Below are 41,478 nucleotides of genomic sequence, written 5' to 3'. Positions count from 1 at the left end.
TACAACCTGGTGCCGAGTCTGACGGCCGCCGAGAACGCGGCGCTGCCGCTGGAGCTCGACGGGCTCTCGGCGGGCAAGGCGCGCAAGCTGGCGCTTGCGGCGCTGGAGGAGGTCGGCCTCGACGCGAAGCAGGCCGACCGGTTCCCCGACGAGATCTCGGGCGGGCAGGCGCAGCGCGTCGCGATCGCGCGGGCGCTCATCGGCGAGCGGCGGCTCGTGCTCGCGGACGAGCCGACCGGTGCGCTCGACTCGCACACCGGTGAAGAGGTGCTGAAGCTGCTGCGCCGCCGCTGCGATGCGGGCGCGGCCGGGCTGCTGGTCACGCACGACGCGCGGCACGCGGGCTGGGCCGACCGGGTGGTGTTCCTCCGGGACGGACGCATCGTCGACTCCTCCGCGCCGCTGGCCGGGGCGGACAGCCTGCTCGAAGGCGCGGGTTCGTAGCGTGGGGAGATTCCTGGCGAGCCAGCGTCTCGCCTTCAGGATCGCGCGGCGCGAAGCGCTGCGCTACAAGGGACGGTCAGTCCTCTCGATCACCCTGCTGGGACTGCCGCTGCTGGGCGTCGCGATCGGCGCCAGCGCGTACGACACGACCACGCTCTCCCCGGAGGAGACCGCCGAGCAGTACCTCGGCGAGAACGACGCGTTCATCGAGAAGGGCTACCCGGGCTCGCCGATCGTCCAGTACACCTGGGAAGACCAGATGCCCTGGTACGAGCTGGAGAACTACGAGGACGCGGACGGCCAGGAGCCCGCGGACGTCTCCGACATGGACGTTCTCGCGGAACTGCCCGTCGGCACCCGGCTCACCCCCTACTCCTTCTGGAACGGCGGTGAGGAGCAGGCGGAGGTCGAGACGCCCGACGGGGTCGGCGAGCTCGACGTCCTGGGCTACGACCTGACCGACCCGAACTACGAGGCCGCCGGATTCACCTACCTCGACGGCTCGGCGCCGATCCGCGACGACGTGGCCCTCAGCGAGGAGGCGGCCTCGTACCTGGGCGTCGAAGTGGGCGACACGGTCACGTTCGTCACCGGGCCGACCACTGAGGAGCACGAGGTCAGCGGGATCCTCGAGATCCCGTGGGACATCAACGGCCGCTTCGCGGTCGCCGAGTTCTTCCCGGACAGCACGAACGGGTGGCTCGTGGACACCCCCGAGCAGATCACCCACGAGGACGCGCTGCGGCTCAACGAGATCGGGCTGACGGTGTGGTCGGAGGCGCTGCTCGACACGCCGCCGTCGAGCCCGGACGGGGTGTCCTACGAAGAGGTCACCGACTCGTACACGCTCACGCTCTACGGCCTCATCGTGATCTCCGTGGTCATGGAGGTCATCCTCCTGGCGGGCCCCGCGTTCGCGATCAGCGCGAAGCGGCGCACCCGCGAGTTCGCGCTCATGAGCGCCAACGGCGCGACCCCGGCCCAGATCCGCAGGATCGTGCTCGCCGGCGGCGTCCTGTTCGGGATCATCGCGGCCGTCGCCGCGGTCGTCCTGGGCATCGGGCTCGTCGCGGCCGGGCGGCCGTGGCTCGAGCAGCTCGTCGGCTACCGCACCCCTGGTCTGCAGGTGCTGCCGTGGCTGCAGGGCGTGCTGGCCGTGACCGCGATCGCCACGGGCCTGCTCTCGGCGCTCGCCGCCGCGATCAGCGCCTCGCGCATCAATGTGGTCGCGGCGCTCATGGGGCGCACGCCGGGCCGCAAGGGCTCGAAGCGTTGGCTGGTGATCGGCCTGGTCATGGTCGCGGGCGGCCTCGTCGCCGGGTTCGCGGGCATCACGCTCTGGAGCCTGCCCCTCATGGGCGGCGCGATCGTGCTGCTGCAGTTGGGCCTGGTGGCGTGCACGCCGGCGCTGCTGGCGCTGACGGCGAAGCTCGGGCGGTGGATGCCGCTCGCGCCGCGCATGGCGCTGCGGGAGGCGGGCCGCAACCGCGGTTCGGCCGCCCCGGCGATCGCCGCGGTGCTCGGCGTCGTGGCGGCCGGCATGGCGTTCTCGATGATCACGGCCGCGAACAACGACCGCGCCGAGCACATGGACGAGTACCTGCTGCCGCAGGGGACGGCCTCGCTGACCTTCTACAACATGGGCGATGTCGACATCGAGACCGGCGAGATGGAGCCGGTCGACTGGGACGCGGCGCTCGTCGAGGCCGAGGCGAAGCTCGGGGCGCACCTGAACGACCTCGAGCTGCTTCCGGTGGGGCTCAGCGAGAACACCGGGACCTGCGACAAGGAGGCGGAGTTCCCCGAGGGAGCGGACCTCTACTGCAGCATCGAGTTGACGCGGCCTGAGGCCAACATGTGCCCCTACTGGGAGGCCGCTGACGCGATCTACTCGGCCGGGGAGATGGATCAGCAGGTGGACGAGGAGGCGCTCGAGAAGGCCGCCGAGGAAGCCAGGGAGGACGACCGCTGCGACGAGACCGCGGCGGGCGACGGCTGGGGCCTGTACGACGTGCCCACCGCGGTCGACCCCCGGGTCGTGGCGGCCTACACGGAGCTGGAGGGCGCGGAGCTCGACGCGGCCGTGGCGATCCTGGAGGAGGGCGGCGTCCTCGTCTCCGACGCGTGGGCCGTCACCGATGCGGGCACCGTGGTGTTCGAGCAGGAGGTCATGGACTTCGCGAGCGAGAACGCGGAGGAAGAGGCGATCTACAACGACATCGAAGTGCCCGCCATGGCGGTCGACAAGGGTCTGCTCGGATTCGGTCAGGTCTTCATGAGCCCCGGCGCGGCCGAGCGGCTGGGCATGGGCGAATCGATGTGGGGCCGGAGGTTCCTGATCGAGACCTCGACCGAGGTCACCGGGCCCGTCAAGGAGGGCATCTCGAAGGACCTCCAGGTCGAACTGGCCGACGGCACCGTCAGCGCGAACCTCGACGTCACGGACTACACCGACCGCGACACGCTGTACGTCATGCTGGCCGTGGCCGGGCTGTGCGCGCTCATCACGCTGGGCTCGACGGCGGTGTCCACCGGGCTCATCATCGCCGAGCAGAAGAAGGACATGACCACGCTCGGCGCGGTCGGCGCGGCACCGGGCCTGCGCAAGCGGTTCGCGATGTGGCAGACGATCATGATCGCCATGTTCGGCACCATCCTCGGCACGATCGCCGGGGTGATGGGGTACGCGCTCATCCGCGAGGCGCTGAACCGACCGCTGATGCACCGGTACCCGTTCGAGGTGCTGTACGGCTGGGAGCTGCCGTGGGTCAGCTTCGGGATCATGCTCGTGGCCGTGCCGGTGGTCGCCGCGGTCGGCGCGCTCGTCTTCACGAGGGCGAGGCTCGCCAGCGAGCGGCGATTGACCTAGCGCTCCAAGGAAGGTGAAGGGCCCCGGCACGATCGTGCCGGGGCCCTTCGTTCGCTGGTTTCTTCGTCACCGGCTTTGTGGAGGCGGCGCCGGCTCAACCCCTCGGAGACATCGGCATCTCTCTGACCGGCGCCGCCCGCTTCAGGTTAGGGAGCCGTTGCCACTCAACGGGTTCAGCGTTGGGAGTCGGGCGTGCCGGCGGGGACTCCGCTGCTGGGCATGGTGAGGATCTCGAAGCCGTCGTCGGTGACGAGCAGGGTGTGCTCGAACTGGGCGGTCCACTTGCGATCGCGGGTGACGGCGGTCCAGCCGTCGTCCCACATCTCGTGCTCGGCGGTGCCGAGGTTGATCATCGGCTCGATCGTGAAGGTCATGCCGGTCTCGATCTCGACCTCGAGCTCGGGGTTGTCGTAGTGCGGGACGTAGAGCCCGGAGTGGAACGCGGTGCCGATGCCGTGGCCGGTGAACTGGCGGACGACGCCGTAGCCGAAGCGCTTCGCGTACGCCTCGATGACCTTGCCGACCACGTTGAGCTGGCGGCCGGGCTTGACGGCCTTGATGCCGCGCCAGGTGGCGGTCCAGGTGCGCTCCACGAGGTCGCGGGCCTCCTGGGAGACGTCCCCGGCGAGGAACGTGGCGTTGCAGTCGCCGTGCACGCCGCCGATGAACGCGGTGATGTCGATGTTGACGATGTCGCCGTCCTGGACCACGGTGGAGTCGGGGATGCCGTGGCAGATGACCTCGTTGAGCGAGGTGCAGCAGGACTTCGGGTACTCGCGGTAGCCGAGCGTCGAAGGGTAGGCGCCGAGGTCGCACAGGTACTCGTGGGCGATGCGGTCGAGCTCGTCCGTGGTGACGCCGGGGGCGACGGCCTTGCCGACGGTCTCGAGGGCGTCGGCGGCGATGCGGCCGGCGATCCGCATCCGCTCGACGGTCTCGGCGTCCTTCACCTCTGAGCCGGTGAACGGCGAGGGCGCGGGCTTGCCGACGTACTCGGGCCGCTCGATCGAGTCGGGGACGCTCCTGCGGGGACTCTGCCTGCCAGGGCGCAGCGCGGGACGGGTTTCCATCGGTCCAGCCTAGCGGGAGCGGCCCAGGCGGCCGGTGGCGGCGATTGCGGGCCGTGGTCCGGCGCTCCGTTATCGAGCCGACGCGGGAAACCGGCCCGGAGACCGTGAAAACCTCTTGCGTTCGGCGGCGTCAGGCCGCATTCTGGGACGACCGGCGAGCCCGTGCCCGAGCACTTCGGAACGGGGCCTGGCCGGGACCCCGCGAGGCTTTTCCTACCGAGCCGGCGCGGGGCGCGGCTCCCGCCGGAGATCCGCGGTCCGGCTCCGGCCGGACGCGCGGTGTACGACACCTCCGGCGGTCGAGCGCCCCGCCTGTCCAACCCAGGCGGCGTGCAGTCGCCCCGCGCCGGCTCACCAACTCCCCCGCGCGCACGAAGGCCCGCAGCCGTCGATTCGGCTGCGGGCCTTCGTGAAAGCGCTTGGACTACGCGGCTTCGAGCTCCTTCGTGGGCTCCTCCGCGCCGGACTCGGCGGCTGCCGCCATGTCGGCGGTGCCCACCTCCTGCGCCAGCCGCTCCCAGAGCATCCCGCCGGAGTGGGCGAGCGCGCCGATGATGGAGGGGACGAACGGCAGCACCCAGTCGGCGAGGAAGCCGGAGTGCGGCATGTTGAGCACGAGCATGGCCGAACCGGCGCACAGCAGGCCTTGCAGCGTGCCGCGCCAGGCGGCGCGGGTACCGTCGATGACGGCCTCGCGGCGCTCGGAGGCCGGGTCGTGGAACTCGGAGAGCCCGGCGGCGTCACGGCGTCCCAGATAGGCGCCGACGACCGCCTGCACGGCGGTGCCCGCGACGACGGCGGCGATGAGGCTGTTCTTGGTGACGACGAAGATCAGGACGAAGAGCAGGCCGCCCCCGAGGACCGTGAGCACACCCCTGATCCAGTCGATCTTCTCGCCGGGGTACCAGTAGTACTTGGTGACGCCCTCGGAAATCTGTCGTTCGATCTTCCCCATGCCGGTCGCTCCCCTTTCACGGTGGGCACGGCGCGGACGCAGCCGGGAGCTGCGCTTGCCACGCACGGAAGTCATTATGCGCGGCACCGGGCGGCGCTTCGGCGGAATCCCCTGGAGTCACCTTTGTGGAATATTGCACAAGATGAGTGGTATGTCGGATTCCAGGGGTGCCGGGCGCAGTCCTCAACTGGTGCTGGATTCCAGCTTAGGGAAGGATCGCCGACCGGTGAGTCGGCGATCCGACAGTCGCGTCAGTGCAGTCGTGTCAGTGGACCTGGACGACCGGGCCGGCGAGGCCCTTGAGCTCCTCGGGCAGGTCCGCGCCCATCGCCTCGGCCAGCTTCACGGCCTCTTCGATGAGCGTCTCCACGATCTGCGACTCGGGCACGGTGCGGATGACCTCGCCCTTGACGAAGATCTGACCGCGGCCGTTGCCGCTCGCCACACCGAGGTCGGCCTCGCGGGCCTCGCCGGGGCCGTTCACGACGCAGCCCATGACGGCCACGCGCAGCGGCACGGGCAGGCCCTCGAGCCCGGCCGTGACCTGCTCGGCGAGCGTGTACACGTCCACCTGGGCGCGACCGCACGACGGGCACGAGACGATCTCGAGGCCGCGTTCCTTGAGGCCCATCGACTCCAGGATCTGGTTGCCGACCTTGACCTCCTCGACCGGCGGGGCCGAGAGGGAGACGCGGATGGTGTCGCCGATGCCCTCGGCGAGCAGCGCGCCGAACGCGGCTGCGGACTTGATGGTGCCCTGGAAGGCGGGCCCGGCCTCGGTGACGCCCAAGTGCAACGGGTACTCGCACTGCTGCGACAGGAGCCGGTAGGCCTTGATCATGACCACCGGGTCGTTGTGCTTGACCGAGATCTTGATGTCGCGGAAGTCGTGCTCCTCGAACAGCGAGGCCTCCCAGAGCGCGGACTCGACCAGCGCCTCCGGGGTGGCCTTGCCGTACTTCTGGAGCAGGCGCTTGTCGAGCGAGCCGGCGTTCACGCCGATGCGGATCGGCGTCCCGGCGTCCTTCGCGGCCTTGGCGATCTCCCCCACGCGGTCGTCGAACTGCTTGATGTTGCCGGGGTTGACGCGCACGGCGGCGCACCCGGCGTCGATCGCGGCGAAGACGTACTTCGGCTGGAAGTGGATGTCCGCGATGACCGGGATCTGCGACTGCTTGGCGATGACCTTGAGCGCGTCGGCGTCGTCCTGGGTCGGGCACGCGACGCGGACGATGTTGCAGCCGGTGGCGGTGAGCTCGGCGATCTGCTGCAGCGTCGCGCCGATGTCCGAGGTCCGGGTGGTGGTCATCGACTGGACGCTGATCGGGGCGCCGCCGCCCACGAGCACGCCGCCGACGTTGAGCTGCCGGGTCTTGCGGCGCGGGGCGAGCGGTTCGACCTCGTGGTCGTGGCGCTTGGTGGGGATACCGAGGTTCACTGCGGTCATGTGGCTAGTTTCCACCTTGATTCGCGGGTTAATTGAAGATAGTGATCGGGTTGACGATGTCAGCGGTGATCGTCAGCAGCATGAAGCCGCCCAGGAGGACGATGACAGCGTAGGTCAGCGGCATGAGCTTCATGTAGTCGACACGCCCGGGGTCGACCTTTCCTCGCTTCAGCGCGATCCACGAACGGGCCTTCTCGTACCAGGCGATCGCGATGTGCCCGCCGTCCATCGGCAGGAGCGGCAGCAGGTTGAAGATGCCGATGAAGTAGTTCAGGACCACCAGGAGCATGAAGAACATGGCCCACTGGTCGTACTGGACCATCTCGCCGCCGAGGCGCGAGGCGCCCACGACGCTGACGGGCGAGTCGGCGCTGCGCTCCTCGCCCATGATGGCGTCCCACAGCGGCGGGATCTTCGAGGGCAACTGGCCCAAGGCGATGAAGGTCTCCTTGAACATGTCGCCGGTGGTGCTGAAGGTCTCGCCGATGCCGTCGATCGGGCCGGTCGCGACCGTCGGGGCGATCGAGGGATCGGTGTAGACGAAGACGCCGAGGCGGGCCACGGTCTCCGTGGTGCCGTCCGCCTTCTCGGCGGTGGCGGCGTAGGGGGTGACCTCGATGGTCTTCTCGGTGCCGTCGCTGTCGACCGTGACGGCGACCGGCTCGTCCGGAGTGAGCTCGGAGACGGTGGCGACGAGGGACTCCCAGTCGGTGACGGCGGTGCCGCCGACCGAGGTGATCGCGTCGCCGTCCTGGATGCCCGCGGCGGCGGCCGGGCCCTCGATCTGGCCTTCGGGGCAGTCGCCCGCGGGGGCGGTCGAGTCGGCGGCCTCGACGCACGGGGCGACGGCGACCTGCGCATTCTCCTCGGACTGCGTGACCTGCTCGGCGTAGGCCGGGTTGGCGACGACGCCGACGAAGGAGACGAGGATCCACAGGGCGACGAAGCCGATGATGAAGTGCGTGACCGAACCGGCGGCGAGCACGATCGTGCGCTGCCACAAGGGCTTGCGCCAGAAGACCCGCTTCTTGTCCGCCTCGTCGAGCTCTTCCTCGTCCTCTTCGAGCGGGGTCATCCCGACGATCTTGACGAAGCCGCCGAGCGGGATGCCCTTGACGCCGTATTCGGTCTCGCCCTTGCGGAACGACCACAGGGTGGGGCCGAACCCCACGAAGTAGCGGGTGACCTTCATGCCGAAGCCCTTGGCCGTGAGCATGTGGCCGAATTCGTGCAGGCTCACGGAGATGAGGATCGCCAACGCGAACAGGACGATCCCGGTGATGTAGGCCAGCAAGTCGGTCTCCTTCTAACGCTCGGACGCGTCCAACACTAGCCGTCGGGCGCACGCGCGCGCCCACTTCTCCGCTTCGAGTACGTCTGCGACACTGGAGGGTCGCTCGAACCTTGGCGCGGCGGCGAGGACGGCTTCGATGGTGTCGACGATGCCGAGGAACGGCAGCCGCCCGTCGCGGAAGGCGGCGACGGCTTCCTCGTTGGCGGCGTTGTAGACGGCGGGCATGAGGCCGCCGGCGCGGCCGGCGTCCTTGGCGAGGGCGACGGCCGGGAACGCGGTCTCGTCGAGCGGTTCGAAGTGCCAGTCTGAGGCCTTCGTCCAGTCGACGGGCTTCGCGGCGCCGGGGAGGCGGTCGGGCCAGGCGAGCGCATGGCCGATGGGCAGGCGCATGTCCGGCGGGGAGGCCTGGGCGATCGTGGAGCCGTCCGTGAACTCGACCATCGAGTGGATCACCGACTGCGGGTGGACCACGACGTCGATGTCGTCGTACGAGACGTCGAAGAGCTCGTGCGCCTCGATCACCTCGAGGGCCTTGTTGACCATGGTCGCGGAGTTGATCGTGACGACCGGGCCCATGGCCCAGGTCGGGTGCGCGAGCGCCTGCTCGACGGTGACCTCGGCGAGCTGGTCGCGGGTCTTGCCGCGGAACGGCCCGCCCGAGGCGGTGAGCACGAGCTTCGCCACCCGCTCCATCGAACCCGAGCGCAGGCACTGGGCCAGGGCGGAGTGCTCGGAGTCGACCGGGACGAGCTGGCCGGGCTTCGCGACCTCCCGCACGAGCGGGCCGCCGGCCACGAGGGACTCCTTGTTGGCAAGGGCCACTTGGCGTCCGGCCTTGAGCGCGGCGAGGGTCGGTTCGAGGCCGATGGAGCCGTTGATGCCGTTCAGGACGGTGTCGCAGGGCCAGGCCGCGAGTTCGGTCATGGCGTTGCGGCCGGCGATGAGCTTCGGCATCCGGGCGTCGCCGGAGGTCCAGCCCTTGGCGGTGGCGGCGGCGAAGAGGCGCAGTTGGACGTCCTCGAGCGCTGTGGCGTCGGCGACCGCGACGACGTCGACGCCCAGTTCGATCGCCTGCTCGGCCAGGAGCGCCGGGTTGCCGCCGCCCGCGCCGAGGCCGACGACGCGGAAGCGGTCGGGGTTGGCGCGGACGATGTCGATGGCCTGCGTGCCGATGGAGCCGGTGGACCCCAGGAGCACGATCTCGCGTTGGTCAGTCACGGGCATGATTATCCGCTAGCGGAAAACCACCGTCTTGGTGCCGTTGATGAGGACGCGGTCGTCCAGGTGGGCGGCCAGGCCGCGGGCGAGGCAGGTCGATTCGAGGTCGCGGCCGGCGGCCACGAGGTCGTCCGGGCTCAGCGCGTGGTCGACGCGCGCGACCTCCTGGTCGATGATGGGTCCCTCGTCGAGGTCGGCGGTGACGTAGTGGCAGGTCGCGCCGATGAGCTTGACGCCGCGGGCGTGCGCCTGGTGGTAGGGCTTAGCGCCCTTGAAGCTCGGCAGGAACGAGTGGTGGATGTTGAGGATCTTGCCGGGCAGCTTCGCGCAGAAGTCGGAGGAGAGGATCTGCATGTAGCGGGCCAGGACCACGGTGTCGATGCGTTCTTCCTCGATGAGGTCGAGGATGCGCTGCTCTTGGACGGCCTTGCCCTCGGGGCCGACGGGCAGGTAGTGGAACGGCACGCCCGAGGAGGCGGCGAGGTCGGCCCAGTCGGGGTGGTTCGAGACGACCGCGGCGGCCTCGCCGTGGAGCGCGCCGATGCGGAAGCGGTAGAGCAGGTCGTTGAGGCAGTGGCCCTGCTTGGAGGCCATGATGAGGACGCGGCGCTTGACGGCGCGGTCGTGGAGCTGCCAGTCCATGTCGAATTCGCGGGCGATGTCCGCGAAGCCCACGGCCAGTTCGTCGCGCTGCGCGGCCCCGTTGCTGCTCTCATGGTTCACGGCCGGCGCCGTGAACTCCACGCGCATGAAGAAGCGTCCCGAACCGTGCTCGGAGAACTGCTGGGAGTCCTCGATGTTGGCGTCGCGGCGGGTCAGGAAACCCGAGACGGCGTACACGATGCCGAGGCGGTCGGGGCACGAGAGCGTGAGCACGAACTGGCTGGTCATCCTACCAATGATACGGAGGGTCCCGGCCGGACGACAATCGACCGCCGTCTCGGACGGGTTGTCACAGGGTGTCGCTTTTCGCCCGGGCCGGTGCCGCGTTCGGGGCCGTGTTCAGGGCAAAGAGGAAGGGCGGACTCTTTCGGGTTCGCCCTTCGACCTTAAGTATAACTCACTCAGCGTGAAAAGCAACTCACCTTACGCACCGATTTCGGCGTTGAGCTGGTCCATGAACGACTTGGTGCTGTCCTCCACGGTCACGTCGCCGAAGATCATCGTCTCGAACACGCCGAGCATGATGTCCGCGGCGGCGCCGGAGCCGACCGGCGGCACCGGCGGGCCCTCGGCCAGCTCGGGGGTGATCGCGGCGATGAAGTCCGCGCCGAGCTTCTGGTCCGGCGGCAGGTTCGGCAGGATCCGCTCACGCTGCGCGGTGTTCGAGGGCACGCCCCGGTCGCCGAGCATGAGGTCCAGCGACTCGTCGCTGTTGAGCAGGAAGTCCACCAGCTTCGCGGCCGCGGCCTGGTCCGAGGTGGTGCGCGAGATCGACCAGTACATGGCCGACTTCAGGTACAGGCCCGGCTGGGTGCCGGTGCTCTCGCCCGGGACGCGCAGCAGGACCAGGTCCGAGCCGAGGACCTTCTGGATCGCGCCGATCTGGTTGGTCCAGTAGAACTCGGTCACGCCCGTACCGGTCGCCAGCGGCGCCTGGTCCTGGCCCGCGGAGAACGCCTCGACGATCTTGCTCGGCTCGGGGATGGCCCCGGCGTCGCGCAGGTCGAGGACCATCTGCCACCACTCGTTCATGGTCGCCTCGGTGAAGCCGAGCTTCCCGTCCGCGGTGTAGAGGCTCTCGCCCTTCTGGCGGGCGAAGATGTTGAACAGCGACTCGTTGCTGAAGGAGATCGCGGAGTTGCCGATCGCGTCGCCGCGGGTGGAGAGGTCGGTGATGAACGTGGCGAAGTCCGCCCAGGACCAGGTCTTGTCGTCCGGCATGGTCACGCCGGCGGCCTCGACGAGGGCCGGGTTGACGAGCAGGGCCATGGCGTTGACGCCGGTGCCGATGCCGTAGGTCTCGCCGTCGAGCTGGCCGGTCTTGAGGGTGCTCTCCTCGATCTTGGAGAGGTCGATGCCGATGTCGTCCAGCGGGAGGAGGGCGTTCTTATCGGCGTAGTCGCGCAGGTAGCGCTCGTCCTGCTGGAGGACGTCGGGCGCGTTGTTGCCGGAGACGGAGACGTTCAGGGCGTCCCAGTAGGCGTCGAACTCGTTCGGGCTCGGCTTGATCGTGATCCCGTCGTTCTTCGCGAGGAAGGCGTCGATGATCTTCTGGGTGTACTCGTGGCGCGGGTCCGAGCCCCACCACCAGAAGTCCAGTTCGCCGTCGCCGTCCTTGGCGCCGCCGCCTTCGCCGCCGCAGGCCGCGAGGAGGGGTGCGGAGGCGGCGCCGAAGATCCCGGCCTTGGCGAGCGTTCTCCGAGAGACGCCCGAGGGGTTGGATGACATCAATGTCTTCGTCCTTTCAGGACTTTCGTGAGGGTGGTTTGCCGGTTTACTTGATGCCGGTGGTGGCGATACCCCGGACGAGGTAGCGCTGGCCGGCGAGGAAGAACCCGAAGATCGGGCCAAGAGCCACAATAGACATCGCGAAGAGGGCGCCCCAGTTGGTGGTGCCCGTGGAGTCCATGAAGAGGCGCAGCGCCAGCGGCACGGTCTGGAGGTCGACGTCGCGCAGGTAGATCAGCTGCGAGTAGAAGTCGTTCCAGGTCCAGATGAACGTGAAGATGGCGGTGGTCGCCAGCGCGGGCATGCACAGCGGCATGATGACGCGCAGGTAGGTGCCCCAGTAGCCGCAGCCGTCGATCGCGGCGGCCTCGTCGAGCTCCTTGGGGAGGCCGCGGATGAACTGGACCATGAGGAACACGAAGAACGCGTCCGTGGCCAGCAGCTTCGGCACGATGAGCGGCCAGAAGGTGTCGACCCAGCCGAGGTTGTTGAACAGGATGTACTGCGGGATGATCACGACGTGGATCGGCAGCATGATGGTGCCGAGCATGATCGCGAAGAGCATGCCGCGCAAGGGGAAGCGGAGCCTCGCGAAGGCGTAGGCGGCCATGGAGCAGGAGACCAGGTTGCCGAGGATCGACCCGGCCACGATGATCATCGAGTTCCAGATGTACTTCTCGAACGGGTGCGGCAGGGCGTTCCAGCCGTCGGCGTAGTTGCCCCATTCCCATGAGGACGGGATGAGGCCGGGGTCGGCGAAGATCTCGTCGATCGGCTTGAGGCTGGCCGAGAGCATCCACAGCAGCGGGTAGATCATGACCATCGCGGCGGCGATGAGCACGAGGTGGAAGACGAAGCGCTTGAGCCCGACGGCGGGCGTGCCCTGCTTGGCGCGCGTGCGGGGCGCGGGGGTCGGAGTCTCAGTCATTGTCGCCATAGAACACCCAGAATTTCGACATCAGGAAGTTGAGCGCGGTGAAGATCGCGATGATGGCCAGCAGGAGCCAGGCGATGGCCGAGGCGTACCCCATGTCGAACTGGGTGAAGCCCTGGTCGTAGAGGTAGAGCGTCAGGAACATCGTGGAGTCGGCCGGGCCGCCCTTGCCGCTGGAGATGATGAACGCCTGCGTGAAGGACTGGAACGAGTTGATGATCTGCAGCACGAGGTTGAAGAAGATGATGGGGGTCAGCAGCGGCAGCGTGACGCTCCAGAACCGCTGCATGACGCCGGCGCCGTCGATCTTGGCGGCCTCGTAGTACATGGTGGGGATCTGCCGCAGGCCCGCCAGGAAGATGATCATCGGTGAGCCGAAGGTCCACACGTGCAGGATGATCAGGGTGCCGAGGGCGTAGTCGGGGTGGGAGACCCAGCCTTCGCCCTGGATGCCGAAGATGGCGAGGACCTGGTTGACGAGGCCTTCGGTGCCGAAGACCTGCCGCCACATGATCGCGATGGCGACGGAGCCGCCGAGCAGCGAGGGCAGGTAGAAGATCGAGCGGTAGAACGCCATGCCGCGCAGGCCGCGGTCGAGGACGATCGCGAGGAGCAGCGCGGCGGCGAGCTGGAGTGGCACCGAGACGAAGGTGTAGACGGCGGTGACCTTGATGGCGTTGGCGAGTCGCGGGTCGTCGAACATGCGCGCGTAGTTCTCGCCGCCGACCCATTCGCCGTAGCCGAGGCTGTAGTCGGTGAACGAGAGGTAGAACGAGGCGACCATGGGGCCGATGGTGATGGCCAGGAGGCCGATCAGCCACGGCGAGAGGAAGCTCAGCGCGGCCCACCGCTCGCGGGAGCGGATGGACCCGCCGCGTTTGCGGACCCGTTCCGGGCTCGGGGAGGGTGCGGAGGCGGCGGGCCCGGGGGGTGCTCCCGAGCTGCGCTGCTTCGGGCGCACCACAGCGACATCGTTGTCGGTCATAAGGTTTTGGGACCTTTCGGAGGGGGGGTCGGCTCCTAGATCACATCAGGCTATGCAACCGCTTGCCTCTTGTCAATGGCTCAACTTAAATTCGTGGATATCTTTCAGGCGGCGGTGTGGGATCGTTCCCGCAAACGCCTTCCGCCTCCCGACGGGAAACGGCCCGCCCGAACGAGTCCGGGCGGGCCGCTGGTTCCCCAGTGGATGGTCAGACGTGGGCGTGCTTGCGGTCCTCAACGGGGGCAGCGGCATCGTCGCCTTCTTTGAGGCCGTACTTGGAGTACAGGCGCCCGAGCGGGCCCGGGACCCACCAGTTGGCGCGGCCCAGGAGCCGCATCGTGGCCGGCACGAGCAGCATCCGCACCACGGTGGCGTCGAGGAAGATCGCGATCGCCATGCCCAGGCCGATCATCTTCATGAAGGTGATGCCGCTGAAGGCGAACGCGCCCACCACCACGATGAGAATCAGGGCCGCGGCGGTGATGATCGAGCCGGTGGACTGCATGCCGCGCAGCACGGCGGTGCGGTTGTCCGCGCCCTTGTCCCACTCCTCGCGCACCCGCGAGAGCAGGAAGACCTCGTAGTCCGTGGCCAGCGCGAACAGCAGCGCGATCATGAGCAGCAGGTTCGACGGGTCGATGTAGCCCGAGGGCGTGAAGTCCAGCGGGCCGGACAGGTGGCCCTCCTGGAAGATCCACACCACGACGCCGAGCGCGGCGCCGAGCGAGACGGCGTTCATCAGGACCGCCTTGACCGGCAGCACGATCGAGCCGAAGGCCAGGAACAGCACCACCATGGTGACGATGACGATGTAGCCGAGCATGTAGGGCAGGCCGTCGCCGATCGCGTCGAGCATGTCGACCCGGTCGGAGGCGCCGCCGGTCACGTACAGCTCGGCGCCGTCCACCTGGATGGCGCGGGCGTCCTCGATGAGGGCGCGGGCGTCGGCGCTGAAGGGGTCGAGGTCGTAGAGGACGTCGAGGAGCGCCGCGTCGGCCGTCGGCGGGGCGGCGGGCTGGACGGCGTCGACGTGGTCGAGGGCGAGCAGGGCTTCGGTGGCCTCGGCGGCCGCCGCTTGGCCACCGGTGACCATGACTTGGAAGCGTTCCTCGTCCCCGCCGGGGAAGTCGGCGGCGATCGTCTCGGTGACGACGCGGGACTCCGAGTCCTTCGGCATGTCGCGCTCGTCGACCCCGCCGAACTGGACGTCGAGGATCGGGCTGGCGAGCAGGGCCATGAAGGCGAGGACCGGCAGCAGGACGAGCACGGGGCGGCGCATGACGCCGGCCGCGAGGCCGTGCCAGAACCCGGTGTCGGTCTTGGGCTGCTTGTGCCTGCGCCACGGCAGGCGGCCGTTGTCCACGCGCTCGCCGAGCAGGTAGAGGACGGCCGGGAGGGCCACGAGCGCCGAGAGCATGGCGACGCCCACGGCGGACATGACGCCGTACGCGATGCCGTGTAGGAACGGCACGTCGACCAGGAGCAGGCCGCCCATGGAGAGGACGATGATGACGCCGGAGACCATGACGGTGCGCCCGGCGGTGGCCACGGTGTTGAGGACCGCGCTGCGCTTGTCGCGGCCCGCGGCCATCTCTTCTCTGAAGCGGCGCAGCACGAACAGCGAGTAGTCGATGGACATGCCGAGGCCGATGATGGTGATGACGTTGGCCGCGAACACCGAGACGTCGGTGAACTCGGTGATGACGCGGGTGATCGCGAAGCCGCCGAGGATCGACATGCCGCCGATGAGCAGCGGCAGCGAGGCGGCCACCAGCGCGCCGAAGACCACGATCATGATGAGCAGCAGGATCGGCATGGAGATCATCTCGGCGATCTCCAGGTCGTGCTGCACCTGCTCGTTGAGGTCGGCGAAGATCGCGGCGCCGCCGCCGAGGGAGACGTCCAGGTCACCGGTGTCCCCGGCGTCCCGCAACTGGCCCTCGATCGTCTCGAAGACCTCCGCCTGGGCCTCGTCGGAGGAGCCGGCGAGCGAGACGGCCGCGTAGGTCGCGTGCCCGTCCTCGGAGACGAACGTGGGCAACTGGGTGTCGTAGTAGGAGGTGACGCTCTCGACCTCGTCGATCGCGGCGATGTCGGCCACCGCGCTCTGCACCGCCGCGGCGAACGCCGGATCGTCGGCCGTCATCGTCTCGGACTCGTACAGGACCACGACCTCGGCGCCGGTGGAGCCGAACTCCTTCTCGATCGCCTCCGCGTCGAGCACGGACGGGGACTCGGAGGAGACGTAGCCGCCGTCGGTGAACTCGTCGAAGACGCCGAGCCCCCAGGTCGCGCCGATCGCGAACACCGCGGCGATACCGGCCACGACGAACCAGCGGGCCTTGATGACCGCTCTGCCTAGCAGGGAGTACATGTGCTGCTCCAATAAAGGTGAGGCATTGACCGCTGGTGCGCGAGGGGCGTCCGGCGGTAGGATGGTGAGCATTGATTAATTTGCTAACGGTGTTCACTTTAATAAACGCCCATTCATCGAGTCAACACCGTTAACCAATTTGTAGCCTGAGGAGAGCAGTGACCTCGAACACCGCGGGAGGCCCGTCCCGTCGCGAACGGATGCGCGCCGAGACGATCGCCGAGATCAAGGCGAGCGCCAGGAGCCAACTGCTGCAGCACGGGCCGAGCGGGATCTCCCTGCGCGCCATCGCGCGGGACGTCGGCGTCACGGCTGCAGCGCTCTACCGCTACTTCGACAGCCTCGACGCGCTCCTCATCGAGCTCTGCTGCGACCTCTATGACGAACTTATCGCCGAAACGCGCGCGGCGATGGACGCATCGCCGCCCGAGGCGCACCTCGAACGGATGAAGGCCTGGGTGTGGGCCTTCCGCGACTGGGCGGTGGGCAACCGGCGCGAGTTCGAGCTGATGATCTCCTACCCGGAGGGCAACGCCGCCATCTCCATGGACGGGCGGGCGCTGGAGCACGCCCCCGAGAACCTCGACCCCGTGACCCGCAAGTCCCTGGAGCACTCGCAGATGTGCGGCCGCGAGATGGCGGCGTTCTACCGCAAGACCGAGAGCGGGGAGATCCAGGCCGCCGGGCCCCTGGAGCTGCCGGAGATCTCGGACGGGCTCAAGGCCGAGCTCGTCGACAAGTGCTCGATGTTCATCGTCGGCGAGCCCATCCCGCTCTCCTGGATATTCACGTTCACCTCGGCCTGGGTCCGGGTGTTCGGGCTCGTCGTCATGGAGGCCTTCGGCAACCTGCCCGTGCAGGAGAACGTCGACGAGTTCTACAAGACCCAGATCCTCGCCATGATGCGCGACTTCGGCATCGAGGGCTGAGCACGTGAAAAGGGCCGGGACGCGAGCGTCCCGGCCCTTTTTCGCGCGTTCTAGGAGACGGCTTCCTCCGCCGGGCAGCTCCGGATGTCGTGCCCGACCGAGGTCATGCACTTGCCGGACTTGAGGTTCCACTTCCAGCCGTGCATCTGGCAGGTGAGCACGCCGTCCTCGATCTTGCCGAAGACGGAGAGGTCGGCCTTGAGGTGCGGGCAGCGGCGCTGGAACTGCCAGCCGTTCATGACGATGTCCTCGTCGTCGGGGCGCTGCTCGGCGTACCAGCCCTCGGCGTACTGCAGACGCTCCTCGGAGAGGCACTTGAAGAACGCGTACACGTACTCGTTGTACTGGCCGATGCGCGCGGCCGTGAAGCGGCAGGAGAGGAACAGCGAGTTGACCCAGTCGACCTCGCGGATGTGCAGCAGGTGCTCGATGAGGCGCCGCTCGGTGCGGAACCGGTAGCGGACCTTCGCGCCGTCGTCGAGGTAGATCCGGCGCTCGAGGAAGTCGAAGACGATCGACTCGACGACCTGGTCGGAGTCAGGGGCGGTGAGGTCGAAGCGGACGGGACCGCCGATGCCGGTGGCGATGTGCTCGGCCGACCGCATGAGCGGCTCGATGCGCTCGCGCAGGGTCTCGAGGACGTCGATCTCCGGGTGCGACCAGGAGGCCTTCTCGGCTTCGAGGCGCGGCTGCATCCGCTCCTTGTACTCGTCGAGGTGCTGCTTCTTGTTGTCGAACCAGGCGCGCAGGTCCTCGACCGGGTGCGTGACCGAGGCGGAGCCGTCGGCGCTCACCTCGGCGACGGAGCCGGGCAGCAGGATGATGTTCTGCTTGCGGCCCTGCTCCTCCAGCCAGTCCACGTAGGACATCTGGTCGGGGAAGATGTTGCCCTCGTCGCCGAACACGTCGTTGAACTGGTAGAGCGAGTCGTCGAGGAAGCAGGGCGGGCCGGCGATCGGGAAGACCCAGTCGCCCTTGACGTCGTCGATGTACCGCAGCGAGCGGTCGAAGCCGCGCTCGCGCTTCTGCTTCCCGAAGGCGCGCTTGGCGTTGTCGGGCAGCTCGTAGACCATCGGGAACCAGATCGCGCCGGAGAACTGCAGCAGGTGGGCGTGGATCTTGCCGTGCTGCAGGAAGACGCTCATGTCCGTGGGGCGCGCGTCGTTCTGGTTGAGCATGCGGGTGCCGTCGGCGTCCTCGACCCACAGCGAGGAGTCGCCGATCGGCCCGTCCGTGGGGCTGGTGAGCGCCTGGATCATGACCTTGACGCCGCCGGGGAGCTCCACGATCTCCTCGGAGACGGTCTTGATGAACTTGTGGAAGCCCAGGGCGCGCAGCTCCGACTCGAGCTCCGAAGTGGGGTACTCCGGCAGCAGGACCGTCGTGTCCTTGCTGATGTGCTCGGTGAGGTTCTCCTCGTCGAAGTGGTCGCGGTGGAGGTGCGAGACGTAGAGGTAGTCGGCCCGGCCGAGCGTGTCCCAGTCGAGCTGCGAGTTGTCGGGGAAGGGGAACCAGGAGGCGAAGTAGGCGGGGTTCACCCAGGGGTCGCACAGGATCGACCCCGCTGCGGTCTCGATGAACATGCTGGCGTGGCCAGTACCGGTGATTCGCACAGTGACCCTTCCGGACAAGAGGACGACGACGCCTCCCAGCCTACAAGTCACAGCATCGACGGGGCCGGGACGTTCGTCCTTGTGGCGTGCGAGACTGTGCCCGAACAACGAAGAGGTCGGAGGAAGTCACATGGCCGCAGAAGAGCAGGTGCTCTCGCCCGCGCAGCGCAAGCCCACCAGCCGCAAGGCCCTGTACACCGCGCTGAGCGTCGCCATCGTCATCAACCTGGCGTACCTGTTCGGCAACCACCAGGGCTGGATCGAGGACGTCTTCATCGGCATCACGGTGCTGGTGCTCCTCGGCGTCATCGTCTCCGACGCCTGGATGCGCAAGACCGGCCTGCGATAGGCGATCCCCCGGCGGGTCCGGGGCCACGAGCACGAGGAAGGGGCGGGTCCGCGGACCCGCCCCTTCCTCGTGTCGTCTTAATGCATCATGCCGCGGCGCGCGAACATCTCGCGCACCTCGCGCAGCGCCGAGTCCACTTCGGCCTCGAAGTACCCGCCTTGGACCAGGGAGAACTGGCTCGTGTCGAGTTCGCGGTCCGAGAGCGGGACGGGGTTGCGCCCGGTCATCGCCGCGGACACGGCGTCGAACATCTGGTCGACCTGGCCGGGGTCGTAGCCGGAGCCGAAGCGGCGCGGCTGGAAGGCCCGGCGCATCTGCTCGAGGCGCTGCACGTCGTCCGGGGTGAACGGGGAGTCGGACGCCCGCATCTCGGTCGTCATCTCCTCGCGGCCGTGGCGGCCGGGGGCCTCGAACGAGCCGCGGCCCTCATACGGGTTGCGGCGGCCGAAGTCCGGCGGGGTGGCCGCGCCGCGCGGGGCGCCCTGCTGCGGGCCGCCCTGCGGACCGAAACCGGGGTCCACGGGGGGCGCCGGAGGGACGCTCTGCGGGCCGAAGCCGCCGGGGTCGGCGGGAAGGCCGGGGGGCGGGCCGGCGGGGCCGCCGAAGCCGCCCGTCGGCTCGTGCTGCGGGCCGCGGTCGAAGCCCTGCTGCATGGGCGGGCTCGGAGCGGCCGCGCGGCGGCCGTAGCCCGTGTCCTCCTGCGGCTGGCCGCTCTGCTGGCCGAACCCGCCGCCCTGCTGCTGCCCGTACTCGCGGCCGCGAGGGCCGCCGTACGGGTCGGACTGCTGCGGCTCGGGGCGGCCCATCGGGGCCTGGCCCATGCCGTTGACGAGGCTCTGCGGGATCGCCTGGGTCGGCGCCGCGGGCGGGATCGGCTCCGGTTCGGGCTGGTTGTACCGCCCGGCCTGCGGGATCGCGCCCGAGGGCGGGCCCTGGTGGCCGCCCGGCATGGGCGGCTGCTGCGGCATCGGGGGCTGCTGCTGCGGCATGCCGCGCCGGCTCCCGGTGTCGCTGAACTCGTCGTCGTAGGCCGCGCCGAACCCAGGAGCGGGCTCGGGGGCGGCGCGCCGGGCCTGGCCGTAGACGCCCGGGGCATCGTTGGGGCCGTAGCCGGAGCCGTCGTTGGGGGCGCTCTGCTGGCCGAAACCGGCGCCGGGGCCCTCGTTCGGGGCGCTCTGCTGGCCGAAGCCGGGGCCGTCGTTCTGCCCGAACGGGCCGGGAACGTCGTTGGGCGAGAAACCGCCTCGCCTCGGGTCGGACTGCAGCGGGAGCTGCTCGGTGGCGCCGTGCGGGATCGGACCGGCCTGCGGGCCGTCGTGCATCGGCATCCCGGCGCGGGGCACCGCCTGCGTGGGCGGGGGGGCGAAGTCGCCGCGCGCGGGCTCGGGGCCGCGCGGCGCGCCGTACTCGTTGCCGAAGCCGCCCGGTTCAGGGGCCGAGCCGTACTCGTTGCCGAAGCCCGCGGGCTCGGGGGCGGAGCCGTACTCGTTGCCGAAGGCGGGCTCGGGGGCGCCGCCGCGCGGGCCGAAGCCGTTGCTGCCGTTGACGCCTCGCTGACCGCCGAAATCGCCCTGGCCGGGGCCGAAGTCGTCGCGGGCCGGACCGAAGTCGCCCTGGCCGCCGCGCCCGAAGTCGTTCGGGCCGGGCCCGAAGTCGTTCGGGCCGCCGCGGCCGAAGTCCTGGCCGCCGCCGTTGCGCTTGGCGAACGGGTCGTCGTAGTCGTCGTCGGGGGGCCCGGCGAGGAAGCCGAAGCCCTCGTCGTCGCCGCCGCGCAGGTCGCCGAAGCCTTCATTGTCCGGCGGGGGCGGCGGGGCCGCCGCGCCGCGCGGGGCGCCGCGTCCGCGGCCGACGGGTTCAGGGGCGGGAGGCGGGGGCGCCATCTCGCGGGCGGGCATCATCTCGTGCGCGGGGATCGCTTGCGTCGCAGCGGGAATGACCTGCGTGGCCTGGGGTTCGGGGGCGCGTCGCGCGCCGGGGGTCGCCTGCATCGGCGGGGCCGGCGCCGCACTGACCTCGGCCTTCCCGTAGTCGGGGGCGGGGGCGGTGCCGAGGACGCCGCGCTCCTCGAGCTCGGCGAGCTGGCGGGCGACCCGGTCGAGGTAGACGTCCACCTGCCACTCGTCGTAGCCGCCGAAGCGGACTCTGAAGACGACGTCGTCGACCTCGTCGGCCGACACGGGGCTGCCCACCGGCTCCCCGGCGAGGGTCGCCTCGACGCGGTCGAGGAACGCGTCGACCTCGTCGACCTTGTAGCCCCGGCTCAACGCCCGGCGCCGGAACCGGTCACCATGACTCGCCACTACCAAGCCACCCTTCTCCGCCTAATCCTCGGCGCCAGAGGCGCCGAGCGGCTTCGCGCCGGCGCGGCCGGGCGTGCCGGCCTCCCGGACCGAAGCAGCTAGCTGCCCGCAGGCGCCGTCGATCTCTTGGCCGCGCGTATCGCGCACCGTCGTGGACACACCCGCGGCCCGCAGCCGCCGTACGAACTCCGCTTCGACCGGCTTGGGACTGGCGTCCCAGCGGCTCCCCGGAGTCGGGTTCAATGGAATCAGGTTGACGTGCACCAGTTTGCCCGCGAGCAGCTTCCCCAGGAGGTCCGCCCGCCAAGGCTGGTCGTTGACGTCCCTGATCATCGCGTACTCGATCGAAACACGACGTTTCGTCACCCGAGCGTACTCCCAGGCCGCGTCGAGCACTTCGGCGACCTTCCAGCGGGTGTTGATGGGGACGAGCTCGTCGCGGAGCTCGTCGTCGGGGGCGTGGAGCGAGACCGCCAGCGTCACCGGCAGGCCTTCCTCCGAGAGCTTCTTGATGGTGGGCACGAGGCCGACCGTGGAGACGGTGATGTTGCGGGCCGAGAGCCCGATCCCGTCCGGCACGGGCCCGGTGATGAGGTGCAGGGCGCTCTTGAGGCGGGCCCAGTTCGCGAGCGGCTCGCCCATGCCCATGAACACGATGTTGGAGAGCCGGCCCAGGCCGCGCTCCTCGGCGATCCGCGCGGCCGCGACCACCTGGTCGACGATCTCGGCGGTGGTGAGGTTGCGGTCGAGGCCGCCCTGGCCGGTGGCGCAGAACGGGCAGGCCATGCCGCACCCGGCCTGGGAGGACACGCACGCGGTCACCCGGTCGGGGTAGGCCATGATGACGCTCTCGACGAGCGCGCCGTCGTAGAGGCGCCACACGGCCTTCACGGTCTGGCCGTCGTCGCACGAGTCGACGCGGATCGGCTGCAGCAGCTGCGGGAGCAGCGCCTCGCCGATGGCCTCGCGCGCGGCGGCGGGCAGGTCGGTCATGAGGGACGCGTCGCCGACGTGGCGGCCGAAGTACTGCTGGCGCAGTTGCTTGGCGCGGAAGGCGGGCTGCCCGATCTCGGAGAGAACGGACTGGCACCCGGCCAGATCGAGGTCGGCGAGGTGTCGCGGCGCGGCCTTGCGGGGGCGCGGTTCGGTCAACGTGAGTGCTACAGACATGTCACGACCTAGTCTCGCATGACAGGACCGGAACCCGCCAACCCCGGATCATGGAATTCACCCCGGGCCCTCCTTCATCGGATACACCAATCAGGACACATCACCCGAGCAGGTAACGGAACCACACGTAAGCCACGGGCGCGACCATGAGGATCGAGTCGAGCCGGTCCATGACCCCGCCGTGACCGGGAATGAGATTGCTCATGTCCTTGATGCCGAGGTCCCGCTTCAAGAGCGAGACGGACAGGTCCCCCAACGTAGCGGCCAGCGCCACGCACACGCCGAACGCCACGCCCAACGGGAAGGGCACGTCGAAGAACAGCCACAGGGTGACCGAACCGCCTATGGCGGCGGCCACGACGGACCCGCCGAGGCCTTCCCAGGACTTCTTGGGGCTGATGCGCGGGGTCATCTGGTGGCGCCCGATGAGGACGCCGGCGGTGTAGCCGCCGGTGTCGGAGCAGACGACGGTGAACAGCGCGATGATGACCTGCGCCGCGGCGCCGTCGATCCAGCGCGCCGAGTCGTTCTCCGCGGTCGCCAGGAGCATGATGAACCCGGCCAGGAACGGGACCTGGACGAGCAGGAGCGCGGCGGCCGCGGTGTCGGTGCGGTAGCCGGTGGCGCCTTCGGAGAGGCGCCACACGAACAGGGCCGCGACGCCGACGGCGGTGCCGAGCAGCAGGCCGGTGGCGCCGCCGAACCAGGCGAGGACCACGATGAGCGCGCCGGCTGCGGCGAGCGGGATCACCGGGACGTTCCTGCCGCCCTTGCGCATCGCCATGCCGGTCTCCCAGCAGGCGACGGCCACGCCGATGACCGCGACGCCGAGGAACGCGGTGGGCCAGATCAGGAGTGAGGCCAGGACGACCGCGGCCATGCCGAGTCCGGCGCCGATGGCGACGGGCAGGTTGCGGCCGGCCTTGGGCTTGCGGTCGTCGGGACCGGTCTCGGCGGCGCCGGGCCCTCGCCCGTCCGGCGACGGGTCAGGGCGACGGCCGGGCGAACCGTCGGGAAGGGCGCTCATCAGATCTCGAGCAGCTCAGACTCTTTGGAGCCCATGAGCTCGTCCACGTGGCCCACGAAGCGGCCGGTGAGGTCGTCGAGCTCCTTCTCGCCGGAGCGGCCCTCGTCCTCGGAGACCTCGCCGTCCTTGACGAACTTGCCGATCTCGTCCTTGGCCCTGCGGCGGACGTTGCGGATGGCGATCTTGGCGTCCTCGCCCTTGGTCTTGACGACCTTGATCATCTCGCGGCGCCGCTCCTCCGTCATGGGAGGCAGGTTCAGGCGGAGCTGAGTGCCCTCATTGGAGGGGTTGACGCCGAGGTTCGAGTTGCGGATCGCGTCTTCGATGTCCTTCATCTGGGACGTGTCGAAGGGCTTGACGATCACCATGCGCGGCTCGGGGATGGCGATGGAGGCGACCTGCGGGATGGGGGTGGGCGCTCCGTAGTAGTCGACGGTGATCCGGTTGAACATGGAGGAGGACGCGCGGCCGGTGCGGATGGCGGCGAATTCCTCCTTGGCGTGCTCGATGGCCCGCTCCATCTTCTCCTCGGCTTCGAGGAGGGTGTCGTCAATCACGGCTTTCTCACATTCTCTCGCGGCCTGACAGCACTTCTGACCGTACCGTCCCGGCGGCGTGGCTCGGTGGCGTGGATGTCATCGGACGCGGCGGGTTTTCGCGTGGGGGGCCGGCGTCCGCGAGGCTCAGTCGTCGGCGGCGTGGATGAGGGTGCCGAGCTGTTCGCCGACGATGGCGCGGCGGAGGTTGCCGTCGTCGTCGGCGCCGAAGACGAGCATCGGCAGGGCGTTGTCCTTGCAGAGGCTGAAGGCGGCCTGGTCGACGACCATGAGCTCGCGCTTGAGGGCCTCGTCGAAGGTGATGTCGTCGAGTCGCTGCGCGTTGGGGTCGGTGCGCGGGTCGGCGGTGTAGACGGCGTCGACGCCGTTCTTGCTCACGAGCACGACCTGGGCGCCGATCTCGAGGGCGCGCTGGGCGGCGACGGTGTCGGTGGAGAAGTAGGGCATGCCGGCGCCGGCGCCGAAGATGACGACGCGGCCCTTCTCGAGGTGGCGGATGGCGCGCAGCGGCAGGTAGGCCTCGGCGACCTGGGCCATGGCGATCGCGGTCTGGACGCGGGTGTCGACGCCTTCCTTCTCCAGGAAGTCCTGGAGGGCGAGGCAGTTCATGACGGTGCCGAGCATGCCCATGTAGTCGGCGCGGGCGCGGTCCATGCCGCGGCGCTGGAGTTCGGCCCCGCGGAAGAAGTTGCCGCCGCCGACGACGATGGCGACCTGGACGCCCGCGGCGACGCCGGCCGCGATCTGGCGTGCGACGGCCTGGACGACGTCGGGGTCGACGCCGACGGCGCCGCCGCCGAACGCCTCACCGGACAGTTTCAGCACGACCCGGCGGTACGTGTCTTGACTCATGGCACTCCCCTGCTTGACGTGTCCCTCGGTGGCTGCGCTGCCGTTGACCGTACTGCCCGCGCCCGGCCGCGTTCGCTCCGGCCGCCTCGGCCGTGCGGCCCGCTCAGGCGGGCGCTGCTTTCCCCGGGCATGGAACGGGGCGGCGGCCTGCGCCGCCGCCCCTTGCCATGCCAAATTACAGCTCGCAAGCTTCGCTGAGAAGGCTTACGGCTGGAGCCAGTGTAGTCCGCGTGTGCGGATTACTCGCTACTCCACACCGACTTCGTAGCGGATGAAGCCGGTGACCTCGGTGTTCGCCTCGGCGAGCACCTGGGACACGGACTTCTTGTTGTCGAGGACCGAGGTCTGCGAGAGCAGGGCGAAGTCACGGAAGTAGGCGTTGACCTTGCCTTCCACGATCTTGTCCCAGGCGCGCTCGGGCTTGCCCTCTTCCTTGGCGGTCTCGAGCGCGACGCGCTTCTCGGCCTCGATGACCTCGGCCGGGACCTCGTCGCTGGTGAGGTACTTCGGACGCATCGCGGCGGCCTGCATGCCGACCTGACGGGCGGCCTCGGCGTCACCGGTGTACGAGACGATGATGCCGACGGCCGGCGGGAGGTCGGCGGCCTTGCGGTGCATGTAGACCGCGACGTCGCCTTCCAGCGAGCCGACGCGCCCGAGGGCGAGCTTCTCGCCGAGCTTCACCGACTCCTCGGCGATGACCTCGGCGACGGACTTGCCGTTCAGCTCGGCCTTGGCGAAGGCCTCGGCGTCCGCGGGGCGGACCTCGTCGGCCAGCTCGACCAGCGTCTGGGCGAGCTCGATGAACGCGCCGTTCTTGGCGACGAAGTCGGTCTCGCACAGCAGCTCGAGCAGCGTGTTGCCGGACTGCGCGACCAGGCCCTGGGCCGTGGTGCGCTCGGCGCGCTTGCCGACGTCCTTGGCACCCTTGATGCGCAGGGCCTCAAGGGCGGCGTCGTAGTCGCCGTCAGCCGCTTCGAGGGCCTTCTTGACGTCCATCATCCCGGAGCCGGTGGCTTCCCGGAGCTTCTTGACGTCAGCCATCGTGAAGTTGGCCATTGCTCCCCTTCTTACTTCTCGTCTTCGACGGTCTTCTCGCCGGACGGCTCGACGACCTTCACGGAGTCTTCGGTGTTCTCTGCGGCCTCGACGGCGGCTTCGGTGGCGTCGGTGGAGAGGAGTTCCTTCTCCCAGTCGGCCAGCGGCTCGCCCTCGCCCTTCTCGACCTGGCCGCCGGAGCGGGCCAGCAGGCCTTCGGCGACACCGTCGGCGATGACCTTGGTCAGCAGGGCGACGGAGCGGATCGCGTCGTCGTTGCCGGGGATCGGGAAGTCGACCTCGTCGGGGTCGCAGTTGGTGTCGAGGATCGCGACGATCGGGATGTTGAGCTTGCGGGCCTCGTCGACGGCGATGTGCTCTTTCTTGGTGTCGACGATCCAGATCGCGGCCGGGGTCTTCTCCATGTCGCGGAGGCCGCCGAGCGTGCGCTCGAGCTTGTCCTTCTCGCGCATCAGCTGGAGCATTTCCTTCTTGGTGCGGTTCGCCGCACCGTTGGCCTCGATGATCTCGAGTTCCTTGAGGCGCATGAGGCGCTTCTGGATGGTCTGGAAGTTCGTGAGCATGCCGCCGAGCCAGCGGTGGTTCACGAAGGGCATCCCGACGCGCTGGGCCTGCTCGGCCACGGCTTCCTGGGCCTGCTTCTTGGTGCCCACGAACAGGACCTCGCCGCCCTCGGCGACGACGTTCTTGACGAAGTCGTGGGCCTTGACCGCGAAGTCGACCGACTGGCGCAGGTCGATGATGTAGATGCCGTTGCGGTCGGTGAGGATGAACCGCTTCATCTTCGGGTTCCAGCGACGGGTCTGGTGACCGAAGTGCACACCGCTCTCGAGGAGCTGGCGCATGGTGACAACCGACACGGTTGTGTTCCTTTCATTCCCTGGTTCAATCGCGGGAGGCGCCCGAAGTCCGGGCGTCCCGCGCCTGGCACTCGCCTCCGGCGATCTGCAACCGGGATAGTCCCGGACCTGGGAGATCGCTAGGGCCGGACCGCATCCGTCGCAATGCGCCCCTGCAGGGCGTGCGATGGAGGTCGGGCCGCGGCGAGCGCGCGAAGTCGGTTCGGCGCACCAAGGCGCCGTACCGCTCCAATCAGTGTACTCAAGCCCTCGTGCGCACTACGAACGCGGTGGACCGCAGTGACAGACGCAATGGACGGCCGCGACGGTCTCCGCACCCGCGAACAGTCAAGAAGTTCGATACCGGGCAGAACCGCCAAGCAGCTCAGAACCGCCTGAACAAAGTTATCCACAGGCACAAAACTTTTTATTGCCGATACCGGGCACCGGCGTCAGCATTGAGTCATGCGACAACTACACAACGCAATCATCGTCAGTCTCATAACCGCATCGCTCCTGGCCGTCGCCGCCATCGTGAGTCCCACCATCGCCAGGGCCGAACCGCCCGCCCCCGAACAGGCCTACGCCCCCAACGCCCCCGCCTCCGGCCCCTGGCGCTCCCCGGTCGGCGCCCTCGACCTCCTCACCCGCTTCGACCCGCCGCCCGAACCATGGCTCCCGGGCCACCGCGGCGTCGACCTCGCCGCCGGGCCCGGCCTCCCCGTCACCGCAGCGGGCGCGGGCACCGTCGTCTTCGCCGACGACCTCGCCGGGCGCGGCGTGGTCAGCATCGTCCACGACAACGGCCTCCGCACCACCTACGAACCGGTCGAACCCCTCGTGGCCGCCGGCGAGACCGTCACCGCGGGCCAGACCATCGGCCGCCTCCAGCCCGGCCACACCTCCTGCCCCGGCCGGGCCTGCCTCCACCTCGGCCTCAAACGCGGGCCGCTCTACCTCGACCCGATGCTGCTCTTCGGCAAAGGCAAAGTGCGGCTCCTCCCCCGTCCCGGCAGAGCGGAGGCCGAACGATGAACCGCCTCGCACCGACCAGGACTGAACCGCCACAACTCCCAACGCAACCGCCGTCAACCCAAGCTCGAACCCGGCCAGCTGTGAACTTGAGGCGCCTGACCCCGCACCAACTCGGCCGCCTCGGCGAACGACTCGCCGCGGCGCACCTCCAACGCGACCGGATGCAGATCCTCGCCCGCAACTGGCGCCACCGCCTCGGCGAACTCGACCTCATCGCCCGCTCGGCCGACACCGTCGTCTTCTGCGAGGTCAAGACCCGCCGCTCCGACCGGTACGGCGGCCCGCTCGGCGCGGTCGACGGCGAAAAGCTCCAACGGATCGAACGACTCGGGCGGGCCTGGCTCAAGCAGCACTGCCGCACCGACCAGCCATGGCGGATCGACCGCCTCGCCCTCACCATCACCGGCCGCCGACGCCTCGCACTCGAACACCACCGGGGGAACCGCCATGGGTTACGCGCGCACGAACACCGTCTGCATGATCGGTGCGACAGCCGTCGCAGTCGTCGTCGAAGCCTCGGTCTTCAAATCCTCCGCGAAGGGCGCGGACTCGGTCCGCATGTCGGGCCTGCCCGACAGCGTCGTCAACCAGGCCCAGACCCGCGTCCGCTCCGCGATGGCGAACTCCGCCTTGCGATTCCCGGACAAGTCGGTGACCGTCAACTTCCTCCCGGCCTCGATCCCGACTACCGGCTCGGCGGCCGACCTCGCGCTGGCGCTCACGATCATGTGCGCCGACGACACGCTGCCGATGGAGAAACTGAATGACACGGTCCTGCTCTCCGAACTGGGCCTCGACGGCAGCCTGCGAGCCGTGCCCGGCACGCTCCCGGCACTCATGGAGGCGCGGAAATCGGGGATGCGGACGGCGATCGTCTCGCCGGCGAACGCCGCTGAAGCGTCCCTCGTCGACGGCCTCGCGGTCTACGCCCCGCGCGACCTCGCAACGCTCGTGGCCTGGCTGTTCGGTCAGACCACGCTCGACCCGGTGATGCGGACGATTCCCGACGACCCGCCACCCTTGCCTGACCTCGCCGACGTACGCGGACAACCGACCGCCCGCCGCGCCCTTGAAATCGCAGCAGCCGGAGGCCACCACATGCTCATGGTCGGTCCCCCGGGAGCGGGCAAGACGATGCTCGCCGAACGTCTCCCGTCGATCCTGCCGCCGCTGACCGACGCCGAGGCCGTCGAAGTGACCTCGCTGCACTCGCTCCGGGGCCGCTTCTCCGGCGGCGCGGCGACCCTGATGCGTCATGCGCCGTTCGAGGCGCCGCACCACTCGATCACCATGCAGGCCTTGGTAGGCGGCGGCAGCGGACACGTGGGCCCCGGCTCCCTGGCTCTCGCACACCGAGGGGTCCTGTTCGTGGATGAGGCCCCCGAGTGGAAGCGCTCGGTCCTCGACTCACTGCGTCAGCCCCTGGAATGCGGCGAGGTGCGCATCCGAAGGGCGAACACCTCGATCTGCTACCCGGCCAGGGTGATCCTGGTGCTCGCGGCCAACCCCTGCCCATGCGCACCCAACAAGCCGCACGACTGCACTTGCACGCCGCAGGTGAAACGCAGCTACCTGCCACGGATCTCGCGGCCGCTGATGGACCGTATCGACCTTCGCGTGCACCTGCCGGCCGTGCCACCGTCGGCGATCCTCGCCGAGATGTCGGAAGCCGAACCGTCCGAGCAGGTGGCCAAGCGTGTGGCGAAAGCCAGGGAAGCGGCCGCAGCGCGCTGGTCCGAAGCGGGCGAGGGCTGGCAGTGCAACAGCGAGGTACCCGGCCCCGCACTGCGATCCGAACGATGGCGGCTCCCGCCTCATGTGCGAAAAAGCGTCGACGACCTGCTGTTGAAGGAGAGGATCACCGCCCGCGGCTACGACCGCGTGCTGAAACTCGCCTGGACGATCGCCGACCTGCGCGAACACGACCGCCCGACGGCCGAGGACATCACGGTCGCCAGCGAACTGCGCATCGGCTACACGCTCACCTGACCCAAAACCAACTCCTGACCCGGGCAGTAGTCCGGCCCCGGCCACAACTCAACCCGACAACCGAACGCCCACAGCCCCAACACCACACATCCAATACCGAGGAGGAACCGTGACGAACCTGCCCGACGACCCACGCCTCGCCCTCATGCTCCTGTCCTCGACAGTCGAGCCGGGCGACGCCGAACTCGACGACCTCCTGGCCGAGACCGACCCGATCGAGGTGGTGAAGCGCCTCTGGGAAGGCGAGGTTCCCGAACGCCTGGGGCGCATCACGAGCGCGATGGTCTCCTGCACGCACGACCCGGCCGAGCGGGCCGCCGACATCGCCGCCGCCACGAAGGCCTGCGGCGCGAAGGTCCTGATCCCCGGTGATCCCGAATGGCCCGATCAGCTCCGCGACCTGACGCTGGTCTGCGACGCCGACGAACCGCATGTGCGGCCGCCGCGCTGCCTCTGGGTCAGGGGCGAGCAGGACTTGGCCCGCCTGTGCCGCCGTTCGGTGGCGATCGTCGGTTCAAGGGCCGCCAGCGAATACGGCCAGCACCTCGCCGACGACCTCGCTGCGGACCTGACCGAGGCGGGCTGGACGATCGTGTCCGGCGGTGCGTTCGGCATCGACAGGGCCGCACACCTCGGAGCCCTGGCCCGAGGCGGGTCGACAGTGTCGGTCCTGGCATGCGGGGTCGAGTTGCCGTATCCGAAGGGCAACCACTCGATGTTCAACCTGATCGCCGAGAACGGCCTCATCATCAGCGAATGGCCGCCCGGTACCTCGGTCATGAAGCACCGCTTCTTGACCCGCAACCGCGTCATCGCGGCGCTCACCGCCGGCACGGTGGTCATCGAAGCCGCCCACCGGTCGGGCGCGCGCAACACGGCCCGCTACGCGGCCGAGCTCGGTCGCGTCCTGATGTTCACGCCCGGCCCGGTGACCTCGTCGATGTCGGCCGGTGTCCACCAACTGGCAAGGGAGCCTTGGGAAGCACGCCTGGTGACCCGAGCCGAAGAAGTCATCGAAGACCTGACCGGCATCGGCGGCCCCCTGGCGACCCCACCGCCGCCGCAGCGTCGTCCCTTCGACCGCCTGACGGAGGTCGAAGCCCGCCTGGTCGAGTCCCTGCCACGGGGCTACGTGGTCGAAACGACCCGCCTGGCAGCCGCCGCCGGAGTCCCCGCCGAAATCGCAGCGGAGACGCTGGAACACCTCCTCCGAACCGGCTGGGTGGACCGCATCGACAACCGCTGGCGCCTCGCAAGAGGAGGCCAATCCTGACCCCGAACGAACCCCAAGCCCGAGCCCCGCCCGTGCCAGTCCCCCAGTCTGAACGGAGCGAACCGAAGCCGACAACCCGAAGCCCCCGACACCAAACAACGCCCTGACCACGAAAGGAGACCGATCTGACCCGACCACGAGCACCGCCGGCGACCGGCACGACAGCACGACACGTCCGTTCATGCGGTGCGCGCCGCATCCGATATCGAGGGGTGGGCGGGGTGGGGGGCGGGGGGGAGGGGCCCCCAAAGGGCGTTCCGCTCCCGCGGCCGGCTGGATCTTCGTGCTGATTCCCGCGATCGGCGAGCGTGGCTGGGGTGCAGCATCGAAAATCGGCCGGGAATCGGGCGGCCGAGTCCACGCGCACGATCCCGAACCGGACACCTCCGCGCTGGCGCGCGGCGGGGCGTCAGCAGAGGGCTGCGTGGTCGCCTTTCGGGTAGTCGACCACGACCATGCGCGGGTTCTCGAGCTCCGCGAGCGGGGCCCAGCATTCGTAGAGGCCGCGTTCGACGCAGGTCGCGTCAGTCGCCATGATCGATTCGAGGTCGGGCTGACTCAGCCGCACACGCACCCAGTCCTCGTTGCGGCCCAGCGCGAGCACGTCGATGTCGCGCCAGCGCGCCCGCGTGAAGAACCGCTGCGGGCGGGTCACCGGGCTGCGGCTCGTGGCGCCGCGGGCGTAGACGCTGAACCCGTGCCCCGGGTCGGCGGTGACGGGGACGCGTTCGCCTTCATGGTCTCCCATGAGTCCAGCATGGACGGACGGATTGGTTCGGAAGAGCGCACGCCCGGTCTCGAGTCCGGGGATCCGGTTCACGAGGTCGCGGTGGCGGGCGCCGGCCATGCGGTCCCAGACGTTCGTCTGCGGCTGGTACTGGAACAGCGAGATCTCGCCGCCGTCGGGCGTGTACGCGAGGATCTCGGCGCGCGCGGTGAGCGGCAGGTCGGCGAGGGCCGCGGTCGCGAATTCGGGGATGAGGTGGGTGCCGCTCGGGAGGAAACCGGTGCCGAGGATCATCGAGCCGCGCCGTTCGCGGCCGGGGACGCTGACGAGTCCGGGGAAGTTCGCGGCCTCGGTGCTCTGGTAGTCGCAGGAGCAGATCGCCTTCCAGCGCAACGCGAACGAGGTGTCGCGGGCGTCGTCGGGGTCGCCGGAGAGCACTACTCGGTCGTCGGGGGTGCGCAGGTGGGCGACGTCGAATTCGCGGAAGCACACGCCGCTGACCACGGGCGCCGAGGTGAGTTGCCGGGCGACCTGGTGGCGGCTGAGGGGTTTGACCATGCGGGTGCCGGCGGTGACGAACGCGGTGGCGCGCACGGCGGAGACGAGGGCGCGTTCGGCGGGGCCGATGCGCGGGTTCTGGCTGTACCGGTGGACGGTGGCGGCGTCGACGCCGGGCATGACGGGGATCGCCAGCGGGGCGACGCCGGCGAGGAGGAGTTCGCCGCCGGTGCTGGTGACTTCTGAGGCGTGGACGTAGCGGTGGAAGGCGCCGCCGCTGGGGTGGAAGCCGTCTTCGCGGGTGTCGGAGTAGAGCTCGAATGCGGCGCCGCCCGCGATCGCTCGCGCCCGGTATCGCCGTTCGTGCCAGACGATTTCAGTGGTGCCGGTCGGCGCGGCTGGTGGTGCCTGCATGACGGAGAGTTTACGGAAACGGGTGAACATCTCGGTGAACCGAAGGTGAACACCCGTTTCCGCACACCCGCCGAGCTGGGCTCACACCGTCTCGGTGACCTTTTTGAGGCCTCGCGGAGCGTCGGGATTCTCGCCGCGCTCGATCGCGAGATGGAGCGCAAGTTGTTGCAGCGGAAGGATATCGAGGAGCGCGGCGAAGCGTTCGTCGACGGCGGGGGTGGCGAGTCGGGCGGTCTGCCCGGGGACGTCGGCGGCGCCGACGACGACCACGTCGGCGCGCTGCTTGCCGAGTTGCGTGAGGACGTTCCACATTGCATGGCCGCCGGGGCCGGAGCCGACGACGGCGAGGACGGGCACGCCGGGGTCGGTCATGGCGAGGGGGCCGTGGAGGAGGTCGGCGCCGGAGAACGCGAGCGACGGGAGGTAGGAGGTCTCCATGAGTTTGAGGGCGGTCTCGCGGGCGGTCGGGTAGGCGTAGCCGCGGCCGGTGGTGACGAAGCGGGAGGCGAAGCGGTAGCGGCCGGCGAGTTCGGCGGCGCCGGTGGTGGCGAGGACGCCGCTCGCGAGTTCGGGGAGCTTGCCGATGGCGGTGGCTTCGGCGGCGTCGAGGCGGCCGGTGCCGGTGCGGATGCCCTCGATGAGGAGCAGGAGGGTGAGGAGTTCGGCGGTGTAGGTCTTGGTGGCGGCGACGGCGCGTTCGTGGCCGGCGCGCACGTCGAGGTGGAGTTCGGCTTCGCCGGCGAGGCGGGAGTCGGGGTTGTTGGTGACGGCGAGCGTGAGGGCGCCGGAGGCGCGGGCGGCGGCGACGACCTGGGCGAGGTCGGGTGAGCCGCCGGACTGGGAGACGGCGATCACGAGAGAGTCGGACCAGTCTGGTCGGGCGTCGTAGACGGTGACGACGGAGGGGCTGGCCAGGCTGGCTGGCAGGCCGAGGCGGATCTCCGTGAGATAGGCCGCGTAGAGGGCGGCGTGGTCGGAGGTGCCCCGGGCGGTGAAGACGATGGAGCGCGGGCGGCGTTCGGCGATGATCGCGGCGATGCGGGCGATCTCGGCGGCGCCGTGGTCGAGCACGTCGGCGTAGACGCCGGGCTGCTCGGCGATGTCGGCGGCCATGCCCTTTCCGGGCTGGTCCGCGCTGGTGTTGTCGGTGGCGCCGACCTGGGGCTGGTTCACTTGACGCTCCTTGTGAAACGGGTACCGCTAAAATATTAAACAAACCTTTATAATGAAGCGTAGTCGACCGTCACCACGCCCGTCCACCGCACTCGGCCTTCGCCGAGCTCCCGTGTCCGCACCTCCAACCCTGCTACGACTCGGGTGGCTCGTCAATGAAGTGTGTCCACTGCCCTCCGTACACCCGCGCAGGTGCCGGTAAGGTTGACCCCTGAATTCCCGACCGACCTAGGAGGAAGCCGTGGCGAAAGCAGCCCGCAAGCGCAAGTCGCGTAAGAAGAAGTCCGCGAACCACGGGAAGCGCCCGAACAGCTAGCGCGTGGCGGGGCAGGCGGCCGAGGTCGCGACTGCCCCGCAGATCGCACTGGACACCCGGCGCAGAACGAGAATTGCCCACATGACCGAAGCGCCGCGCGAAGCGCGCGAGCAGCAACAGCCGAGCACCCGAGAGCGGATCCAGCAGACCGCGATCGCGCTCTTCAGCGAGCACGGCTACGAGCACACCTCTCTACGGGAGATCGCCGAGCAGCTCGGCGTCACCAAGGCCGCGCTGTACTACCACTTCAAGACCAAAGAAGACATCGCGGCGAGCTTCTTCGACTCCTACGCGGAGGATCTGGACCGCATCTGCGACTGGGGCGACACCCGGCCGCGCGAGCTCGACACCCGCACCGAACTCCTGCGCCGTTATGCGGAGGTCATCCGGTCGCACGTGCCCGTGCTCAGGTTCATGCAGAACAACCAGGCCGCGCTCACGCGCCTCGACCGCATGTCGGTCTTCAGGCTGCGCCAGCGGCGCCTGCACGCGCTGCTCGTCGAGGCGGACGCGCCGCTCATCCACCGCCTGCGGGCGTGGGACGCGATCACGACCCTCTACAGCAACTGGATCACCTATCCGCGCGGTGACGACTCCGAGGCGGACCTGCGCGAGGCGTCGCTGCAGATCTCGATCGGCATGATCCGGGCCAACGCGGCCGAGCAGTCGGCCCCCTGAGCGGAGCCCATGAACGTTCCACGGCCGCTCGCGAACGCGCGGTCGACCGCGGGAAATGCGGGTGTGACACCGCAAGACCTGCGAATACAACGCAGTCGGGCCCGGTCACGGGCCCGATCGGCGTCTCAGACGGTGGTCAGCGCTCGCGCTCGACGGCGGCTTCGCTGAAGATCTCGCTGACCTGCTCGATGGCGCTCAGCTTCTCGCGCAGACGGGTCTTGACCTCGTCCGGCGCCTTCTCCTTGCTGCAGCAGCGGTGCACGATCGTGCGAACCTCCTGCTCGATGCCGTACTCCGAGAGGCAGGGCGAGCACTCTTCGAGATGGTCGCGAATGACGCCGCGGCGGCGGTCGGAGCACTCTTCGTCGAGATAGAGGTAGACCTCTTCGAGGACCTCCCGACAGTCGAGTTTGGGCTTCTCCGGTTCGGCGGTCACTGCTGTACCTCCCGTGCGGGCGAAAGGCCGCGGTCCGCGGCGTACGAGCTCAACAGTTGACGGAGCTGGCGCCGGCCCCGGTGCAGCCGGGACATGACGGTGCCGATCGGCGTGCCCATGATGTCGGCGATCTCCTTGTAGGAGAACCCTTCGACGTCGGCGAGGTAGACCGTCAGGCGGAAGTCCTCGCCGAGCTGCTGGAGGGCGTCCTTGACGTCGGAGTCCGGCAGGTGGTCGAGCGCCTCGGTCTCGGCCGAGCGCAGCCCCGAGGCGGAGTGCGATTCGGCGTCCGCGAGCTGCCAGTCCGTGATCTCGTCCGTGGGCGAAGTGAGCGGCTGGCGCTTCTTCTTGCGGTACGAGTTGATGTACGTGTTCGTAAGGATCCGGTAGAGCCACGCCTTCAGGTTCGTGCCCTCGCGGAACTGGTGGAACTTCGAGTAGGCCTTGAGGAACGTCTCCTGCACCAGGTCCTCGGCGTCCGCGGGGTTGCGCGTCATGCGCAGCGCGGCACCGTAGAGCTGGTCGATCAGGGGCATCGCGTCGCGCTCGAACCGCTCGCGCCGCTCCTGGGTGTTCTCGCTGCCTGCCTCGGTCACCGTCTCCCTCTCGTAGCCGACCGGTTCCGAGCCTACGGCAGGGTCCTGGACGGGAGCTGAGGAAATACCGGCGGTCGTGACGCCGCCGACCGGGGAGGCGCCGTTCGGGGACGGCGACCATTCGGGGCCGCTCAGGAGCGCGGCCAAGCGCTCGTCCTCGCGTCCGCGGAGGGTGGTGGTCATGCGTTGGGCTCCTTGCTAGAGACATCGTGGCCCGTGAACCCCTTCGCCGCGGTCCGCGCGGCGGTGGCCGGCGTGCCGAGGCGGGAGACTCGTCCCGAACAACAGCAATGGGCGCCCCCGCATTCCGCTCAAGGCGAAACCACCCGAGTCGTATCCGCCACACCACCTGCGCAGCTTCGAGACTCGCACTATTTCGGGTGAAGTGTACGAAATTCGGGATATCACCCGAAATTACTACTTAATGGATAGAAACGGTAACTTTCGGTGCGGGTCGTCGTTATCGTGGGTGGACCCGGAAGGGTCCTGATCGCGCCGGGAGACCGGCGCGTGAACTCCCAGTACCTGCCCCGGGCCGGCGAACATGACACCGTCGTCGGTCCGGGGAGGCTACTCCCCCGCCTTCCCCGGACAAGCGAAAAGCCGCGACCTTCGCTGGGTCAGCGGTCGCGGCTTTCGATTCGGCTGATTCGGCTAGGCGCCGACGGCCAAGGGGTTGATGTCCTTCCAGACCTCGATCATCGCCCGGCGCTCGCGAGGCGCGGTGGCCCCCCAGACGCCGTGGCGGTCGCGGGCCTCGAGGGCCCGGACCAGGCAGGGCGTGCGCACCGGGCAGGACGCGCACATGGCGAGCGCCGCGTCGATGGGCTCACGGGGTTCGGGGTACATGACGTCCGGCTCGGCGTCGGCGCAGTTGCCCTGGCGGAGCCAGGCGTCGCCGCTCATCCGGTAGGCGCCTCTGATGATCTCGTTGCGGTATTCGGCGGCATCGAGCAGCCGGGGGTCTCTCCGGGCTCGAGCCACCTCATCGGGACGGATACGCCGCATTGCTGCCTCCCACTTTCCATTTGGATGCAGAGCCTCTCCACCGCAGGCCCTTCCCGCTTGATTGGGCTTCTCGCGGGAAGCGATTCCTTCAGCCGGCGGCGGCTTGTACACGAAAGACCGACGACTTGGGGTACAGATACGTTGAGCCGATTGTGATTGACTTCACAATCCTGGAATGGTCGTGGGGCCCTCGGCGTCGACGGGGCGGATGAGCTCGGGGCCCTCGTTGTCGGCCTTGCCGACCGCGCGGCCGACCTTGCGGATCTCCAGTTCCTTGGCGAGCGAGGGCGCGGGGCCGGCGAGCAGGTCGGACTCGTCGGCGTCCTCCTCCCCCAGCCATGCCGCGTACCGCTCGGGCGGCAGGACGTACGGCATCCGGTCGTGGACCGTCTCGATCGCCTCGTCCAGCGCCGGGCAGGTGAGGATCGTGAAGGTGAGGAGGTGGACGTCGCCCTGGCGCCAGGTGTCCCACAGCCCCGCGAAGACGACGCCGCCCGGTTGGGTGAAGTAGTAGGGCTGCTTGCCGCCGCCGGGGAGCTTGCGCCACTCGTACCAGCCGTCGGCCGGGACGAGGGCGCGGCGGGACGCGAAGGGCCGCTTGAAGGCGCGCGAGGTCGAGACGGTCTCGATGCGCGCGTTGAACATGCGGGAGCCGATCGCCGGGTCCGAGGCCCACCACGGGACCAGGCCGAAGCGGGCCAGTTCCACCACGCGCTCGTCCTTCGACTTCGAGCGGCGCACCACCGGGGCCGGGGTCGTGGGCGCGATGTTGTACAAGGGCGTCCAAGCGCCCGCAATGAGGTCTTCGGCGTCGAAGAGCGCGGCCATGTCCGGGCTCGACTTCGTGTTCGCGTACCTTCCGCACATGCCCTCACGGTAACCCCCGCCACCGACACTCCGGCTCCTCAATTTCCGCCACCCCGGCGCGGGCGCGCCACCCCCGGTGCGCCGACCTTCGAGTGCCGAGCTCGCGGGCCACTAGAATGGCTGCGTGAACGCAACTGCAGCCCCCGACAAGCGCCGCTGGGAGACTCCGTACGCGGAGGCCGAGCTCGACGCGGTCGTCCGCGTGCCCGGCTCGAAGTCGATGACGGCCCGCGCCCTCATCCTCGCCGCGCTCGCCTCCGGCCCGTCCACGATCCGGCGACCCCTCATCGCCCGTGACACGCTGCTCATGGTCGAAGGGCTGCGGTCCATCGGCGTCGCGGTCGACACGGGCGACGACGAGGTCTGGACGGTCACGCCCGGGACCTTCAAGGGCGGCACCGAGGTCGACTGCGGGCTCGCCGGGACCGTGATGCGGTTCCTGCCCCCCGTCGCGGCGCTCGCGGACGGCCCGGTCGGCTTCGACGGCGACCCGCACGCGCGCAAGCGCCCCAACGACGGCGTCATCAAGGCCCTGCGGGACCTCGGCGTCGCGATCGAGGACGGCGGGCGCATGGCGCTGCCGTTCACCGTGAACGCCACCGGCGGCGTCAAGGGCGGCGCGCTCGAGATCGACGCGTCCAAGACCTCGCAGCTCGTGAGCGCCCTCCTCATGGCCGCGCCGCGCTTCGAGAACGGCCTCGACCTGCGTCACACCGGCGACAAGCCCGTCCCGAGCCGCCCGTACCTCGACATGGTCGTGCACATGCTCCGCCAGGCCGGGGCCGAGGTCGACGACGCCGAGCCGAACCGCTGGCGCGTCGCGCCCGGCGAGCTCCAGGGCCGCGAATGGGTCATCGAGCCGGACCTGCAGAACGCCGCGCCGTTCCTCATCGCGGCCGTCGCCGCCGGCGGCCGGGTCACCATCGAGGGCTGGCCGACCGAGACCACCCAGGCCGGCGACAAGATCCGCGACATCCTCGTCCGGCTCGGCTCCCGCGTCGAGTGGAGCCGCGGCGGCCTCACCGTCGTCGGCGCGCCGTCCGTGCTGCCGGCCGAGTTCGACCTGGCCGACGCCGCCGAGCTGACGCCCGCCCTCGCGGCCCTGTTCGGGGTCAACAAGGGCCCCTTCGCGATCCGCGGCGTCGCCCACATCCGCGGCCACGAGACCGACCGGATCTCGGCGCTCGTCACCGAACTGCGCAAGATCGGCGCCGACGTGGACGAGTTCGAGGACGGCTTCCGCGTCAACAGCGGCGGCCACGCCACCGGGACCTGGGCGACCTACGCCGACCACCGCATGGCCCACGCCGGCGCCGTCGCGGGGCTCGTGATCCCGGGCCTCGTGCTCGACGACGTGGCGTGCGTGTCCAAGACCTGGCCCGACTTCGCCGAGGCCTGGGAACGCGCGATCCGGGGTGACGCCTAGTGCCGCAGCCGGATTGGGACGTCGAGGTGGACGAAGACGACGACGAGTGGGACGAGGACGACGTCAAGGTGCGCGCGACGCGCCGCTCGCGGCCGCGCACCAAGATCCGGCCCAAGCACGAGCACGCCCAGGAGGGGTTCGTGACGGCGGTCGACCGCGGCCGCTACACCTGCCTGGTCGACGACCGCGTCGTCACCGCCATGAAAGCGCGTGAGCTCGGCAAGCAGTCCATCGTGGTCGGCGACCGGGTCGGCCTCGTCGGCGACCGCTCCGGCAATGCGGGAACCCTGGCGCGGGTCGTGCGGATCGAGCCGCGGCACGGGGAGCTGCGGCGCTCCGCCGACGACGAGAACGCCACCGAGCGCGTCGTCGTCGCGAACGTCGACCAGCTCGTCGTCGTCGCCAGCCTCATCGACCCGCCGCTGCGGTACGGGTTCGTCGACCGGTGCCTCGTCGCCGCCTACGACGCCGGGGTCGCACCCGTCCTGTGCCTGACCAAGCACGACCTCGCGCCCGAGCTCGTCGCCGAAGCGCGCGCCTACTACTCCCAGCTCGACCTGACCATCACCACGACCGAGCCCGAAGCGCCGCTCGAGGATCTCGTGGAGCTGCTGCGCGACAAGGAGAACGTGTTCTTCGGGCACTCCGGCGTCGGCAAGTCCACGCTCGTGAACCGGCTCGTGCCCGGGGCCGGGCGCGCCGTCAGCGAGGTCCGCTCGATCGGCAAGGGCTCGCACACGTCCACGAGCACCGTCTCCTTCGCGCTGCCCGGCGGCGGCTGGGTCATCGACACGCCCGGCGTGCGCTCCTTCGGGCTCGCGCACGTCACCGCCGACTCGATCCTCAAGGCCTTCCCCGAACTCGAGGAGGTCGCGCAGGACTGCCCGCGCGGGTGCACGCACACCCCCGAGATCGGCGACTGCGCCCTCGACGCCGCGATCGGCCCGGACGACCCGCGCGCCGGCCGCCTCGCCTCGTTCCGGCGCGTGCTCGCGTCGCTCCACGAGGCCGACACCAAGAACTAGTTCACCTCTTCGTTGCCTCGCTGGTCGAGGGCCCCTTCGGGGGCTCAGTAGGATGTGCCCATGCCCACCTCCAGCTACAACGACGATCTCGGCCTCGCGCACCTGCTCGCGGACAGCGCCGCCCAGATCGGCAACAGCCGGTTCCGTGCCTCCGACCTGCGGGTCTCCTCCAAGCCGGACATGACCGAGGTCTCCGACGCGGACACCACGATCGAGGAGGTGCTGCGCTCGACGCTCGCGCGCGCCCGACCCCGCGACGGGATCTACGGCGAGGAGTACGGCGACAACCCCGGGGCCTCGGGCCGCAAGTGGGTCATCGACCCGATCGACGCCACCCGCAACTATGTTCGCGGCGTGCCGATCTGGGCCACTCTCATCGCCCTGTTCGACCGCGGCGAGCCTGTCGTCGGCATCGTCAGCGCCCCGGCGCTCGGCCGCCGCTGGTGGGCCATGAAGGGCGCGGGCGCGTTCGCCGGCCGCGACCAGCGCGCCGGCAAGCGGATCCAGGTGTCGAAGGTCGGCAAGCTCTCCGACGCGTCCGTCAGCATCTCGTCGATCACGGGCTGGACGAAGCTCGACCGGCAGGGCGCGATGCTCGGGCTGCTCCACGAGGCGTGGCGCGAGCGCGGCTTCGGCGACTTCTACTCGTACTGCCTGCTCGCCGAGGGGGCCGTGGACATCGCGGCCGAACCCGAAGTGGCCCTGTGGGATCTGGCGCCGCTGGCGCTGATCGTCGAAGAGGCGGGCGGGACCTTCACGGACCTGCGCGGACGCCCCGGCCCCGACGGCGGCTCCGCGCTCGCGACGAACGGGCTGCTGCACGAGCAGGCCTTGGAGCGCTTGAAGATCCGGGAGCCGTAAGGCAGAGGGAAGGGGGCGTGACCGCTGCGGTCACGCCCCCTTTTCCGTCGGTCTAGCGGTGTTCGGCGAGGAACTTGAGCTGCTCGCCCTTCTGGAGGATGCCGCCGCCTTCGTGGCCGTTCCAGGGCCACACGGTGATCCGCTTCTCGCCCTGCCAGCGGTTGTAGGCGGCGAACACGGTGGACGGCGGGCAGATGTCGTCCATCAGGGCCACGGAGTAGAGCGCGGGGGCGGTGCCGCGCGCGGCGAAGTTGACGCCGTCGAAGTAGTCGAGGGTCGCGAACGTGCGCTCCTCGCTCAGCCGCTGGCCGGAGAGGAACTCGCCGATCTCCTTGTAGGGATAGGAGTCGGTGATGGTGGTGGCGCGGCGGAAGTAGGTCAGGAACGGCACGTCGATCATCGCGCCGGCGAGGTCGTGGGGGGGGGGGGCCCCCGCCCGCGCCGAGGCGGCCCCCCCCGGGGCCCCGGGCCCCCGCCACC

Annotated in this window: 35 protein-coding genes and 3 pseudogenes; 13 read left to right on the top strand and 25 right to left on the bottom strand. The window is 69.5% G+C overall.

Annotated elements, in window-relative coordinates:
• Positions 1-444 (top strand): ABC transporter ATP-binding protein (locus tag O2L01_RS20575; protein WP_270123914.1); only part of this gene is annotated, 444 nt, incomplete at its 5' end.
• A gap of 1 nt (position 445) precedes the next feature.
• Entirely contained in the window at positions 446-3,313 is a 2,868-nt protein-coding gene (locus O2L01_RS20570; protein WP_270123913.1) for an FtsX-like permease family protein, read from the top strand.
• 173 nt (positions 3,314-3,486) lie between these two features.
• Here the strand turns inward: O2L01_RS20570 and map are convergent, their stop codons facing one another.
• From map to O2L01_RS20520, 10 genes are all read right to left on the bottom strand, one after another.
• Positions 3,487-4,383 carry a type I methionyl aminopeptidase gene (gene map / locus O2L01_RS20565; protein WP_270123912.1) on the bottom strand — a complete coding sequence of 299 codons (897 nt, stop codon included), beginning with the start codon at positions 4,381-4,383 and terminating at the stop codon, positions 3,487-3,489.
• Positions 4,384-4,807: 424 nt separating this feature from the next.
• Positions 4,808-5,338, bottom strand: a complete 531-nt coding sequence (locus O2L01_RS20560; protein ID WP_270123911.1) for a hypothetical protein — start codon at positions 5,336-5,338, stop codon at positions 4,808-4,810.
• A 265-nt stretch (positions 5,339-5,603) separates the two neighbouring features.
• Positions 5,604-6,785, bottom strand: a complete 1,182-nt coding sequence (gene ispG, locus O2L01_RS20555) for a flavodoxin-dependent (E)-4-hydroxy-3-methylbut-2-enyl-diphosphate synthase (protein WP_270123910.1) — start codon at positions 6,783-6,785, stop codon at positions 5,604-5,606.
• A 28-nt stretch (positions 6,786-6,813) separates the two neighbouring features.
• On the bottom strand, positions 6,814-8,076 hold the full coding sequence (locus O2L01_RS20550; protein ID WP_344469216.1) for a M50 family metallopeptidase: 1,263 nt from the start codon (positions 8,074-8,076) through the stop codon (positions 6,814-6,816).
• Between the two features lie 15 nt (positions 8,077-8,091).
• Positions 8,092-9,276, bottom strand: a complete 1,185-nt coding sequence (gene dxr / locus O2L01_RS20545; RefSeq protein ID WP_344469218.1) for a 1-deoxy-D-xylulose-5-phosphate reductoisomerase — start codon at positions 9,274-9,276, stop codon at positions 8,092-8,094.
• A 36-nt stretch (positions 9,277-9,312) separates the two neighbouring features.
• Positions 9,313-10,188, bottom strand: a complete 876-nt coding sequence (gene purU / locus O2L01_RS20540; protein WP_270123907.1) for a formyltetrahydrofolate deformylase — start codon at positions 10,186-10,188, stop codon at positions 9,313-9,315.
• Between the two features lie 195 nt (positions 10,189-10,383).
• A complete protein-coding gene (locus O2L01_RS20535) occupies positions 10,384-11,688 on the bottom strand; it encodes an ABC transporter substrate-binding protein (RefSeq protein WP_270123906.1) in 1,305 nt (434 codons plus the stop codon).
• Positions 11,689-11,734: 46 nt separating this feature from the next.
• A complete protein-coding gene (locus O2L01_RS20530; protein ID WP_344469194.1) occupies positions 11,735-12,625 on the bottom strand; it encodes a carbohydrate ABC transporter permease in 891 nt (296 codons plus the stop codon).
• Positions 12,609-13,607 (bottom strand): carbohydrate ABC transporter permease, encoded by a 999-nt coding sequence (locus O2L01_RS20525; RefSeq protein ID WP_270123904.1) that lies wholly within the window; start codon positions 13,605-13,607, stop codon positions 12,609-12,611. Before O2L01_RS20525 ends, O2L01_RS20530 begins: the two co-directional genes overlap by 17 nt.
• 208 nt (positions 13,608-13,815) lie before the next feature.
• Positions 13,816-15,981 carry an MMPL family transporter gene (locus tag O2L01_RS20520; protein WP_270123903.1) on the bottom strand — a complete coding sequence of 722 codons (2,166 nt, stop codon included), beginning with the start codon at positions 15,979-15,981 and terminating at the stop codon, positions 13,816-13,818.
• Positions 15,982-16,139: 158 nt separating this feature from the next.
• On the opposite strand from O2L01_RS20520, the gene O2L01_RS20515 reads away from it, so the two are divergent.
• Complete coding sequence (locus O2L01_RS20515; RefSeq protein WP_270123902.1) at positions 16,140-16,910, top strand: TetR/AcrR family transcriptional regulator; 771 nt, start codon at positions 16,140-16,142, stop codon at positions 16,908-16,910.
• 50 nt (positions 16,911-16,960) lie between these two features.
• Here the strand turns inward: O2L01_RS20515 and O2L01_RS20510 are convergent, their stop codons facing one another.
• Entirely contained in the window at positions 16,961-18,523 is a 1,563-nt protein-coding gene (locus O2L01_RS20510; RefSeq protein WP_270123901.1) for a Rieske 2Fe-2S domain-containing protein, read from the bottom strand.
• 130 nt (positions 18,524-18,653) lie between these two features.
• Here O2L01_RS20510 and O2L01_RS20505 point away from each other — a divergent pair, with 130 nt between their 5' ends.
• Positions 18,654-18,872, top strand: coding sequence for a hypothetical protein (locus tag O2L01_RS20505; RefSeq protein ID WP_208496595.1), 219 nt, complete (start codon positions 18,654-18,656; stop codon positions 18,870-18,872).
• A 2,012-nt stretch (positions 18,873-20,884) separates the two neighbouring features.
• Here the strand turns inward: O2L01_RS20505 and O2L01_RS25760 are convergent.
• The 7 genes and pseudogenes from O2L01_RS25760 to rpsB form a co-directional block, all read right to left on the bottom strand.
• Positions 20,885-21,172, bottom strand: a pseudogene (locus O2L01_RS25760) (DivIVA domain-containing protein); the annotation flags it as partial.
• 21 nt (positions 21,173-21,193) lie between these two features.
• Positions 21,194-22,342, bottom strand: a complete 1,149-nt coding sequence (rlmN, locus tag O2L01_RS20495; protein WP_270123899.1) for a dual-specificity RNA methyltransferase RlmN — start codon at positions 22,340-22,342, stop codon at positions 21,194-21,196.
• A gap of 100 nt (positions 22,343-22,442) precedes the next feature.
• The gene (locus O2L01_RS20490; protein WP_270123898.1) at positions 22,443-23,369 is read right to left on the bottom strand and encodes a phosphatidate cytidylyltransferase; all 927 of its coding nucleotides are present in this window, start codon (positions 23,367-23,369) and stop codon (positions 22,443-22,445) included.
• Complete coding sequence (frr, locus tag O2L01_RS20485) at positions 23,369-23,926, bottom strand: ribosome recycling factor (RefSeq protein WP_270123897.1); 558 nt, start codon at positions 23,924-23,926, stop codon at positions 23,369-23,371. The genes O2L01_RS20490 and frr overlap by 1 nt, the downstream gene beginning before the upstream one ends.
• 126 nt (positions 23,927-24,052) lie before the next feature.
• On the bottom strand, positions 24,053-24,778 hold the full coding sequence (gene pyrH / locus O2L01_RS20480) for a UMP kinase (protein ID WP_270123896.1): 726 nt from the start codon (positions 24,776-24,778) through the stop codon (positions 24,053-24,055).
• Between the two features lie 246 nt (positions 24,779-25,024).
• Positions 25,025-25,837 (bottom strand): translation elongation factor Ts, encoded by an 813-nt coding sequence (tsf, locus tag O2L01_RS20475; protein ID WP_270123895.1) that lies wholly within the window; start codon positions 25,835-25,837, stop codon positions 25,025-25,027.
• 11 nt (positions 25,838-25,848) lie between these two features.
• A complete protein-coding gene (gene rpsB, locus O2L01_RS20470; protein WP_270123894.1) occupies positions 25,849-26,697 on the bottom strand; it encodes a 30S ribosomal protein S2 in 849 nt (282 codons plus the stop codon).
• A gap of 444 nt (positions 26,698-27,141) precedes the next feature.
• Between rpsB and O2L01_RS20465 the strand changes: the two genes are divergently transcribed.
• The 4 genes and pseudogenes from O2L01_RS20465 to dprA all read left to right on the top strand — a co-directional run bounded on the left by O2L01_RS20465 (position 27,142) and on the right by dprA (position 30,973).
• Entirely contained in the window at positions 27,142-27,711 is a 570-nt protein-coding gene (locus O2L01_RS20465; RefSeq protein ID WP_270123893.1) for a murein hydrolase activator EnvC family protein, read from the top strand.
• A pseudogene (locus tag O2L01_RS25755) lies at positions 27,708-28,091 on the top strand (YraN family protein); the annotation flags it as partial. The gene O2L01_RS20465 and the pseudogene O2L01_RS25755, both read left to right, overlap by 4 nt.
• Before the next feature lie 67 nt (positions 28,092-28,158).
• Positions 28,159-29,700, top strand: coding sequence for a YifB family Mg chelatase-like AAA ATPase (locus tag O2L01_RS20455; RefSeq protein ID WP_270123891.1), 1,542 nt, complete (start codon positions 28,159-28,161; stop codon positions 29,698-29,700).
• A gap of 109 nt (positions 29,701-29,809) precedes the next feature.
• On the top strand, positions 29,810-30,973 hold the full coding sequence (gene dprA / locus O2L01_RS20450) for a DNA-processing protein DprA (RefSeq protein WP_270123890.1): 1,164 nt from the start codon (positions 29,810-29,812) through the stop codon (positions 30,971-30,973).
• A 409-nt stretch (positions 30,974-31,382) separates the two neighbouring features.
• Here the strand turns inward: dprA and O2L01_RS20445 are convergent, their stop codons facing one another.
• Together O2L01_RS20445 and O2L01_RS20440 are read right to left on the bottom strand one after the other, a co-directional pair.
• Positions 31,383-32,612 (bottom strand): hypothetical protein, encoded by a 1,230-nt coding sequence (locus O2L01_RS20445; protein WP_270123889.1) that lies wholly within the window; start codon positions 32,610-32,612, stop codon positions 31,383-31,385.
• A gap of 81 nt (positions 32,613-32,693) precedes the next feature.
• A complete protein-coding gene (locus tag O2L01_RS20440; protein WP_344469220.1) occupies positions 32,694-33,725 on the bottom strand; it encodes an SIS domain-containing protein in 1,032 nt (343 codons plus the stop codon).
• Between the two features lie 301 nt (positions 33,726-34,026).
• Here O2L01_RS20440 and O2L01_RS25750 point away from each other — a divergent pair, with 301 nt between their 5' ends.
• On the top strand, positions 34,027-34,101 hold the full coding sequence (locus O2L01_RS25750; RefSeq protein WP_373897052.1) for a 50S ribosomal protein bL37: 75 nt from the start codon (positions 34,027-34,029) through the stop codon (positions 34,099-34,101).
• A gap of 81 nt (positions 34,102-34,182) precedes the next feature.
• Positions 34,183-34,779, top strand: a complete 597-nt coding sequence (locus O2L01_RS20435; protein WP_270123887.1) for a TetR/AcrR family transcriptional regulator — start codon at positions 34,183-34,185, stop codon at positions 34,777-34,779.
• Between the two features lie 136 nt (positions 34,780-34,915).
• Here O2L01_RS20435 and rsrA read toward each other — a convergent pair whose 3' ends face one another.
• The 4 genes from rsrA to O2L01_RS20415 form a co-directional block, all read right to left on the bottom strand.
• Positions 34,916-35,215, bottom strand: a complete 300-nt coding sequence (rsrA, locus tag O2L01_RS20430; protein ID WP_270123886.1) for a mycothiol system anti-sigma-R factor — start codon at positions 35,213-35,215, stop codon at positions 34,916-34,918.
• The gene (locus tag O2L01_RS20425) at positions 35,212-35,994 is read right to left on the bottom strand and encodes a sigma-70 family RNA polymerase sigma factor (RefSeq protein ID WP_270123885.1); all 783 of its coding nucleotides are present in this window, start codon (positions 35,992-35,994) and stop codon (positions 35,212-35,214) included. Before O2L01_RS20425 ends, rsrA begins: the two co-directional genes overlap by 4 nt.
• 471 nt (positions 35,995-36,465) lie before the next feature.
• Positions 36,466-36,819 (bottom strand): WhiB family transcriptional regulator, encoded by a 354-nt coding sequence (locus O2L01_RS20420; RefSeq protein ID WP_270123884.1) that lies wholly within the window; start codon positions 36,817-36,819, stop codon positions 36,466-36,468.
• A 162-nt stretch (positions 36,820-36,981) separates the two neighbouring features.
• A complete protein-coding gene (locus O2L01_RS20415; protein WP_270123883.1) occupies positions 36,982-37,686 on the bottom strand; it encodes an SOS response-associated peptidase in 705 nt (234 codons plus the stop codon).
• 124 nt (positions 37,687-37,810) lie between these two features.
• Here O2L01_RS20415 and aroA point away from each other — a divergent pair, with 124 nt between their 5' ends.
• The 3 genes from aroA to hisN are packed head-to-tail and all read left to right on the top strand — an operon-like array spanning position 37,811 to position 40,998.
• Positions 37,811-39,112: a 3-phosphoshikimate 1-carboxyvinyltransferase gene (gene aroA / locus O2L01_RS20410; protein WP_270123882.1), complete on the top strand. Its 1,302-nt coding sequence runs from the start codon at positions 37,811-37,813 to the stop codon at positions 39,110-39,112.
• On the top strand, positions 39,112-40,137 hold the full coding sequence (rsgA, locus tag O2L01_RS20405) for a ribosome small subunit-dependent GTPase A (protein ID WP_270123881.1): 1,026 nt from the start codon (positions 39,112-39,114) through the stop codon (positions 40,135-40,137). The genes aroA and rsgA overlap by 1 nt, the downstream gene beginning before the upstream one ends.
• Positions 40,138-40,197: 60 nt before the next feature.
• The gene (gene hisN / locus O2L01_RS20400) at positions 40,198-40,998 is read left to right on the top strand and encodes a histidinol-phosphatase (RefSeq protein ID WP_270123880.1); all 801 of its coding nucleotides are present in this window, start codon (positions 40,198-40,200) and stop codon (positions 40,996-40,998) included.
• Positions 40,999-41,050: 52 nt separating this feature from the next.
• Here the strand turns inward: hisN and O2L01_RS20395 are convergent.
• Positions 41,051-41,478 (bottom strand): annotated as a pseudogene (locus tag O2L01_RS20395) (acetylxylan esterase); the annotation flags it as partial.

It is taken from the genome of Glycomyces lechevalierae, from assembly GCF_027622945.1.
Taxonomy (GTDB): domain Bacteria; phylum Actinomycetota; class Actinomycetes; order Mycobacteriales; family Micromonosporaceae; genus Glycomyces; species Glycomyces rutgersensis.
Note: the sequence above shows the minus strand (reverse complement) of the source record. Positions and strands in the feature narration are given on the sequence as shown.

Coding starts and splice junctions, on each gene's coding strand:
- O2L01_RS20535 (WP_270123906.1), bottom strand. CDS start 11,688: ATGTCATCCAACCCCTCGGGCGTCTCTCGGAGAACGCTCGCCAAGGCC.
- O2L01_RS20440 (WP_344469220.1), bottom strand. CDS start 33,725: ATGGCCGCCGACATCGCCGAGCAGCCCGGCGTCTACGCCGACGTGCTC.
- O2L01_RS20420 (WP_270123884.1), bottom strand. CDS start 36,819: ATGCGGCGTATCCGTCCCGATGAGGTGGCTCGAGCCCGGAGAGACCCC.
- map (WP_270123912.1), bottom strand. CDS start 4,383: ATGGAAACCCGTCCCGCGCTGCGCCCTGGCAGGCAGAGTCCCCGCAGG.
- hisN (WP_270123880.1), top strand. CDS start 40,198: ATGCCCACCTCCAGCTACAACGACGATCTCGGCCTCGCGCACCTGCTC.
- O2L01_RS20445 (WP_270123889.1), bottom strand. CDS start 32,612: ATGCAGGCACCACCAGCCGCGCCGACCGGCACCACTGAAATCGTCTGG.
- O2L01_RS20560 (WP_270123911.1), bottom strand. CDS start 5,338: ATGGGGAAGATCGAACGACAGATTTCCGAGGGCGTCACCAAGTACTAC.
- rlmN (WP_270123899.1), bottom strand. CDS start 22,342: ATGTCTGTAGCACTCACGTTGACCGAACCGCGCCCCCGCAAGGCCGCG.
- O2L01_RS20425 (WP_270123885.1), bottom strand. CDS start 35,994: ATGACCACCACCCTCCGCGGACGCGAGGACGAGCGCTTGGCCGCGCTC.
- O2L01_RS20465 (WP_270123893.1), top strand. CDS start 27,142: ATGCGACAACTACACAACGCAATCATCGTCAGTCTCATAACCGCATCG.
- pyrH (WP_270123896.1), bottom strand. CDS start 24,778: ATGAGTCAAGACACGTACCGCCGGGTCGTGCTGAAACTGTCCGGTGAG.
- O2L01_RS20525 (WP_270123904.1), bottom strand. CDS start 13,607: ATGACCGACAACGATGTCGCTGTGGTGCGCCCGAAGCAGCGCAGCTCG.
- O2L01_RS20520 (WP_270123903.1), bottom strand. CDS start 15,981: ATGTACTCCCTGCTAGGCAGAGCGGTCATCAAGGCCCGCTGGTTCGTC.
- O2L01_RS20530 (WP_344469194.1), bottom strand. CDS start 12,625: ATGGCGACAATGACTGAGACTCCGACCCCCGCGCCCCGCACGCGCGCC.
- tsf (WP_270123895.1), bottom strand. CDS start 25,837: ATGGCCAACTTCACGATGGCTGACGTCAAGAAGCTCCGGGAAGCCACC.
- O2L01_RS20490 (WP_270123898.1), bottom strand. CDS start 23,369: ATGAGCGCCCTTCCCGACGGTTCGCCCGGCCGTCGCCCTGACCCGTCG.
- O2L01_RS20435 (WP_270123887.1), top strand. CDS start 34,183: ATGACCGAAGCGCCGCGCGAAGCGCGCGAGCAGCAACAGCCGAGCACC.
- O2L01_RS20505 (WP_208496595.1), top strand. CDS start 18,654: ATGGCCGCAGAAGAGCAGGTGCTCTCGCCCGCGCAGCGCAAGCCCACC.
- O2L01_RS20415 (WP_270123883.1), bottom strand. CDS start 37,686: ATGTGCGGAAGGTACGCGAACACGAAGTCGAGCCCGGACATGGCCGCG.
- ispG (WP_270123910.1), bottom strand. CDS start 6,785: ATGACCGCAGTGAACCTCGGTATCCCCACCAAGCGCCACGACCACGAG.
- O2L01_RS20455 (WP_270123891.1), top strand. CDS start 28,159: ATGGGTTACGCGCGCACGAACACCGTCTGCATGATCGGTGCGACAGCC.
- purU (WP_270123907.1), bottom strand. CDS start 10,188: ATGACCAGCCAGTTCGTGCTCACGCTCTCGTGCCCCGACCGCCTCGGC.